Below are 52,963 nucleotides of genomic sequence, written 5' to 3' on the forward strand. Positions count from 1 at the left end.
ACTGATGCGGAGCACTCGCCGAGCGCTTCGGTATGTGTTCTTTCTCGCCCCGGTTGACGTTCTTCGCCGCGGCGCCCATCCATATCGGTTACAACAGGCGCCATCGACAGCACTTGGACAACCGCATGAAGAATTTTCTGGAATTGATCCGCAATTGCCTCAGCGATATCCGCGAGATCATGCCCTGGGATCTGGAAGAACGCCTGGCCGAGAACCCGGATCTGCTCGTGGTGGACGTGCGCGAGCCCTATGAGTTCGACGCGATGCATATCGCGGGTTCGATCAACGTGCCGCGCGGCATCCTGGAGTCCGCCTGCGAATGGGACTACGAGGAGACCATCCCGGAGCTGGTGCAGGCACGGGGGCGCGAGGTCGTGGTCGTTTGTCGCTCCGGCTATCGCAGCGTGCTCGCCGCGCACTCCATGCAGGTGCTGGGCTACGAGCACGTCGCCTCGCTGCAGACCGGCCTGCGCGGCTGGAAGGACTATGAGCAGCCGCTCATCGACGCCAAGGGACGCGACGTCGATCTCGACGACGCCGATGTCTACTTCACCCCCAAGCTGCGTCCGGAGCAGCAGCGCCCGAGCGGCGGCGCCGCTTGAGCCAGAGCCCTCGGCGGCGCCGCACCGAGCGCGGTCAGGCGCTCGGTGCGGTCAGGTAGGCAAGGTTGCCTTCGGTGAATGGCATGGGTGCGATGCCGAGCGCCGCCAGCCCGTCCTCGGTGCAGGTGTTGCCGCTGAGCAGCATGGTGAGCTGATCGCGGGTCACCGGGAACCACTCGAAGCGGCCGAGCACCGATGCCACCGATCCGACCACCAACACCGGTGCGGGCAGCATCAGCTTCTTCTTGCCGGAGGCGCGGGCGATGGTGGTGAGGATCTGCTTCCAGCTCACCGCGGCCGGGCCGCACAGCTCGTAGGTCCTACCAACGGCCTCGGGGCTCGTCAGCGCGGTTGCGAAGGCGGCAGCGACGTCTTCCGCGTGCACCGGCGCGAGCAGGAAACCACCCGGGTCCTTGGGCAGCACGCCGCCGTAGAACAACGGCGCCGGCATTGGGCTGTCGATCAGCTCCTGCTTGAGCTGGGTGCAGAATTCCATGCGCCCCTGCGGCGGGCCGAAGATTACCGACGGCCGGAAGATGGTCCAGTCGAGGCTTGATGCCTTAAGGGCCTCTTCGGCGGCGAGCTTGGTGGTCTGGTAGGGCGTTTTGGCCTCATCGACGCCGTTCGCGCTCATGAGCAGAAAGCGTTTGACGCCCTGCGCCTCGGCGACGGCGACGGTCCGCTCCGCCCCGCGGCGTTGCAGGGCATCGAAGGTGATACCGCGGCTCGGCACCTCGCGCAGAATGCCGATGAGATACACCGCCGCGTCGCAGCCGGTGAGACATTCCCGCAGCGCGCTCTCGTCCGCCACGTCCCCCGTCACGGCCTCGACGCCCGTGAGCGGCGGCAGCTTGCCCTCGCTGCCCGGGCGCGTGAGCACGCGCATGCTGTGGCCGTCTGCCGCGAGCCTGTCGAGCAGATAGCTGCCGACGAATCCGGTGCCGCCAATGATGCCGATCTTCATGAGGTCCACCTGCCTTTGTTGCTCTGCCCGCGCGCGACCGCGCGCCCCTGGTGACGCGGGGCCGCGGTCACGTCGCCCCCGTCAGGTAAGGAAGTGCGGTGCCTCGCGGCGATTTCCAGCCCCGGCCTGGGCGTCGGCCGGTTGGTTTGAACGGGCTACAGGGGCGCTTGAAGATGGTTTGTCCAGGTATTCGAAGTCATTGGTGTTGGTTGTATATGTTTCGTCCGCCGTCATGTCCATTGCCCCGAAGCCATCGATGGAGCAATCAGCCATGTCTCAACGCGACGCCAAACACTATCTCATCGTCGGCGCCAGCTCCGGCATCGGTGCGGCCCTGTTGCAGGAACTGGTGGAGCGCGGCGATCGCGTCCTGCACCTGTCCCGACACCCGGAGCACGCGCCCGACCTGCCCGGCACAGAGGGTCACCGCTGGGACGCGCTGACCGAGCCCTTTCCGACGGCGGTGCTGCCGGAGCGGCTCGATGGCGTCGTCTACTGCCCGGGCGGCATCCGGCTCAAGCCCTTCGAGCGGCTCAAAGAGCAAGACTTCAACGCGGAGTGGGAGCTGAACCTGCTCGGCGCCGTACGGACGTTGCAGGCCGCATTGCCGGCGCTCAAGCAGAGCGATGCGGGCGCGGTGCTCTTGTTCAGTACCGTTGCGGTGCAGACCGGGATGCCGTTCCATGCCGCGGTGGCCGCGGCGAAGGGGGCGGTGGAGGGGCTCACGCGCTCGCTCGCGGCGGAGCTCGCACCACGCATCCGCGTCAACGCCATCGCGCCGACGCTCACCGATACGCCGCTGGCGGAGCGGCTGCTCGGCTCCGACGACAAGCGCCGGGCGGCGGCGGAGCGCCACCCGCTGAAGCGCATCGGCACGGCGGCGGACATGGCGCGAACGGCTGTCTGGCTGCTCGGGGAGGCGAGCGCCGTGACGGGGCAGGTGGTGGCCGTGGATGCCGGGCTGTCTCGGCTGCGGCTGTTCTGACCGGACTCCGCCCGGGGCAGCGCTTGGCGCTTTCGGGGTGCAGGCGGTGCGCGCGGGCGTGGTTGGGGGCGCCGGATTCCGAGAGCCAAGGCGTGCGGTTTCGCTCAGGTGCCGGTGGCGCGCAGGGCCTGGGCCGCACCTTCTCTACCCAAGCTCTGAATGCGCTGGCGGCGGAGCTTGGTCTTGAGGCCCGCGAAGGCCGTGTCGATGGCCTGCTCGGCCTTTTTCTGCGCCTCGCGGACGATGATCTGGCGTTTGGCGGACAGCGTGGCTACGAGCTCGCAGCGGACGCGGTGACCGCGCAATTGATCGAACTCCTCGGCGATGCGGACTTGCAGATCAAGGGGCTGGTCCGGTGTCGCGCTTTGCAGGTTGTCCGCGTGCTGGTTGATTCGGCGGACGAGCTTGCTGTCGAGGGCAAGCGTATCTCCGGTGATGCGTACGCTCATTCACTACCTCATTGTGATGCGGAGGGAGATCCCCGTCGCAGGGCGCGGCGCGCGGTGCACAGAGCACGCAGGGCCGCGGTTGAAGGATCGGCCGCCGGGGAGGGCGGCCGGGGATGGTTGTTGCGCACCGGACGGGGAAGGCCGAACAGCGGCGGCTGCCATGCGCACGCCGGAGCCGGGTCCACCGCGTCGGCGGTGACCGGGGCAGAGGCTCGGCAGACGTGCTCGTCCGGCACCAGTCATTGGCTGTCCTGTGGGAATGGCTCGGCGGAAGTGCGCCATGGTCTTGACCATCGGGCAGCGGCAGTGCCCGCGCTGGTCGAGGTACTCGGGAGCAAAAACGGCAAGGCCAGCGCGGCCGGGTCGGCTGCCGCAGCGAGAGGCAATGCGTCGGTCCAATCACCGACCGCCGCGGCTGCACGGGTCACGTGCGCCGGTGGCGTGCTAGTCGGAGTGGGCAGGCTGCGAGTGGGGGGCGCTCGGGTGGTGCCTGCCGGACCTGATGCACGAAATGTAGCACAACTCTTCCGCGGCGTCTCAACCCCATCCGCGTTGCTTGTCTCAAATTGCTTATCTCACGAACTCGGTCGGCGCTACGTCGTCATCCGGCGCGCGGGTTTCAAGTCGGCGCTGCGTTGCAATCCAGCGTTGCAATCCAGCGTTGCAATCCTGCATGGTGACCAGCGCCCGCGGCGGGTGACATCGGGCGCAGGCGCGGTGATGCATCGGGTCATCTCCGAATGCGTGCCTGCTCAAAATGCGTGCCTGCTCAAAAAGGGGAGCGCTTGGGGCCGGGTTTGCGTGCATCGCGGCATCGGTGCGAACCAATGTCCCTGCCCGCGGCTGTTTGAGGCATGGCGTGAATGCGATGTCGTTAGTGGGTCAGTTTCTCATGTCGCCTGACGGTGCGGTTGCGGCTCGCGAGCCGCGGCGAGTCGTCGTTGCGGCATTTGGGCGATGGTCGCTGTGCGTTGTGGGCGGTCGCCGCGCGGCCTTGCCGTGTCCGTGTCCGGTCCTTCGGTGCGAGCCCCGATGCGCTGCTGCCCGCATGTTCCCGGGCGGGAAAATACCATGACTTTCGGCGGGTAGAACCAGGACGGGCAGGCTGAACTTTTCGTGCTGGCGGCGGCTCAAAGCCGTCGAGCTTCCATGAAGCTCTCTGACTCCTTGTCGTGTTCCCCCGCCTTCGGGCGGGGTTTTTTTGGCCCGTGCGCGTTCTGCGCCGCCAACGGGCTATCCTCCGCGGCTGGCTCGGGGCCGGTAACACGACGACATGCCCGAAGGCGACACCATCCACAAGCTCGCAGTGTATCTGGATGCTGCGCTGGCGGGCCGCGTCGTCACGGCGGTACGGCTGCATCCGGCGTTCGGGGCCTCGGCGGGCGCTCGGCGGGTGCTGCGGGTCACCAGTGAGGGCAAACACCTGTTCCTGACCTTCGACGACGACACGGCGCTGCGCAGCCATCTCGGCATGTACGGCGCCTGGCACAGGTATCCGCGCGGGGCGGACTGGCGGAAGCCGCGGCGGCAGGCGTCAGTCGTAGTGAGCACCGAAACGGACGACTTCGTCTGCTTCAACGCGAAGGAGGTGCAGTGGCTTCGAAGGTCCGGCTTCCAGCGCGCGGACCAGGCCGCGCGGTTGGGCGCTGACCTGATCCGCGACGCCGTGGCGCCGGCCGAGCTGCGGCGGCGCGTCGCCGCCTTTCTCGCGCCCGACACCACGCTGGTGGACCTGCTGCTCGACCAGCGCATCGCCGCCGGCATCGGCAACGTCTACAAGTCGGAGGTGCTGTTCCTGGAGCGGCGCGCACCGCTCGCGCGCATCCGCGATCTGGACGACGCGGCCCTGCTCGCGCTGTATCGGCGCGCCGCTGCGCTCTTGGGCGAGAATCTGGGCGGCGGCGCCCGCACCACGCGCTTCGTGGCCGATGGTCGCGGCCGGCTCTGGGTCTACGGACGCCGCGATCTGCCGTGTTTTCACTGTGGGACGCCGGTGCGCCGGGCCGTGCTTGGCCGACAGCCGCGATCGACCTATTGGTGTTCGGTGTGCCAGGGCTAGCGAGGCAGAGCCTCAGGCCGACCGGGGCACCGAGCGCTGTCGCGCGCAATCCGGTCGTCGCGGCAGGGGAGACGAGGGCCGAGGGCCGAGGGCCGAGGCGGGCTCCCTTGGCCCTTGGTCCTCGGCCCTGCGCGCCGGCGCCATGAGCGCCCATCGCCACGGCCCCGGCGAGTGGCTCAGCCTGTTCGCGCTGACGGCGATGTGGGGCTCGTCTTTTTTGTTCACTAAGCTTGCGGTGAGCGCGCTGCCGGTGGAGTGGGTGGTCACGGCGCGGCTCGGCCTCGGCGCGCTGGTGCTGGTCGGGCTCGCCTGGCTGCTGCGCCAGGCGGTGCCGCGTGGGGTGCGGCTGTGGTTCTTTTTCGGCCTCATCGCCGTCCTTGGCAACCTGCTGCCGTTCTCGCTGATCACCTGGGGGCAGCGGTTCATCGACAGCGGGCTCGCCGGCATCCTGATGGCAATCATGCCGCTCGCCACACTCGGGCTCGCGCACGTCTTCGTGCCCGGCGAGCGCCTCACTGGCAATCGGGTGCTGGGCTTTCTGATCGGCTTCGCCGGCATCGTCGTGCTGATCGGCCCGGAGGCGCTGCTCGCCGTCGGTGGCGACCGCGGCCCGCTGTTGCCGATGCTCGCGGTGCTCGCCGGGGCGCTCAGCTACGGCACGTCCGCGATCCTGGCCCGGCTCAAGCCGCCGAGCCATGCGCTGCCGACGGCGGCGGCGACCACGGCGCTGGCCGCGCTGTTGTCGTTGCCGCTCGGGCTCGACACCTGGACCGGTGCGCGCCTCGCCGATGCGGCAGCGGCGCTGACGCCAGCGGTGCTCGGCGCTGTGGGGTTCCTGGGGCTCTTCTCGACCGCGACGGCGATGGTGATCTACTTCCGGCTCATCCGCACCGCGGGTCCGTCGTTTACGTCGCAGATGAACTACCTGATCCCGCTCTGGGCGGTCGGCATCGGCATCTTGTTTCTCGATGAGGAGCCGACGGCCGGTCACCTGCTGGGGCTGGTGCTGATCCTGTCGGGAATTCTCTGGTCGCGGCGGACGCCCAAGGCGCGCATCGGCGCTGGTTACTCGAACAGGTCTCTAAAGGCCTTGGCAAAGCGCTTGTAGGCGTCCCAGCCGTCCTTGTCCATCACTTGGTCGATGACCCAGCGGTTCTCTTCGGCGTCGCCCATGAGCTGCTGGATCTCGAAGCCCAGGTGGCGCAAAAAGCCGTATGAGGGGCCGTCCTTGTCCACGGTGAGCTCGGCGTACTCGGCGGAGCGCTCGTTGAGTCGCGCGATGAAGGGCGAGCCGTAGTCGCCGGGGCCGAGCAGGTCCTGGCTGTTGTCCTGCACGTGCTCAAAGCACTTCTTGGCAAAGGCGGTGATGAGCTCTCGGCGCTGGTCGTCGTCGAAGCGCCGATGGGCGAGCCGGTCTGCGATCTGCACGAGGAAGATCACGTATTCCTGGATTACCAGCATGCGCTGGGCGTCGTCGCGGTAGACGAAACGCTCGCAGTGGAGCGTGATGGCCTTGTCCGTGGCGATGCGGAAGGCGATGAAGGCCAGCGCGCCGCCGACGTCGGCGAGCGAGCGGTCGACCTCCTCGTTCTGCCAATGGCTCTTGATGCGCAGCGCCATGGTGCTGATTCTCCTGTGGTGCGTGACTATCAACACGCGCACGTGGGGGCGGCGGCGCGGCTGCGCAAAGGCGCCGACGCGCGGTACGAGGGATTTGCTGAGGGAACGCTTGAACTGCTTTCGTTTTGCCCGACAATTGCACTCAGGAATAGGTTCGTCCGCGGGACCGCGCGCAGCCGTTGTGGTCGATCGCCGTGCCCCGCCAGCCCCTGAGGTCGCCGGCATGCAGCCCCATGAGATCGAAACCCTCACTGATGCGGTGCAGTACAACTGCGACGTTTCAGATGCCAGACACGGCGCCGACTTCTCGCTGTGCGTGTACCTGATGAAGATGCGCGAATATTACCGCTGGCAGCGCAAGCTCCCCTACGGCGCGCCCCTCGCCAAGGACGACGTGGGCGACTGGCTCGCGGCCCGCGAGGAGCTCTGGGAAGGGCTGGAAGACGCGGAGCTCAAGCCCTTGTCCATCCATGGGCGCGATTACGACCCCTTCGACGCCGCCGCCATCAACGCATCCCTGGCCGACGAGGGCTTGGTCTACAGCAGCGGCCTCGGCAACCGCGCCAAGCCGCATTTCTTCCTGGGCCGGCTGGCGCGGCGGGTGCGCCGTGGCGGTTACACCGTCTTTGTTGCCGCCGGCGAGTACGCCCGGGATCTCGCCGCGCCGCCGGCGATGACGCTCGGCAACAGCATCTTCCTGCGCCGCGAGTCGCTGCGGCGGATGCTTTGGGAAAAGTTCGAAAGCTGGCGCTGGAACCGCCCGGACAACGCCCTGGGCCGCGCCTTCACGTGTTACGACTTCGACGGCGATCTGGAAGGCGCGCTGGACGCCATGACCGACCGCGAGATCGACAACGCGCTGCTGCACGAGCAGGGCGAGTACGAGGCCGGCCGGCTGCTGGGCGACGCCGCCTGGAACGCGATGGTCGCGGACCTCGTGGGCACGCCGGCGGAGCTGGCAGCCCGTGCCGTGCGCGATCATCTCGCCGATGCGTTGGTGACCCTGCCGAAGCTCGCCGAGCGCGCCGACGCCCCGGCGCTGCACTTCTACGTGGGCAACCTGAACAACATGCGCAAGCACCTATTCCCCGGACTCACGGCCGCATACGATGCCTGGCGCATGGGCGAGGGCACCTGGCCGCTGGCGCAGCTTGCCGCGGTGGCGCGGTCCCACTGGCTAGCACTCGGCCACGACATGCTGGCGCGGCATCGCGCGGCCGACGAGGACACCGACGACCTCGCGGACGCGCTGCGGGAGCTGGCGGAGTCGCGGCAGCTCTACGGCGTCGAATAACAGCTCCGGTGCCCGACGCGCCAGCGCCGCACGCCGTCGGCGAGCGCAGAGTCGAGGATGAGGGGCAGGTTGCCCTTCGCCCCGCACCGCCCGCGGGTCAAGGGAGCACCTGCAACCGGGCGATTCAGGAACCCATCCAGGATGCCGAGGCTGGCCTCGGAACGCAGCAGCCGCTGCATCGCCCAGTCTGAGCCGATGCGCTTGCGGTTCGGCATCGCCGGCATTCCAGGGGTTGGCTCGGAATCGATCGGCTTGGCGGTCCGATTCAGCCCGGCCGAGCCGCGAATTCCACCTTGTCGTAGAGCTCGCCGAGTATGAGCTCGGCGTCGAAGACGGCGAGTGGGATGCGCTCGGCCGGGTCGTCGAGCGCCAGCATTTTCCAGGTGCCGTCCGGCTGGCGTACGAAGAGCTCCGCCTGCACGCGCTCCTGCGAGAGCAGCAGGTAAGCCTGCAGGCTCGGCAAGGTGCGGTAATGCGCGAATTTGTCGCCCCGGTCGTAGGCCTCGCTGGACTCCGACAGCACCTCGACGATCAGCGTGGGGTTGGTCACCACGTCGCGGCGGTTGTCGTGGAACGCGCGCTCGCCGCAGATCACCATGGCGTCGGGGTAGGTGCCGACGTTGTCGGCCTCGATACGGACCTTGAGATCGCTCGGGTAGACCCGGCAGGGCTTGCGCTTGAGTGCGTTGCCGAGCTCGCGGACGACATTGGCGACGATGAGGTTGTGCTGCTCCGTCGCGCCGGTCATCGCGAAGACCTCGCCGGCGACGAATTCGCTGCGCTGGTCTTCGGCGGCGCGCTCGATGGCAAGCCAGTCCTCGAAGGAGAGCTGTGGCACGGGTTGGGCTGTCATGTTGCGCCTCCGTAGTCGGGGATGTCTGCGCCGGAGTATAGCGTCGGGCGCGGGAATCTCGGTCGGCAACGGCGTGCTCATGGCATGGGTTCCGGCCGCGTCAGGTGCCGGCGCGGTCCTCTAGGCGCTGCACGCGGACCTTCAGATCCTTCATATCATCTTCCAGGATGTCGACGTGGGCGCGTTGGTGCGCCGTCGCGGGACATCGGCGGTGTCAAGGATCGTAACCCAACCAATCGGCGCGATGATGCTGCTTGCTTTGTACTCACATCGGACGCACAATTTTGCCCAAATCCCAGCCGAGCCGACCCGAGCGATGCCCCAAGCAAGCACCAAAGAACGTCGACTGAACATCCGCTGCGACGAGCAGACCCGGGCCTTGCTGGATCGGGCTGCCGGCCATGCACGCGTGACCCTATCCGAGTTCGTGCTGTCGAGGGCGGTTCAGGCGGCCGAGCAGGTGGTGCGAGAGCGCGAATCCATCAGCTTGCCGGAAGCGGACTTCACTGCATTTCTGACCGCATTGGATGCGCCGGCGGAGCCGAGCCCGGCGCTGCTCAGGGCCGCTCGGCGTCATGCGGCGGACGTCGAATCAGCGTGACGCGGTTCCGCATCCGGTCGCTCGACGACAAAGTCGACAGGGCAGGCTTTCAATGTGGGACGGTGCAACCGGATGCGTACATTCGTCGCTACGCTTCACAGGATGTCAAACGCGGCGTCGCTCGGGTCTTCGTTGCGACGCCGCGGGAGACGCAAGACCGCTTGGCCGGCTTCTACACCCTCAGTGCCGGCTCGGTCCGATGCGAAGACCTGCCGCAGGAGCTTGCACGCAGGCTGCCGCGCTATCCGGTCCCGGTGGCGCTACTGGGCCGACTGGCCGTTGACGAGTCGTTTCAGGGGCGTGGGCTCGGCTCGATGCTGCTGTTCGACGCCTGCCGCAAGGTGGAGCAGGCCAGCGCGGTGCTCGCGGTCACCGGCCTCCTGGTGGATGCCAAGGACACCGCGGCAGCGGAGTTTTACCGGCACTTCGGCTTCGTGCCCATGCCCGGACAGCCCGGACGCCTGCTGTTGTCACGGAAGGTTCTGCAGCGAGTCGCTGCGAGCTCAGCCTGACAGTATCCGGGCGCAGCCGCTTCTCGATCGGCAACCTCCGCGTGTGCGCACGCTTTCCTAGTCGGGAAATCGCAGCCGATCGTGCGGCGTCTACACGTGCGTTGCGCCCGTCTGCACCGCCGGCTCTCCGTAGCGGGGAATCCTTCGGATAGGGCGACGGGGGCAGATTCGTCAGGCGCCTGCGCGATCCTCCAGGCGCTGCACGCGGACCTTCAGATCCTTCATGTCGTCTTCCAGGATGTCGACGTGATGGGTGTGAAAGCGCTCATGCCGGGCCTGATCGAGCGCGATCTGGCGCATGAACTTGCCGAGATCCAGCAGGCCGTGCTCGACGTTCTCGAGCCTCGCGTTGGTCTGGTCGAGCCGCGAGTTGGTCTCGTCGAGTCGCTGCATGAAATCGGTGCGCAGATCGCGAATGCCGTCGCGGATCTCGCGCAGGATCTCGATGGTCAGGTCGCTGTTTGTCATCCTGGCTCCCATTGCGTCTTGGCGTCGTCGCGCGAGACCTCGCCCGCGCTCATCTCTAAGGATCGTAGCCCAGCACCGGCGAGAGCCAACGCTCGGCCTGCTCCAGCGTCATGCCCTTGCGGGCGGCGTAGTCCTCCACCTGATCCTTCTGGATGCGGCCGACGCCGAAGTAGCGCGAGCTCGGGTGCGAGAAATACCAGCCGGAGACGGCCGCCGTCGGCAGCATCGCGAAGCTCTCGGTGAGGGTCAGCCCGATGCGCTCGTCGGGCTTGAGGATCTGCCACAGCGTGCCCTTCTCGGTGTGGTCCGGGCAGGCGGCGTAGCCCGGCGCCGGGCGGATGCCGGCGTACTGCTCGGCAATCAGCGCGTCGTTGTCGAGCTGCTCGCCGGGCACGTAGCGCCACAGGTGCGTGCGCACGAGCTGGTGCAGGCGCTCCGCGAAGGCCTCGGCGAGGCGATCAGCCAGCGCCTTCAGCATGATGCTGTGGTAGTCGTCGTGGTCGGCCTCGAAGCGCGCCACGTGGGCGTCGATGCCGATGCCGGCGGTGACGGCAAAGGCGCCGATCCAGTCCGGCGTGCCGCTGTCCGCGGGCGCCAGGTAGTCCGCGAGGCAGAGGTTCGGCTGGCCCTTGGCGGCGGAGCGAAGCATCTGCTGGCGCAGCATGTGCAGATCGGCGAGCTTGTCGCTGCGGGACGCGTCCGCATAGACGGCGATGTCGTCGTCACCGACGCTGTTGGCCGGGAAGAAGCCGCAGACGCAGGCGGCCTTGAGCCAGCGCTCCTGCACGATCTGCTCCAGGAACGGCAGCGTGTCGTCGAAGAGCTTGCGGGCCTCCTCGCCGACGACCTCGTCATCCAGGATGGCCGGGTACTTGCCCGCCAGCTCCCAGGCGTTGAAGTACGGCGACCAGTCGATGTAGCGCTTGAGATCGTCCAGCGGATACTCGTGGATGGTGAGGATCACGCCGTCGCCGGCACGCTCCACCTTGATCTTCAGGTCCAGGCCCTCCGGCAGGGCGGGCTGGTCGTCGAGGATGGCGGGACGCGGCGGCGCATAGGCGGCCCAATCGACGGGCACCTTATTGGCGCGCGCCGCGGACAGGGCCATGGACTTGCGCGCGCTGCCCTTGGCCTCGCGCTCGACCCGGAGCTTGTCGTATTCCGCGGCGATCTCCGCGACATAGCGCTCCCGCTGGGTCTTGCTCAGCAGGTTGCTGACCACGCCGACGGCACGGGAGGCGTCTACGACGTAGATGGTCGGCGCCGCGCGCTGCGGGGCGATCTTCACCGCCGTATGCAGCTTGGACGTCGTTGCGCCGCCGATCAGGAGCGGCATGTCCATGCCCTGTCGCACCATCTCCTTGGCCACGTGCACCATCTCGTCGAGCGACGGCGTGATGAGGCCGGACAGGCCGATCATGTCGACGCCCTCCTCGCGGGCGCGAGTGAGGATCGTCTCCGCGGGCACCATGACGCCCAAGTCGATGACCTCGTAGCCGTTGCACTGGAGCACGACGGCGACGATGTTCTTGCCGATGTCGTGCACGTCGCCCTTCACGGTGGCGATCAGGAACTTGCCGTTGCTCTTGCCCGCCTGGCCGGAGGCGGCCTTCTCGGCTTCGAGGTACGGGAACAGGTAGGCCACCGCCTTCTTCATGACGCGGGCGGACTTCACCACCTGCGGCAGGAACATCTTGCCGGCGCCGAACAGGTCGCCGACGACGTTCATGCCGTCCATGAGCGGGCCTTCGATCACCTCCAGCGGCTTGTCGGCAGCCTGCCGGGCGGCCTCGGTGTCCTCTTCGATGAAGTCCGTGATGCCCTTGACCAGCGAGTGCTCCAGCCGCTTCTCGACCGGCCAACTGCGCCACTCCTGGTCCTCCGTCTTCTCGGCGACGGCGCCGTCGCCCTTGTACTTGGGCGCCAGATCCAAGAGCCGCTCGGTGGCGTCGTCGCGGCGGTTCAGGATCACGTCCTCCACCGCCTCGCGCAGCTCGGCGGGCAGGTCGTCGTAGATCGCGAGCTGGCCCGCGTTCACGATCCCCATGTCCATGCCCGCCTGCACGGCGTGGAACAGGAACACGGCGTGAATCGCCTCGCGCACCGGGTCGTTGCCGCGGAACGAGAAGGACACGTTGGACACGCCGCCCGAGATCAGCGCGTTCGGCAGCGTTTGCTTGATGCGGCGCGTGGCCTCGATGAAGTCCACCGCGTAGTTGTTGTGCTCCTCGATGCCGGTGGCGACGGCAAAGATGTTCGGGTCGAAGATGATGTCCTCGGACGGGAAGCCGACCTGCTCGGTCAGTATCCGGTACGCCCGGGTACAGATCTCGATCTTGCGCGCCTGCGTGTCCGCCTGGCCCACCTCGTCGAAGGCCATCACGATCACCGCGGCACCGTAGCGCCGGCAGAGGCGCGCCTGCTCGATGAACTTCGCCTCGCCCTCCTTCATGGAGATGGAATTGACGATGGGCTTGCCCTGCACGCATTTCAGCCCGGTCTCGATGACCTCCCACTTGGAGGAGTCGATCATCACCGGCACGCGCGAGATGTCCGGCTCCGCGGCGGCCAGGTTCAGGAACCGGCGCATGGCTTCGACGGCGTCGAGCAGGCCCTCGTCCATGTTGACGTCGATGACTTGGGCGCCGTTCTCCACCTGCTCCACGGCCACCGACAGCGCCGTGTCGTAGTCGCCCTCCTTGATCAGGCGCCGGAAGCGCGCGGAGCCGGTGACGTTGGTGCGCTCGCCGACGTTGACGAAGAAGCTGTCCTTGGTGATGTTGCAGGGCTCCAGGCCCGAGAGCCGGCAGGCGGGCTCGATGGTCGGTGCCTGGCGCGGCGCCATGCCGGCGACGCCCTCGGCGATGGCCTTGATGTGATCGGGCGTGGTGCCGCAGCAGCCGCCGACGATGTTGAGCCAGCCCTGGCGCGCCCAGTCCACGACCTCCTCCGCCATCTCCTCCGGCCCCAGGTCATAGCCGCCCAGCTCGTTCGGCAGGCCGGCGTTGGGGTGGGCCGACACGCGGCACTCGGCGATGCGGGCCAGCTCCTCGACGTACTGGCGCAGCTCCTTCGGCCCCAGCGCGCAGTTGAGCCCGATGCTGAGCGGCTCGGCGTGGCGCAGGCTGTTGTAGAAGGCCTCCGTGGTCTGGCCCGTCAGCGTGCGGCCGGACTGATCGGTGATGGTGCCCGAGATCATGATCGGCAGTGTCACGCCGTCCTGATCGAACACCTGCCACACCGCGAACAGCGCGGCCTTGGCGTTCAGGGTGTCGAAGATGGTCTCCACCAGGATGATGTCGGCGCCGCCCTCGATCAGGCCGCGGGTGGACTCGGCATAGGCCGTCACCAGGGTGTCGAAGTCGACGTTGCGAAAGCCCGGATCGTTCACGTCCGGCGAGATGGACGCGGTGCGGTTGGTCGGCCCGAGCACGCCGGCGACGAAGCGGGGCTTCTCGGGCGTGCTGTAGCCGTCGGCGACCTTGCGGGCGAGGCGGGCGGCGGCGACGTTGATCTCGTAGGCCAGCTCCTCCATGCCGTAGTCGGCCATGGCGATGCGGGTGCCGTTGAAGCTGTTGGTCTCGATGATGTCCGCACCGGCGGCCAGGTACTCACCGTGGATGTCGGCGATGACGTCCGGGCGGGTGAGCACCAGCAGGTCGTTGTTGCCCTTGAGGTCTCGCGGCCAGTCCGCGAAGCGCTCGCCGCGGTAGTCGGCCTCCTCGAGCTTGCGGCGCTGGATCATGGTGCCCATGGCGCCGTCGAGGATCAGGATGCGCCGGCTAAGGTGCTGGTGGAGGAGGGCGGTGCGGTCGGTCATAGCGTTACTGCCGTGGGGTTGGCGCCGGCGGGTGCGAGGGGCCGCGGCGGTTCGTCAGCGAATTGTAGGCACGCGGCGTGCCTGATGGCGCCGCGCCGGGCTCGTTCGGTTCGGCGCGCGCCGGGAAGCCGGCGGCGATGCAAACGCTGCGACCACCACCGCGGGCGGCGGCCGGATGGAGATGGTTTCTCAGCGCTCGTCTGCGTCGTCGGGCTCGGCGGTCGCGGGGCCGCTTGCGGCTTGCCGCGCCTTGGGAAGATAGCGAGGGCTCTGCTCGTGGCCGTTCCAGATCACGGGCTGCTCCAACCACTTCTGGATGAAGGCCCAGGACGCCCGGTAGCCGTCGTGATTCAGGCTGCAGGCGGAGCAGTCCTTGCGCCGCAGGCCGTGCTTGTCCTCGAACACCAGGTACGGCCCCGGGCACTCGTACGCGATGAGCGGACAATAACAAAACAGGCAGTTGAATTCCCGCTTGACACCCTTGTGGCAGGGCAGGAAGGGGCATTCGTGGTTGGTGAAACCCTTGAAAGCCTCGTTGTTTGTCGTGTCTTTTGGTTGCATGGGCAGGGGAAGGGCCGAGGGCCGGGGAAATGCCGAGATCAGCCTCGCAGGTAAGGCCGCTGTCGGAACCGCCAAGGGCCGTGTCGGCACCGCCTGCCGGCAAAAGGGTCAGCGGGCATCCTTACCAGCCCGCGATCCCAAGGCGCAAGCTCCCTGTCGCGTTGACCGCCGGGCGGTCACCGGCTAGCCTCGCCCAAGGAAGTTCCTTACCGACCACGGCTGCACCATGATCACAAGCAAGCTCACGAGCAAGGCCCAGACGACCATCCCGCAGCCGGTGCGCGCGGCGCTGCACCTCGAGGCCGGCGACGAGCTTGAATACCGACTCGAGGAAGGCCGCGTGATGCTCACCAAGCGGTGGGCCGAGCCCGTAGACGACCCCTTCCACACCTTCGATGAATGGCATTCGATGAATGGCATTCGGACGCGGACGCGGCGGCCTATGCCGATCTCTGACGCCGAAACGCGCCTTCGTCAGGGCGATGTCGCGAAGATCGCCACCATCGAGGCCCGGCGACCCGCCGACGCGGCAACGTCGGCAGGCCCTCAAGGCTTGGCAAGCTGATCGCTGACGACGCGGTTCAGGCTCACGTTCGCCTCCGCCGCCCGGATCGCCAGGCGTCGGTGTAGGTCGGGCGTGACCCGCACCTGGAAGCGCCCCGAATAGTGCCGATCCGCGATGGGGGTCGGCGGCGCCTCGCCGCCGGCCAGCATGTCCGCCACGACGTCGGCGACCAGCGCGCCGATGCCGCGGAGCGCGCCGACCTGGGTCTCGTCCAGGTGCGACAGGCTCGGAAACTCCGCGCAGAGGCCGACGAATTCCCGGTCCTCCGCCGACCAGATCACGCGATAGGTGTAGTGCTGCGGGTCAATCATTGTCGAGCTTGTCTATTGCCGCGAGTACCTGTCGGACCTGGTAGGGCTTGGCCTTGCCCTGCCGGTCTTGGATATTGACCCTGGGGTCGCCCGGCCATGGTGTCTTGAAGATCAAATGGCTGCTGGTCTGCCGCGGCTCCCCGAAGAAGTGCTCGCACAGCTTGCGCAGCTCGGCGAAGCGCAGAGTCGCCGGGTTCTCCCTAGCCTTGCGCAAGATCTTCTCGATGCCGTCCATCTTCATGAGCATAGTTGCACTATTGACACTGGGCAACCTATCGCGGCGGTCGGATGAACCGCTGTCACGCGGCGCTGGAGCGCCGGTGCCATCAAGCCGACGCAATCCATACCACCAAGCTCAGCGGTCGCATCGCGGCGTCGCCTGCGCTAGCCTGTTGCGAGAGCCGTTCGGGCGCCGCATGCGCCTGACGACCACCCGAGCGCAACCCCAGCGAGGCAAGCCGATGGAAGCCCGCAAGCTCTACACCGTCGCCGATCTGCTCGCCGAGCCCGACGAGCGCGTCGAGCTCATCGACGGCGAGATCGTCCGCCGCCCCATGGCCCGTGGCGAGCATGGTATGGCGCAAGGTGCCGCCCGCGAGGAGCTCGGAACCTTCAACCGCAAGTCCGGCCCGGGCGGCTGGTGGATCGCCACCGAGATCAGCGTCGCCTACGAAGCCCACCAGTGCCCGAGCCACGACCTCGCGGGCTGGCGCAAAGAGCGTATGCCGGAACGCCCGCGCGGCGTGGTGGAGCTGACCCCGGACTGGGTCTGCGAGATCGTCTCACCCGGCCACGAGCGCAAGGACACCCTGACCCTGTTGTTGCTGCTCCAACGCCACCGCGTGCCCTACTACTGGCTCATCTGGCCGGAGGATCGCACCCTGGTCGTCTACGCGCTGGAAGGCGACACCTACCGCATCGTCGCGACCCTCACCGCGCCGGACGACACCGCGGAGCCGGTCAAGCTGCCGCCCTTCGAGGCCACGGCCATCGATGTCGGGTACATCCTGGGCGGTTGATGCGACATTGCGCTCAACGGGCACGCGCCAACGCCTGCGCCAGGTCCATCGCGTCGTGCAGTACGCGAATCACCTGCACGACTCCCCAATGCCGGGCGCTGTGATCGAGGGCTTGGCGGATATCCCGGCGGGCAGCCGCCGAGATAACCAGCCGGGTCATGCCGCCGGCCTGTCCGACGGCGGCTCGCGGTCGATGGCGTCGAGGTAGGCATCGACGTCAGCCGCGCTCGCGAGCGTCTCGAAGCGCCCCGCTGCCAGGTCCGCGATGCCCTCGGCGACGGCCCGGTGCAGGGCATCCAGCCGGGCGGCGTCCTCCGCCTCGCGCTGCTCCAGCAGGCGCAGACCGGCGCGCAGCACCTCGCTCGCGTTCTGGTAGCGACCGCTCGCGACGAGATCGCCGATGATGCCGTCCTGGTGATCGGTCAGAACAACGTTGCGTGTGGGCATGGCTTGGCTCCGTTGCTGACTACGACTGTGTGACAGGTCCCGAGGTTACGCAGCGTCGGCAGAATTCAGGTGGTCCTCTGCGTTGATCGCTGCGAAGCCGATGCTGGCGTTTGATGTGCAGCCGTCCCGCACCAGTGCTATCGTGCCTTCGTTCTGCACGATAACCGAAGGATTCCGTGATGAGCACGACGGCAACCTCGACGATGGTGAAGATGGTCGGCAGCAACGGCCAGATCTCGCTGGGCAAGCAATACGCCGGCCGGCAGGTGCTGGTGGAGGAGCAGGAGCCCGGCGTCTGGCTGGTGCGCACGGCAACCGTGGTACCGGACAACGAACGCTGGCTCTTGCAGCCCGAGGCCGCCGCTGATCTTGAGCGCGCTCTCGACTGGGCGAGCGCAAACCCGGCCGATGATCGTGCCACCGACCGGGTGCTGAGCAGGCTCGCCGAGGACGATGCCTGAAGACGGCGCCAAGGTCCGCCTGGATCTGAACAACCCTGTCTTTCAGGAGGGTCTGTTCGGCCTGCAAAAGGCTGACCGGCAGGCCGCGCTTGAAACGCTCAACAAGCTGCGGCGGCTGACCTGGGATCAGGTCTATCGGGACGCCGGCCTCAAGTGGGAGAAGATCGCCAGCGTCGAGCCGCCCCCCGGCATCGCCGCGCTGTATTCGCTGCGGATCACCCGGTCAAGGCGCGCAACGGCCTATCGCGAAGGGGCGTTCATCCGTTTGCTCAGCATCGCGCCGGATCATGACAGTACCTACGGAAAGCGGTAGACATAGCGCCGTCAGCCTGGCTTCGCCGTCGGCGCCAAACGACGCCGCGACAGGCCTGCTCGACGGCATCCGCGCCGTCGCCGCGGATGTCGCTGCATGGCTGGCCTCGGTGTGGGATCTGCTGTGGGCTGCCGACACCTGGCGCCCGCTGCTGGACTGGCTTGCGGCGCGCTCCGGCGGCGTGGCCGATACGGTCATGGCGACCGCCTTCATCGCGTTCGTTGTCTGGGTTTGGTCCAAGCGCACCACATCGGCTGCCGGCGAGCCGGCTCCCGCTAGACCGGGTGCCGATGCGGGCACCGCTTCCGAGCCGCAGGTGCGGGCCGACGCGGGTGCTTGCCTCGTCGATCAGGCGACCCGGATCCGGGCGCAGCAACTCCTGTGCGAGCTGCCGGGCTGGCGCGAGCCGCGATCCCGGCAGCGCATCATCGGCAACGCCTTGGGCGACGGCCATCCACTGCTCGACGAGATCCCGCTCTCCGGCAGCGCGAAGGACGCGGCACACGCCGTGATCCAGGCCTGCGCGCCTCCCGCCGGTTTTCACAAGGATGCGAAGCCGCCGCTCTGCATGCTCGTCGATGCCATCGGGCGCGATTTCCCCGGCGATCCGCGGCGCGACGCCGAGGTCCGCGAGCTGCTGCGCTTGCTCGGCTGCAACTGATCGCATCCGGCGACCGCGCCCGCTGCCGCCAGGCGGCGCGGTTGGACTGCGCGTCGGCTAGAATGCAGCGATTATTCGACGCACAGGGCGCACACGGGAGCGATGCCAAAGGATGCCATCCTCGACGATGCCGTTCTCCGAGACCTGCAGTCCCTGCTCGTGCTCTTGCCGGTCTGGCAGCAGGAAGGCCCGCGCCGGGGCTTTGCCGAGTGCGCCCTGGGCACGCGGCACCCGGTGCTGGACGAGATGACCTGGGCGGGCGGCGCCAGAGACGCCGCCTGGGAGCTGGTCCGCCATTGCAGCACGCTCCGCACGCCGGTCGCGCTCCCCGGCGGCCCGCCGCTGCCACCCCTCTGCGCCCTGCTCGCCGAGGCCCGCGAGCGCTACGCCAACCACGCCGACGCGGGCCCGCGCATCGCGGACCTCGCCGCCCGGCTCGGCTGCCCCGGCTTCGAGGTCCAGCCGGATTGGGACCATGAGCCCTATCCCGGCATGGCCGCCTTCGACCACACGCAGGCGCCCATCTTCTTCGGCCGCGAGACCGAGACCGGCGAGCTGCTCGCCAAGCTCCAGGGCAAGCAGGGCCGCCGGCTAGTGCTGGTGACCGGGCGCTCCGGCTCCGGCAAGTCCTCGCTCGCCCGCGCCGGGCTCTGGGCGAGCCTGCACGACGCCGCGCGCACACCCATCGCGGGCTCTGCGGATTGGGTCATCAGCCCCATGAAGCCGGCGGACGAAGGGCTGTCCGACCCCTTCAGAACGCTGCTGCTGGGGCTCCGCGAAGCCGAGCCGCGGGTGCTCGGGCTGCGCGACGGCGGGCAGGAGGCCCGTGCGCTGCGGGATGATCCGCAGGCATTCGCGGACCTGCGCACGCGCGTGCTCGCCGGCCGGCCGCAGCACGCCGAATGGCTCTTGATCATCGACCAGTTCGAGGAGCTGTTCACCAGCATCGACAAGGCGCTGTCCGCGCTGTTTCTGGACCGGCTCACCGCCGCGCTGCACCTGGACCGGTTCCGCGTCGTCGCCACCGTGCGCTCGGACTTTCATGACGCCTGCATCGCCCACCGCGGCCTGCGTGCCGAGATGAACCACGACGGCAGCCAGTACCACGTGGACGCCCCGGACACGGGCGCGCTCGCGGCCATGGTGACCGGGCCGCTCGCGCGCAAGCTGCGCCCGGAATCTCGCGCCGAGATGGACACGGACCTGGCCCGCCGGCTGGTGCAGGACGCCGCCGGCCAGCCCGGCAGCCTGGCGCTGCTCGCCTTCGCGCTCAAGGACCTCTACGACCGCTGCCGCCGGGAGCACGCGGCCGGCCTGCGCGAGCAGCCGCGCATGTGCCTGACGGACTATCTGCCGCCGCCGGATGCCGGCGCAGCCGAAGCCGCAGCCGAAGCCGAAGCCGCGGCCCCCGCCCCCGCCGTCTCCGGCCTGGACCGCATCATCCGCGACCGCGCCGAGAAGGCCGCCGCCGTCGTCGGCGACGAGGCCGAGCAGGTGCTGCCGCGGGTCTTCAGTCGCCTCCTGACCGTGCAGGCGGACGGTGCCGCGACCCGCAAGCGCGAGGATCTCTGCCATTGGGACGACGATGCGGATGCACGCAAGCTCGTCGACGCCCTGTCCGCCACGGACACGCGCCTGCTGGTCAAGGGCGCGGCGCGGACCCAGGCCCTCGACGCGCCCCGCACCGAGCCCGACGCCCCCGCCGGCCGCGTCGTCGAGGTCGCCCACGAGGCCCTGTTCCGCGCCTGGCCGGCGCTCGCGGACTGGATCGGGCGCCGCAAGGAGGCCCTGATCCGCGCCCCGCAGGTCCAGCGCGACGCCCGCCGCTGGCATGCCGAAGGGCGGCGGGACAAGGACCTCCCCACCCACATGCTGGACGACCTGCGGCGGCTGTTCGACGCGGCGGAGCTCTGGCCGGGCCTGGTCAAGGACGAGCCGCTGGTGGCGCACTACCTGGCGCACGACGACGCAGCGGAACTGTTTGCGCTGACGCTTGAAGCGCACACGGCAGGCGACGCGGATGCCCGCGGCCACCTGCTGCACACCCTGACCCGCTTCGAGCGAAAGGCGGAGACCCTGACCGAGCTGGTCCGGCAACTGCGTGAGCGCGATGCCGAGCAGGGCAGCGACATCGCCGGCTGGCTGCGCGCCGGCATCGACATCGACGCCCTGTTCGCCGGCCCCGACGCCGAGCGCTGGTACCGGCACCGGGTCGCCGTCGGCGACCTGCTGGACGCGCTGGGAGACGACCGCGACGGCATCGGCGTCGATGCCGACGGCCTGCCGGCCATCGCCTGGTGCGAGGTGCCGGCCGGCGAGCTCATCTGGCAGGACGGCGAGCAGCGCACCACCGGCGCCTATCGCATCGCCCGTTATCCCATCACCAACGCGCAGTACCGCGCCTTCGTCCAGGCCGACGACTATGCCGATGACGCCTGGTGGCCGCGCGACAAGTACACCGCCTACGAGCACAAATGGACCGCCGGCAATCGCCCGCGTGTGGCCATGAACTGGCTGGAGGCGGTGGCCTTCTGCCGTTGGCTGACCGCGCGACTGCGTGCGAGGGGCGATCTGACCGACCAGCAGGAGGTCCGCCTGCCCACGGAGCTGGAGTGGGAGAAGGCCGCCCGCGGCATGGACGGGCGCGAGTTTCCCTGGGTGGGTGAGTACACCAGCGGCGCCGCCAACGTCGACGAGACCGCGGAGAACGACGGCCCACTCAAGCTGAACGAGACCACGGCCGTCGGGCTATACCCCGGCAACCGCTCCCCGTATGGCCTGATGGACTGCGCCGGCAACGTCTGGGAGTGGTGTCTGAACAAGTTCGACGACCTGGAGGATGTCTCGCTGGATGGCGACGAGATGCGCGCGGTGCGCGGCGGGTCCTGGGACCTTCAACGGGCCGCGTCGCGTGCCGCCTTTCGCAACCGCGACCTCATCGACGGCAGGAGCAACACGCTGGGTTTCCGCGTGTGCTGTGCCGGCCCCATCCGCTGATCGCTGCATCGCTGTCCGCTGATCGCTGACGTCCGCGTCGCTGTCTTCACCGCGCGCAGCGCGGTCACGCGCGATTTTTCGGATGAGCACTTAAAGTGTTCGCTCTGGGGCTCGCGTTGGTGCTCGCCGTGGCCTAGGCTGAGCGCAGCCGGTGGAACCGGTGGGGTGCCCCGGCATCGGCGCGCGGTGCGCGGCGGGTCCTGGAACAATCAACAGGCCGCGTCGCGTGCCGCCTTTCGCAACCGCAACAACATCGACAACAGGAACAACACGCTGGGTTTCCGCGTGTGCTGTGCCGGCCACATCCCCCTTTCCCGACTCAGGGTCCGACAGGCCTTGTCGATTACGGTTGGCTAGATATCTCTGATCAAGTTGCGGAGGGTTGGTGGAGGGATGGCGCGGGTGCGTCCCGTCCGCACGGCCGCCGAAGCTCGGCGCGCTGGGTGACCAGCAAGGCCGTCGGACGCATACCAAACCGAGGCGCCGCCACCGGGCGCAAGCCCCGTGGCGCCTCACCATCCGACTGCCGCGGTCTGCCGGCTTGCGCCAGCCCGGCTTCGATCCGTGACGCTCAATCAGTCCGTTTGGCTTGATGCGAGCTCCTCGCGCAGCACCCGACGCAGGGTCCGCTCCAGTTGCTCGCTTTGCTGCTGGCCGCGCATGTGCTCCTTCACCGTGCGGCGGGCTCCAACCACCGGCAAGGCGCCGCTGGACCACTATCCGCTGATCGCCGGCGACCCGGCGCAACTGTTTGAGCGGATTGCCGTCGGCTTCGGACGCGGCTACAGTCCCCCGATGCAGCAACCGACTTGGTCCATCCGTTGTCACCCATGAAGACCCTGACCCTCGAGATCGACGAACGCGCCTATCCGGGCCTGCTGGACTACCTGCGCGGTCTGTCGCCGGAGCAGTACCAGTTGTTCGACGACGACGACGCCTTGGGCGAGGCCGAGTTGTCGCGCATTCACGCCCTGCGCCGGCAGCTCCAGGCGGGCGACGAAAGCGAATTTGAAGACTGGAAGGACGTTCGCGATCGCCTCTGATGGCGGCTTACCGCCTCAAGCTGCACAAGGACGCGGTCCGCTTCCTGCGCCGGCTGCCAGCGCCGCGACGGCATCAGGTGCGTGCGAGGCTCGACCTGCTGGCGCTGGACCCCCGCGATGCAACCCGCCTGGATGTTCAACCCATGCGCGGCGAGCCTGGGCTATACCGCCTTCGGGTCGGCAAGATCCGCGCAATCTACGAGATCCAGGACGACAGACTGGTCGTGTATGTGCTCATCATCGGCAACCGTGGCGACGTGTATAAGCGGGGGACGTGAACGGCGATCGCCGTGCGCTTCACCGGGCGGGCCTCTCGGCCGCCTGTTTTTGCCCTGGCTCGGCTTCGTGCTGTATCCGACGCACCGGCTGGTCAAGGCGCGCAAGGTGGTGGCGGCGACGCGGCGGCTGGGGGCCGCGTTCGCGGCCTGGCGCGCCGGCGGCATCAGCTTCGCCAAGCTCGACGCTGCCGTGCAGGGCTGGATCAATCACGTGCGCTACGCGGACAGTTGGGGGCTGCGGGAGCGGGTGCTGGGGCGGTTGGTGTGGTGATGCGTATGCAGCGCCGCCGGCGGGTGGCTGACGTGGCCCCGCGCAGGACAGGCATCCCCCGCGTCGAGCCGAGCGCCACCCCGCGCGCGACCCGCCCGCCGCGTTGCTAGAATTCGGCACAGATGCCGACACAACCGCAACCGTTCGCGGTGGAGCCTGCCCATGACCCACAAAGCCCTCGCCGGCCAGCGCGGACCCTTCCGCGTCGATCAGCTCAAGTCCGGCGACCCCTACGAGCTGTCCGGCGGCCATCCGGTGGCCTGCCTGCCCACCGGCGGGCGTGGCGCCAAGGCCAACCTGGTCGGCGCGCAGGTGCTGGCGACCGACCCGGACGTCGCGGAGGCCGGTGTCGATACCGGCTATGCGCTGTCCGCGGACACGCTGCGCGCGCCCGACGTGGCCGTCGGCAACGTGCCGAATCGGCCCGGCTGGGTCCAGGGCGTGCCGCCGCTGGCGGTGGAGTATGCCGACACCGGCCAGGACGAGGCCGAGCTGCGCGAGAAGATCGCCGATCTGCTGGGTGCCGGCACGCGCTGGGTCTGGGTGGTGCGGCTCGGCCTGCCGCGGCGGGTGGAGGTGCATGCGCCCGGCCAGCCGATGCTCACCCGGGTCGCCGGCGAGCTGCTGGAGGCGCCCGGCGTGCTGCGCAATCCTGTGGCCGTGGAGGCCCTCTACGATGCCGAGGCGGCCAATGCCGCGACCCTGCGCAATCTGTTGCAGCGCGCGGGTTACGACGGGCTTGATGGGGTGCGCGCGGAGGGTAAGGCAGAGGGCATCGACGAGGGTCGCCTCGGCGGGTTGCGCGAGGCGGTGCTCGGCCTTGCCGAGGCGAAGGGGCTGGTGCTCGATCAGGGGCTGCGCCAGCGGATCGACGCCTGCACCGACCCGGCCCAGCTCACCGGCTGGCTGCGCGCGCTGGGCACGGCCGCAACCGGCGCCGAGCTGGCGGGCATCATCCCCGGCTAGGGCAAGCCCACCAGCCAATGCCTCGGCGCACCGGGCGCACAACGCCCGCAGACACGATTCCCTAAATTGCTTGACGGCGCCACCTGTTGGCAGGTATGTCAAGTTTCCTGGCGACAAGGCGCTTGAGGGAGTAGGGCCGAGGGCCGAGGGCCAAGGGAGCCCGCCTCGGCCCTTGGCCCTTGGTTCAATGCGCCGACGAGCGGGCTGCGCAAGACGAGGCGGCGTGCCCTGGTCGGTCTGAGGCTCTGCCTCGCTAGCCCCTAGCCCCTAGCCCCCAGCCCCTCTCCCCCCAATCCAGCCTCCGACTTCATCACGTGAAATACGTCCGTGATGGCCTGCGGGTCGCCGGGGGGCGGCACGTTGCTGAGCAGGGCGGCGTCGGAGTCCGGGTCATCGGGGTGGTAGCCGTGCATGCCGGTGATGGGCTTTAGGCCCATGTGGCTCGGCACAATGATGACGCCCGGGTTGGTGAGAAAGATCAGCTCGCCGTATTGGTGCCCGTCGAAATCGCAGCCGAGCGCTGCCAGCTCGGCATCGGGCAGGATGCGGCCGTTGGGCTCCTGCTCCAGCGCGGCGACGATGCGCCGCCGGGCGTCTTCGTGCTTGAACCAGAAGCGGCCCATGGTGCTGTCGTAGGTGGCAACGTAGTCCTTGTCGAAGGCGAGCCCGAGCGCCTCGATGCGGGCCATGAGATCGATGTGCGTGTGCACGGTGGCCATGCCGTGGTCGGAGCAGACGAACAGTCGCACCTCGTCGTAGTGCCGCTCGGCGACCTCCAGCAGCGCGTTCAGCTCGCGCTCGTACCAGGCGAGCTTGGCGTCTACCTGCGGGCTCTCCTTGCCGACGTCGTGCAGCAGCGCGTCCATGGCGGCCATGTACAGGAACGCGAAGCGGATGTCGCCGCGCTCGATGTCGGCCTTGACGGCGGCGAGGTTCGCGTCCTCCGGCTCGCGCCAGTTGGACACGTGGTAGGGCACCCGCGCGCGCTCCAGCAGGTCGAAGATGTTCTCGCCGCGGTTCAGGCCGCCGGGCTTGAACAGGTCCTTCTTCTCGCAGTAGTCGAACAGCCCGATCCGGCTGAAGGGCAGGCTGTAGAGCTGAAAGTAGCCGGTGTAGCCGTAGGCGCGCTTCACGAGCTTGCTCAACTGGTTGCGCACCCGCCCGCGGTCTACGATGCTGCGGGGCAGGACGCTCAAGGCCTTAAGTGGCTTGAACGGCGAGCTGGCCGGGTCGTAGTAGAAGAACGACCAGTGCTTGTGCTCCCGCGGCGTGAGGCCGGACAGGATGGACGGCACGCAGGCGGACGAGAAGCCGAACGTGGAGCGGAGCTTGCGCCGGTGCGGCAGGCGCTCTTCAAGGAAGCGACGCCCGCGCAGCACCTCCCAGCCGAGCGCATCGATGAAGCAGACAATGGACAAACGCTTGTCGGCGGTGCTGGTCATGCTGGCCTCCGTTCGGGTTACGGCAGCGTGGGCGCTCGGGTGTGTCAGTCTGCCTTGCCGAAGGCGCGCACGGCGGCGGCCTCGTCGTCGAAGATCTGGAACACCGTGTGCAGGCGCGTCAGCTCGAACAGCGCGCGGATGGTATCGCTCATGCGCGCGAGGTAGACGTCGCCCTCCATCTTGCGCGCCGCCTGCAGGCCGGCAACCACCACGGCGAGCCCGCTCGAGTCCATGAACAGCGTTTCGCCGAGATCAACCACGACGCGGCCGTTGCCGGACTGGATGATCTGCTTCAGGTCGGCGCGGGCCTCGCCGGCGTTGGCCATGACCAGGCGTTCCGGCAGCGTGACGACGTCGACGTCGTGTTCTTGTCTGTGCGTGAGGCTCATGAGCTGGCTCCAGGTTAGGTGATCTCGTCAATGAGGGGTTCGCCGACGGCTTGTGCGGACCCCGCGCCGCCGGGCGGGTCAGCGCTGCCCGGTGTGCGGGGCCGGCCCCCGGCGCGAGTCAGACTGCTGTCGGCAAAGGTCGGATCAGCGTCAATCGATTGACTCCGTCCACGCGTTCGTAGTGTATATCCGGAAACCCGGCGCGGATGATCTGCCAGCCGCGCCCGCCGTCCGCCTCCGCGGGCGCCGGCTCGCCGCTCGGCAGGGGCAGCGGCATCGGCATGCCCTCATCGCGGAGCTCGAAGCGCAGCGCCGCCGGGGTGCACTCGCAGCCGACACTGATGGGCTGTCCGGGCGTCAAGCGATAAGCGTGCTCGACGATGTTGTTGACCGCCTCCACCAGGGCGAGCTGCAGGCCGAAGACCTCCATATCGTTGCAGCCCGCCGCGCGAGCCAGCGGCATCAGGCGCGCCTCGATCAACGCATGCCAGGCCATGCCCTGCGGATCGCTGCTGAAATGGATGTCCTCGCGCTGCATGGGTGACACTCACTCGGCGGCACTGGGGCGCTCGATGATCAGGAGGGACACATCGTCCTCCAATTCTGCATCGCCGCGCCAGCCCAGCACGGTCTCGCGCAGCAGCTCGGCCAGGTCCGCGCTGCTCTGTGCTCGGTTCGCGGCTAGGAGCCGGCACAGGTGGTCGAGGTTAAACGCGTTCCCGTCGATGTCGAAGCAGTCGGTGATGCCGTCGCTGTAGGTGATCAGGCGCTCGCCGGGGGCGAGGTGGAAGCGCTCCGCATCGTACGCGGCGCTGTCGAACATGCCCACCGGCAGCCCGCCCTTCGGCAGGAGCTCCACCGAGCCGTCGGCGCGCAGCAGGAGCGGTTGCGGGTGCCCGGCCAGCGCGATGCGCCCTGCGCCGGTGTGCGGATCGAGCACGCCGTAGATGACGGTGGCGTAGCTGGTGACCTCGCCGTCGGGGTTGCACAGCTCCGCGTTCAGCGCGGCCAGCAGGGCGGCGGGGTCCAGGTAGGTGCCACTGCCGGCGACCGACCCCGCGGCGCTGGCATGCGGCACCAGGGAGCGGCTCAGGCTCGCCGACAGGAGTGCCGCCGGGATGCCGTGGCCGGCGACGTCCAGGTGATAGAAGCCGATCTCGTCGGCGGACACCGGAAAAAAATGGAAGCTGTCGCCGGAGATCTTCGCGGCCGGCAGGAACAGCCAGCCCGCGCGCAACGGCGCGATGCTGGCGTCGGACACCGGCAACGACTCGCGCTGGATGCGGGCGGCGGCGGCGAGGTCGTTCTGGATCTGGCCGTAGGCGCGGTCCAGCGCGTCGTGGCTCTGCTTGAGGCGCCGGTTCTGCTCGGCGAGGCGCTCCTCCAGCCCGAGAATGCGCACGCCCACCTGCAGGCGGGCGCGCAGCACCTGCGCGTCGAACGGCTTGCCGACGAAGTCGTCAGCGCCGGCGTCGAGGCCGTAGACCAGGTCCGTGTCCTCGGTGCGGCCGGTGAGCAGCATGACGTAAACATAGTGCGAGAAGTCTTCGCGCCGAATGGCTGCGCAGACCTCGGGGCCGCTCATGCCGTCCATCATCCAGTCGCAGATGACGAGCCGGATGTCGCCGGCGCGCAGTCGCTCCAGCCCCTCCGCACCGTTGCTCGCGAGCACGGCCTCGAAGCCCCATTTGCGCAGGAGCGCGCGTACGTATACGCGCAGATCGAGTGCGTCGTCGATGACGAGCACTTTGAGCCGCGGCTGCGCTGCGGGGGCCGCTGCAAGGTTGTCCGCGGCTGTGCTGATCTGCGCTTGCGATATGGTCATGTTGGTTGGGCGGTGCCAAGGGGCACGGGCAATGCGCCGACCCGCTGGGTGCTGATGAAAACCCTTATTGCAGCATTGCAAAACGCGACGCGCCGTGCGCCGGTTTGCGAACTGCAACGGCCGCAAGCCGGCCTTGGCCGACAGGCTGTGGCGACCGCGCGACGCAGGTTGGCACAGCCCCGGGTTACGAACAACAGCATCCCCGTAGGGTGGGGCAACCGCCTGGCCTCGGCCGGCTGCTTGCTGCCGTTCGTCGCCGAGCAGCCAAGCGCAACGGAACCGTTCTGCGATATGGCGCGGTCTTTGCTTATTTATGGCTGCTGGCGGCTGCTGCTTGCTGGGCAAGGCATCGGCATGAGGCTCGGCGGGCATCCGAGAACTTGTTCCGCCGGGCCGTGCCTGGACTATCATTAACTAGGTTGCTTGGGGGCGTGGAATGTTTGCAGGTGAGTCAAATTTCACGACGAAACGGCGCTTGAGGCAAAAAGGCCGAAGGCCAAGGTCCAAGGCAGACCTCCTCGGCCCTTGGCCCTTGGCCCTTTGTTGCACTTACGCGAACGAGCGGGCGGCGTAAGACGACGCTCCGTGCCCTGGTTGGTCTGAGGCTCTGCCTCGCTAGAGTCTAGGAGATTACCCCAAGATGACACACGAGATTTCACCTGTTTTCGGCAAGACTTACCCTGCGCAACGGGCGCTGGCGTGCGCTGCCGGCCTCTGGCTTGTGCTGGGGGCGACCCAGGCGCTGGCCATCAGCGACATGTCCAAGAGCATCTACTCGATCGAGATGGATCCCAAGGATCTGAACGCGATCCAGGCGCTGCTGCCTGAGCAGACGGTCAACAGGGCTTTCGTCAACAGTACCGTGGACCCGAACCTTCGGCTGCTCGAAAAGGCCGAGGTGTCGCTTACGTTCATCGACGAGGGTGCCGGCTACAAGAACAGCTTCGGCTACTTTCTGTTCGACGACGACAACAACATCCTCGATACTCAGACGATCTTCGCGAACGCGAGCAAGGAGATCGACAAGATCGGCGGCGGCGCTGCCGACAATAAGAAGTTCGGCGGGCTCGAAGCCGGCGATACCGTGGATCTCGGCGTGTTCGACGCGGGCACCAACATCGGCTTCTGGCTCCAGGCCGACGGTTTCAACAGGCCGCAAGGCTATACCTACTACACGCTGGACCACCTGAACCCGGACGGCTTGCGCCACGTCGCCATGATCGCCGACGTGGTCAACGAGCGCGTCATCCTCGGCGTCGAGGACCTCTACAACCTCGGCGATCAGGACTTCAACGACATCGTGTTCACCTTCACCGCCTCGCCGTTCTCGGCCATCGACATCGCGAGCTTGCCTACCGGCGCGCCGGAGGCCGGCTCGATGGCGACAGCGTTCATCAGCGCCTCGTTGTTCGGCGCCTACGCGCGCCGCCGCGCTCGTCGCCGCGGCGCACGGGACCATGATGGGAGCGCCGATGACGGCACCCGCAGCGCCGGCTGATCGGCATCGCCGAACCAAGTTGATCGCCGCGATTGTCGCGGCGATGACCATCGTGAGCCTGCTTGCGCTCGTGGTCATTGTCGCCCGCGAGCAGATCTCGGGTTCGGCCATCGCGGTGCACCATGGACGCGACAGCGGCGACGCTGACGGCCAGCGCGTCGCCCTGGAAGCCCTGCTCGCGCAGGACCCGCACGACGACACCGCCGTTGCCGAGCTCGCCGCTCTCGCCACCGCGGACGGCCGCTGGCTAGAGGCGGCCCGGCAATGGGGCACGCTCGCGAAGCTCGACCCGCTGCATCCCGACGCGCGCTTCGAGCAGGCGCGCGCGCTCCTCGCCGCCGGCGACGTGCCCGGCGCCGAGGCCGCCCTCGCCGAGGCCGGCGGTTCCCTGGACGGCCGCAGTCATGCACTCGTCGCGCGCGCCGCGCTGCTGCGTGGCGATCTTGCGCGTGCGCGCGAGGCAGTTGCACAGGCCGAGGCGGCGGACCCCGATCTGCCGGCGGTGCAGCTTCTGCTCGCCGACTTGGCCTTTCTCGACGGCGATGACGAGCGTGCGAAGCCCCGCTACACCAGGCTCGCCGGTGACCCGGAGACCGCCGCCGCGGCCGCCATTGGCCTCGCGCAGATCGCGTTGCGCGCCGGTGACACGGAGGCGGCGCTGGCGGCGCTCGTGTCCGTGCCCGGCGACGCCGGCCGGCAGGCGCTGACCGCCCGGGCGTCGCTGTATCGGCAGATGGGGCGCACGGGCGAGGCGGAGCAGGACTATCGCGCGCTGATGGACGCGCATGGCCCGCTGCCGGACCTTGTTGTCCCGCTCGCCGAGCTCCGCGGCGCCGCGCAGGACGCAGCGGCTGTCATGGAGCTTCGGCGCGCGCTCGCGGGTACCGATGCCGCCGATCTCGCCGCCCGACACTATCTGCAGGCTATCGAACGCTACCTGGGCGGCGACGCCGCCGCCGCGCGCGACTACCTGGGCTGGGCCGCGGATTTTTTCTCTGGCCGCGACCTGTACCGCTGGATGCAGCTCGACGTCGGCGCCGAGCTCGGCGATCCCGCATTGGTCACGGCGGCCTTGACGCGCATCCAGGCCGGGGTCGTGAGCCCGGAGCGGCGCGCGCGGGTCGCAACGCTGCTGACGGAGCGCGCCGCGGCCTTTGCCGACGGCGGTGATGCGGCGCGCGCGCAGATGCTTGCCGATGCCGCGCTTGGGTTGCTGCCCGACTTTGCATCGGCACAGCTCGTCGCGGCGCGCGCCGCGCTGCTGGCTGGTGACGATGAGCGTGCGCGTGCGCTTGCGAGCGCGCTCGAGGACGACCCCGAGCATCGCGCGGCCGCGCTGGAGGTGTCCGGCCGGGCGGCGCTCGCGGCTGACGATTTCGACGGCGCCGCGGCGCAGTTCCGGGCGCTTGCCGAGGCCCTACCCGAGGCCGCCGTGGGCAGCTACTGGCAGGGTGTGACGGCGGCGCGTGCAGGGGATCTCGCCGCCGCCGAGGCGTTGCTGCGCGAGGCCTATCGCCGGCGCGCCGACCCGCGCATTGAGGCCGCGCTGATGGACGTGCTGATGCAACGCGCCGATTGGTCCGCGGCCGATGCCTTGGCCACGGCGGTGGCGGCATCGAGCGATGCCGCGACCCGTGCCCGCGGCCTTGCCTATCGGGGCGGTCTGCTGGAGGCGCAGGGCGAGCTTGAGCCGGCCGCCGCGGCCTATGCCGAGGCGGCATCGGCGGACCCGCGGCGCGCGCCCTACGCCTTGGCCGCGGCGGACCTGCTGATGGCGCAGTCGCGCTGGGACGCCGCGCGCGCGGTGCTCGCCACCGCCGCGGCACAGCATCCCGACAACCGCTACATCGCCTTCAAGCGCGCGCTGCTGGCACAGCGGGCCGGTGCGAACGAGGAGGCCGAGCAGCGCTACCGCGACCTGCTTGTCACCAGCGCCGACTGGGCACTGCCCATGGTGAACCTGTCCGAGCTGCTCGACGACACCGCGGAGGCCCTGACCCTGGCGGAGCGGGCCGCGACCTTGGCACCGGATTGGCCGGACGCGCATTGGAATCTCGCCCAGCGCCGCGCCGCCCTGGGGGACGACGGCGGCGCCGCAGAGGCCGCCCGTGCCGTGCTCGGGCTGGCGCCGGAGCATGCCGAGGCCCAGGCGCTGCTCGACCGGCTGGGTAGCGCCCGCCCTGGCGGTGCAACTGGCGGTGCAACATGAGCACGCGGGCGGGTGCCGAGGGTGCCGAGGGTGCCGTCGGCGCCGGCCCGGCCGCGTGGCCGATGGCGCGGGTGCTCGCCGCGCCGCTGCTGACGCTGGCGCTATTGGCGCCGAGTCTGCCCTGGATCTGGCGGGCCTGGTTCTCCTCGCCCCTCGACGCCTGGGGCTGGGTGTTTCTGCTGCTCGGCTGTCTGTGGTGGTTCCTGGTGCTGGACCTGCTCTCGGCGGTGCCGTCGGACGCAGGCTCGGCCGTCGATCACGCCGGTTGGCCCTGGTTGGCGCTCGGCGTCGGCGTCGCGGTGCTCGGGCTTGCGCTCGACGTGCGCGTGGCGCTCGCGGCGGCGGCACTCGCCTGCGGCTGGGCCGTCGCCTGGCTGCTCAACGGCGGGCGGGTCGCGCTGCTGCTGCTGCCGGCGCTGCTGCTCGGGCTCTTGGCGCTGCCCACCACGGGCTACCTGCTGCAGCAAGGCTGGATCGCGCTCGGCGGGCTGCTCGGGCTCGCCGGCTGGTCGGCGCCGGCGGGGCCGGGCGTGCTGCTGCTGAAGGCGGGGGTCGCGCTCGGGGCGCTCGCGCTCGGGCTGCTGCTCGCCTGGCTCGGGCGGCTCGGCCGGCTCGGCGCGCCGCGACCGGCCATCACGGCCTATGCGGTCGCGGTGCTGGTCGGTGCCGCCGGGCTCGTCCTGGCGCTGAATCCGCCCGCGTTCGGCCCGCCGGTCGCGCTGGTGGAGGACGAGTGGGCCTTCGGGTCCTGGCTCGGCGCCGAGATCCCGGTCTCGCCGGCGGAACAGCGGCTGTTCGCCGACAGCCGCCGGCTCAGCAAGCGGCTCTATAGCACCCGCGACGGCCGGCGCGTGAGCGTGCTGCTGGTGGAAAGCGACGATGTCCATGCCCTCCACACGCCGGAGTATTGCCTGAGCGGCAGCGGCTGGCGCCTGTCGCGGGATGAGGCCTTGCGCGATGCGGACGGACTGGGCTTCGGGGCCGAGGCGCCGGCGGCCGGCGTGCTGACGGCGGCGCGCGGCAGGCAGCGGCTGTCCGGTGTGTATTGGTTCTCCTCACCGCAGCGCTCGAGCGGCGATCTCGCCGGGCTGCGGCTGCAACGCCGGCTCACGCCGGGGGAGCGCTATTCGATGACGCTGGTGACCGCGGTGGGCGATGCGGACGCAAGCGCCGAGCAGGCGCTTGGGGACTTCGTGCGCGAGGCGCCTTGGACGGCGCCGGCGCCATGAGCTGCCACCGCACGCCATGAGCGTGCCGGGCCACGCAGAGGCGGTGGCGGGGGCTGCCCGCTGGTGGCCGCTCGCGGTGGGCGCGCTGCTGGTCGCAGCGGGGCTCCTCGCGCAGCGCCCGAGCGTGCTCATGGGGGAGCCGTTGGCGCATCTGCTGCTGGTCGGCACCGCCGCCCTGCTGCTGCTGCATCGGCTGCGGCAGGCCGGCACGCTGCGCTGGGGGCAGGGCGACAGCGTCTGGCTCGGCGTCGGGCTGGCGCTGGCCGCGGCCGTCGCCGGCTTTGCCTCGCCGCTGGCGGGGGCGCTGCGGCCGGTGCTGCTCCAGGGTGCGCTGGCGCTGTTGCTGCTGAGCGCGGTGGTGGTGCTGTTCGGCGCGCGCATGGCGGGGCGGCTGGCGGCGCCGATCCTGGTGCTGTTTCTGTTCGTGCCGGTGCTGCCCTTGTTCGAGGCGGCGCTGAGCTATCCGCTGCGGCGGCTCTCGGCGCTATTGGCCGCTGGGCTGCTGTCCGTCGGCCCGGGCGAGGTGCGGCTCGCCGGCACGGAGCTTAGCTGGGGCGAGCTCAAGGTCAGCGTCACGTCGGCCTGCTCCGGTCTCACGCTGCTGCAGAACCTGCTTTGGGTCGCGTGGTGGACGGTGCTGCTGCGCCACGCCGGGTTCCGGCCGCGCTTCCTGCACGCGCTGCTCGCGGTGCCCGCCGTCATCATCGCGAACACGCTACGGGTGGTCGCGCTGGCGCTCGGTGCGGCCTGGTTCGGGGAGGGCATCCTCACCGGCACGCCGCACGTCGTCATCGGCTGGGTCGCGGTGGCGCTGGCGGCGGGGCTGTTCCTGGCGATGGAGCAGGTGTTTCCGGCGACGGCGCCGGCGCCGGACTGACGCCCGCGGGGTGCGCCGCGTTGCCAGCGGGGTAACCCCCTCGGCATACTGCCGGACTGTCGTTAGCTCAACCGCGCGCCCGCCCGGGCGACGCCGAAGCCGCAATGCAAGACCTGATCCACGCCACCTTTGCCGCTCACGTTGCGGTGCTGAACGACACCGCCGCGCTGGCGCCGGACATCGCCCGCTTCGCGGAGCAGATCGGTGTCTGCCTCGGGCGCGGCGGGCGCGTGTTCTGGATGGGCAACGGCGGCAGCGCCGCGGACTGTCAGCACTTGGCCGCGGAGCTGGTGGGCCGCTTCGAGCGCGAGCGGCCGGGGCTCGCGTCCATCGCGCTGACCACGGACAGCTCCATCCTGACCTCGGTGGCCAACGACTACGGCTTCGAGTCCGTGTTCGCTCGCCAGGTCGAGGCGCTGTGCCGCGACGGCGACGTGCTTGTGGGGCTGTCCACGTCCGGCAACAGCGCCAACGTGCTGCGGGCGATGGAGCGCGCCGCGGGCCGCGGCGTGTTTCGAGTCGGTCTCACCGGCGCCGGCGGCGGGCGGCTCGCCGAGACCTGCGAGCTGTGCCTGACGGTGCCGTCCGGCGTCACCGCGCGCGTCCAGGAGGCGCACATCGTCATCGGCCACATCGTCTGCGACCTCGTGGAGCGGCAGGTGACGGGCACCGGCGGGCAGGGGCCGCGCTGATGTTCCGCGTGCCGGAGCGGGTTCGGGCTGCCGTCGCCGGGCGCTTCGGCGCCCGCCGCGTGCTGGTGGTCGGCGACCTGATGCTGGATCGGTATCTCACCGGGGCCGTCGGCAGAATCTCCCCGGAGGCGCCGGTGCCGGTGCTGCGCTTGGGGGGCGAGCGGGTCGTCGCCGGCGGTGCCGCAAACGTCGCGCGCAATCTCATCGGGCTCGGGCTGAGCGTCGCCGTCGCCGGCGTGTGCGGGGCGGACGCCGACGGCTCGGCGCTGACCGCGCTGCTCGATGCCGCCGGCATGGACCGGGCCGCCGTGCTGGTGGACCTGGGGCGGCCGACGACGAGCAAGACCCGCGTCGTCGCGAGTGGTCAGCAGATGCTGCGCATCGACAGCGAAGACACCGCCGCGTTGTCCGCGCCGCTCGCGGATGCACTGGTGCAAGCGGTGCTCGCGCGTTTGCCGGACGCACAGGTGCTGCTCTTGTCCGACTATGCAAAGGGCGTGTTGAGCGCCGACGTCTGCGCACGGCTCATCGATGCCGCCGCGTCCCGCGGGCTGCCGGTGCTCGTGGACCCGAAGGGGCGCGACTTCTCGCGCTACCGCGGTGCGACCCTGCTGACGCCGAATCGCGCCGAGCTGGCGCTCGCCACGGGCGCGGATGCCACGGATCTGGACGGGCTGCTGGCGCAGGGCGAGGTGCTGCGGGCGGCACTCGGGCTCCGCCAGGTCGTGGTGACCCTGGGCGAGCTGGGCATGGCGCTGCTGGATGGCGATCACCCGCAACCGACGCGTGTGCCGGCGGTGGCGCGGGAGGTGTTCGACGTCTCCGGTGCCGGCGACACCGTGATTGCCAGCATCGCGGCGGGGCTTGCCGCCGGACTCGACCCCATCGATACAGCCCATCTTGCGAACCTCGCGGCCGGTGTCGTGGTCGGGCACCGCGGCACCGCGGCCATCACGGCGGCGGAGCTGGCCGCGGCCATCGCCGGCGAGGCGGCGCTGGAGCAGGCCGCGAAGGTGCGCGGCCTCGCCGACATGCGCGCGCAGGTGGAGGCGTGGCGCGCGGCCGGCGAGCGTGTCGTCTTCACCAACGGCTGCTTCGATCTCCTGCACGTCGGCCACGTGACCTACCTGGAGCGCGCGCGCCGGCACGGGCAGCGGCTCGTGGTGGGGCTCAACACGGACCGCTCGGTGCGCGCCCTGAAGGGGCCGGAGCGCCCGCTCATTGGCGAGCAGGACCGCGCCCGGGTGCTGGCCGCGCTGGCGGCGGTGGACGGCGTCGTGCTGTTCGACGAGGACACGCCCATCGAGCTGATCCGGGCGCTGCGCCCGGACGTGCTGGCGAAGGGCGCGGATTATCGCGAGGACGAGGTCGTCGGCGCCGCCGAGGTCAAGGGTTGGGGCGGGCAGGTGGTGCTGGTGCCGCTGGTGGCGGACCGCAGCACGTCGGCCATCGTCGCGCGCATGCATCCGGACGGCTGACGGGCGGCGGCCGTGGATTGCCCGAAGTGCGGCGCACCAGGCCAGGCCGGGCGGTCCATCTGCGGTGCCTGCGGTGTCGTGTTCGAGAAATACTGGAAATACCACCCGCGGCCGGACGGCACGCCGCCGCCGGAGCCCGTACTGCGGGAGCCGGCGCGGGCGGCGCCGATGCTTCGGCACGCGCGCACCGGCCTCCTGGCGCTCCTACTGCCGGAGCCGGACGCGGACCCGGCGACGGGCTGGGCGCGGGCGGCGCTGCTGGTGCTGCTGGTGGTCTGGGGGCTGTGGTTCATCACCTCGTCGGTGGCGAGCAACGCGGCGGGGCAGTCGTTTCTGCACCTGGTGAACCTGCCGTTCCACGAGGCCGGGCATGTCTTTTTCGGCATCTTCGGCCAGTTCATCGGCTCCCTGGGCGGCACGCTCGGGCAACTCCTGATGCCGCTCATTGCCATGCTGGTGCTGCTCTTGCAGACCCGCGACCCGTTCGGCGCGTCCGTGGCGCTGTGGTGGTTCGGCCAGAACTTCATCGACATCGCGCCCTACATCAACGATGCCCGCGCCGGGCAACTGCCGCTGCTCGGCGGCAACTTCGGCCATTCCGCGCCCTACGGCTTCCACGACTGGGAGTACCTGCTGACCGAGACGGGTCTGATCCGCATGGACCAGCAGATTGCGCAGGCGAGCCATCTGCTCGGCAGCCTGATCATGTTGCTCGCGCTGGCTTGGGGGGCGGTGCTGGTCTATCGGCAGCTCATGGCGGTGCGATGAGCGACGCTCCGTCGTTGTCGTTGTCGTTGTCGTAATCGATCGTCGCGCGATCACGACCACGAGCAGCGTCTCCCCGCAAGCTTCGGTTCAAGCTCCGCTCAGGGATCACCCGGCCAATGATCCAGGTCGAGCAGCGTCTCGATGCCGTAAGGGCACTCGGCAGGGAAGGTCGCCTCGGGCAGACCGGTTTCGTTGGCGGCGTTGAAGACTGCGTCCGAGTGCAGTTCCGCGACGATATCGGCAAGCCGCCTGCGCAAGCTTGGGCTTTCGTCGAGGCGGTGGTGGATTGAACGCCGCGCGTTGTAGGTCGAGCCGCGCCAACTGCTGCTTCGGTGGTCCGTCCGGTACTCCCACTTGAGCAGGTGGGTGATCAGTACCCGCAGATGACGACGTAACGCCCGGGCTTCGCTGCGCGCCATACCCTCCAATTCCTCGGCAATGTTGTCCGTGTCCAACGCGTCCAATCGGCCCGTGCGCAGGAGCGCAGCGTTCTCAAGGAGCCAATCGACGTAGTCGATCTCGTACAGCGCGGACAGCCGTTCGGCGTTGGCCGGGGCCTCGTGCCGGGGCTCGGGCTTGGCAACAGCGGACCTGGCGGCATCGCCTCGTGTTGCGGAAGTGGTCCCGATTATGGCAAGCGTCAGCCGCGCCCGGCCGCATAGCGCGCGCGCTCGGCCATGCAATCCGACCCGCCCATGTCGAATTCGCGGCAGGGCAGGGGCCGCAGCGCGTAGATGCCGCAGTGCATCGCGCTACGGTCGAGCGCCGCGCACCAGCCGTCGTCGAGCCGGCGCATGACGAGATAGCCCTCGGCGTCCGTGTCCGTCAGGTGCTCGGGGATGTCATAGTCGCCGATGCAGAGCACCTCGAGCCGGCAGCAGGCGGCGGGGCAGGTGGTGCAGGTCACGTCTTGGGCGTTCATTCTCGACTAACGGCCCGTCCGGGAAATCGATCGCATTTCACGCGAACGGTTTCTCAAAATCAGGCGCCGGCCGCATCATCCCCAATAGCCCTCGAATGAGTTTCCTTACGCGCTCGGACTGCAGCCGCTCTCCTACGGCTTCCTTGAACTCCGTAATATCGCTACATTCGGTTGCTGGCCAGTCAGGGGAATCGTTTATCGTCGCAGGAAACGAATCGATTCCGTGGGTTACGGAAAGTATCTGCTGCGTGTAATTATCGAGGCTGGGCGCGACTATCGATAACGAAACTATGAAGCGGCCTTCTCGGGTCTTCATCTGGACTATTCCATAGAGCAAGCCTTTTGTGTTCCTCTTCAGCGCCAGGGCCTGTTCCTCCAAAACGAACTTGACCGAGTCGATCTCGGAAACCTCCGGAATTTCACCCCAAAGGCTGTCAGGAGCATGGGCGGATACGTTCATCTCGATATCCTCTTGGCTAGAGGCTAACGGCCATGGCGACCAGCGCCACCCCGCAGGATGAAAGGCGCCGCTCGCCATGGTCGTTGCCCTCACCCCGGCACTCTCCCAGAGGGAGAGGGAGATTAAGGAACGCGCCGCGCGCGACTTTCATGGTAAAGAAAAGGGGTAGCGCGCGACTCTGCCCGAGATCCGCGCCTACTCTGTTGCTCGATAGTACTTTGCCAGCTCCGTCTCCGACATGCGGGTCAGCATGTCCCGCGGGAAGGCGCTCATGAGCTCCCAGGCCAGGTTCAGCGTGGCGTCGATGCTGCGGTCCTCGGCCTCGTCCTGGGCGACGAAGCGCTTGTCGAAGTCGTCCGCAAACTTGAGGTAGCGCCGGTCGCGCTCGGACAGCTCATCGGCGCCGATGATGCTGGCGAGGTTGCGCGTCTCCAGCGCGCGGGCGTACAGGGCATAGAGCTGGGCGGCGACGTGCGGGTGGTCCTCGCGGGTGTCGTCCTTGCCGATGCCGTCCTTCATCAGCCTTGAGAGACTGGGCGAGATGTGCACGGGCGGGTAGATGCCCTGGTTGTTCAGCTCCCGCGAGAGCACGATCTGGCCCTCGGTGATGTAGCCCGTGAGGTCCGGAATCGGGTGGGTGATGTCGTCGGACGGCATGGACACCACCGGCATCATGGTGATCGACCCATGACGCTCGTGGATGCGCCCGCAGCGTTCGTAGATCTCGGCCAAGTCGGAGTAGAGATAACCCGGATAACCCTTGCGTGCCGGCACGTCGCCCTTGGCCGTGGCCACCTCGCGCAGCGCCTCGGCGTAGTAGGTCATGTCCGTCATGACCACGAGCACATGGCGGTCCAAGTCGTAGGCCAGGTACTCGGCGGCGGTCAGTGCCGTGCGCGGCAGGGTCAGACGCTCCACCGGCGGGTCGTCGGCAAGGTTCACGAACATGACCACGTTGCGCAGCACGCCGGAGCTGGCGAATTCATCGCGAAAGAACTTCGCGTCCGCGTAGGACACGCCCATGGCCGCGAAGACGATGGAGAAGCTCGTGTCCTCGTCCTTGAGCTTGGCCTGGCGCACGATCTGCGCGGCGAGCCGGTTATGGGGCAGGCCGGAGCCGGTAAAGATCGGCAGCTTCTGCCCGCGCACCAGGCTGTTCAGCCCGTCGATGGTAGAGATGCCGGTCTGGATGAACTCTCGCGGATAGGTGCGTGCGGCGGGATTGATGGCGGCGCCGCTCACGGGTCGGCGGGTGTTGGACAGCACCGGCGGCCGACCGTCCCGGGGCTCGCCCAAGCCGTTGAACTCGCGGCCTAAGATCTCGGGCGACAGCGCGATCTCCACGGGCTCGTCCAGGAAGCGCACCCAGATATCGTTCAGGTCCAAGTCGTCGGTGCCCTCGAACACCAGGATCAGCACCTCGTCGTCCGCCGCCCGAATCACCTGCCCGTCGCGGGTCTCGGCGCGGCTGTCGGTGATGCGCACGCGGTCGCCGAAGGCGATGCCGGGGGTGTGCTTGACCGAGATAAGTCCGCCGCGGGCCTCGCTGGCGGTTCGGTATTCTTTGATGCTCATGGGCGGAAGTTCCGAGTGGAAAGGAGCACGTATTGCGGGGCAGCCGGAGAGCGCTCAGCCTGGGGCTCGCGGCAGCGCGGAACGACGACGTTCCCGCGCCTTTGTCGGCCCTTGGCCCTCGGCCCGCTCTTCATCCGGTCGTCTAGTCGGTCGTCTGCTTCGCGTATTCGATGCGGATGCCCTCAAACGCCTGCTCCACCTCGCGCGCAAAGGCGCGGATGCTGTCCACCTGGTCGCTGTTGTACATGGACTTGCAGCGGCGGACCTTGGCGAGCTGCGGCATCTCGGCGAGCTCTGCGACGGGCACGCCGAGCTCGATGAGCGCCATGCCCTTGTCGTAGATCGACAGGGTCAGGTCCAGCAGCGCGAACTGCTTTTCGGGCGAGCAGAAGGTGTCCACCTCATCGAGCGCGCTTTGCTGCAGCACGCCTTCCTTCACCAGGGAGGCGCCTTCGAGCTGCCAGCGCTGGGCATCGGACAGCGCCTCCGGGCCCACCAGATTGACGATGCGCGAGAGCTCGGCGTCGCGGGCGAGCAGTGCTAGCGCCTCGGTACGGCGCTGCTCCCAGCGCCGGTCGACCTCCTCGTGCCACCACTGCGCGGCGGTATGCACGTGGGCCGAGAAGCTCGTGACCCAATCGATGCTCGGGTAGTGGCGGGCGTCGGCCAGCTCCTTCGACAGCGCCCAGAAGGTCTCGATGATGTCCTTCGTGTGGCTGGTCACGGGCTCCGAGAAGTCCCCGCCCGGCGGCGACACGGCGCCGATCAAGGTGACCGACCCCGAGCCCGCGTCGTAGGTCTCGACCCGCCCGGCGCGCTCGTAAACGGCGGCGAGCCGCGAGGACAGATAGGCCGGGTAGCCTTCCTCCACCGGCATCTGCCCGAGCCGCCCGGACACCTCGCGCAGCGCCTCCGCCCAGCGGCTGGTGGAATCCGCCAGCATGACGACGTCGTAGCCCATGTCGCGGTAGTACTCGGCGACGGTGAGGCCGACATACACCGACGCCTCGCGCGCTACCACCGGCATGTTGGAGGTGTTGGCCACCAGCAGCGTGCGCTCCATGAGCTTGCGCCCGGAGTAGGGGTCTTCGAGCTTCGGGAAGCTCTCCAGCACGTCCACCAGCTCGTTGCCGCGCTCACCGCAGCCGACATAGATGACGATGTCGGCGTTGGACCAGCGCGCGATCTGCTGCTGCACCACGGTCTTGCCGGCACCGAAGGGGCCGGGCACGGCGCCCTTGCCGCCCTTGAGCTGCGGGAAGAAGGTATCGATGACGCGCTGGCCCGTGATCAGCGGCGAGACGCCGTCGTCGCGTCTTCGATAGGGCCTTGGTCGGCGCACCGGCCAGCGGTGGTACAGGGCGAGCCGATGGCTGGTGCCCTTGGCATCGCGCACATGCGCGATGGTGGATTCGATGTCGTATTCGCCGGCCGGCGCGACCTCCTCCAACTCCCCCGCCATGCCCGGCGGCACCAGGATCTTGTGCAGCACCGTGGCGGTCTCCTGCACGGTGCCGAGCACGCTGCCGGGACCGACCTGCTGGCCGGGCTCCAGCGCGCGGTTCGGCTCGAACTCCCACTGCCGGGCGCGGTCCAGCGCCGGCACGTCGATGCCGCGCGCGATGTAGTCGCCGGACTGGAGCGCGATCTTCGACAGCGGCCGCTGCACGCCGTCGAAGATGCCGCCCATGAGCCCGGGGCCGAGCTCTACGGACAAGGGCCAGCCCAGGCCGACGGCGGGCTCGCCCGGGCGCACGCCGTCGGTGGCCTCGTAGGTCTGCACCACGGCCTGGCGGCCGGACAGCGAGATGACCTCGCCGACCAGGCCGATCTCGCCGATGCGCACCTGCTCGCCGCTGCGGATGCCGGGGAGGTCGATGGTGACGATGGGGCCGTTGATGTCGCGAACGACGCCGAGGCGGTCTTTACTCATGGTTGCCGGTAACCTGAATCGAGGGCCGAGGGCTGCACTTCAAACTTCAAACTTCAAACTTCACATTTTCGCACTTCAAACTTCAGCCGCTGAACACGCTGCCGGTCTCGAACCCATTCGGCACCAGCCGCTCCAGAATCGCCTGCTGAATGCGCAGCCTAAGCCGCGCCATGCGGCCCTCGAAGGTGTTGTCGACGCGGATACGACCGTCGTCGCTGGTGACCAGCACACCGGCCACCGCGTCGATGGGCGTCTCGGCCAGCGTCGCCTGTTTGTGCGCAGGCAGTGCGGCGCCGACGTCGCTCCAGTGCGCGTGCAGCAGCTTGGCGTCCCTGGCGTTGGCGGATACGGATAAGCTCGGGTGCTCGATGGTCTCCGCGGCGGTGGCGATGAAGCCGGTCAGCGTCTTGAGGTACGCCGGCTCGTCTTCGCAGTGCGCGCGCATGCGCTCGGCGAGCCGGTGCTCGACGTCGCGCACCAGATTCCAGCGTACCCGGTCGAGGTGGCTTTGGAGCTTCAGCTCCTCCGCCTGTACCTGCTGGCGATAGGTGCGCTCGCCGAGCGCCTTGGCGATGGCCTCCTCGCGCTGCTCGCGCAGCCGGAGCTTGTCCGCCGCGTCGCGCAGGATCTGGTCCCGGGCGCGGTTCGCGCGCTCGCGGTACTCGTTCGCCAGACGCTCGGCGCGGGCGAGGATCGCCTCTTCGAGCTCGTGTGCTTGGGTAACCATGAGTTCAGGGGCTAGGGGCTAGGGGCTAGGGGCTAGGGGCTGGGTTTCAGCAGATTGCTGGAACCGAACATGGCGGAGAGACGCTCGGCGACCTCGCTTTCGAGCTCCACCGGGCCTGCCAGCGGGGGTACCGAGACGACGACGATGCGCCCGCCTTCGCGCCGCACCCGGGCCAGGTTGGCCGCCCCGGAGCGCATGACCGCCTCATCCACGATGACGAAGGCCTTCTCGCGGGACTTGCGCAGCGCCCGGAAGACGACGTCCACCGCTTCCGCGCTTGGGTCCGGATGCGTCTCGAACCCGATGAGCCGAAACCCGTCGGCGAGGCTCGCGGCGCCGAGGAACAGCATCCGCGTTACGCTCGGCGCGTCGGCGGCGGCTGCCACCGCGGCGCGCTCGGCGGCTGGGTCTGCCATGGGGCGATGCCTCCGGTTCGGGTCGTCTCAGGCCGCGGCTCGGATTAGATCCGGTTCAGCAGCAGGATGGAGACGACCAGGCCGTAGATGGCGATACCCTCGGCGAGCCCAAGGTAAATCAAGGTGCGGCCGAGGGTTTCGGGCTTCTCGGTGATGGCGGCAAGCGACGCGGCACCGATCGGGCCCACCGCGATGCCGGCGCCGATGGTGGAGAGCGCGGTCGGGATGCCGGCACCGAGGATTGCAAGCCCCATGCCGGTGGTGATTTCGGTGACCTCAACGATCTCCATGGTCTCTTCGGCAAAGGCCTCGTTGATGCCGAGCATGAGCAGGCCGAGCTGCGCGCCGACGAACACCAGGAGCTGTGTGCCCATCGCCGGCGCGCTCCAGCGCGGCAGCCGGAGCGTCGCGGCGGGCCTAAGCTCCAGGTACAGGCCGGTGGCGATCAGACCGACAATGGCGAAGGACATCAGGGCGACAAGCCAGTACATGCTTCAGGTCTCCAAAATTCTGAACGGAGGGAATTGCCTTCTTGGGGCTAAACGGAGGTATCGCTTTCTGAGGGCTGAGGGCTGAGGGCTGAGGGCCGAGGGCTGAGGCCAAATGCCGAGGGCCAAGGAGCCGGGATCGAGGGCCGATGATCGGGGTCATCAGGATGCCTCCGCGCCGCGTTTGAGGCGTAGCGGTGCGAACTCGTGGCCATCGCCGGAGAAGTAGCGCGAGAAGCCCTCGTAGTATTGCAACCGCATCACCTGGATCGCGACGATGCCGCCCTCCAGCACCAGCACGAAGACGTTGCCGAGGATCACGGTGATGATGTGGCCGGTGGTGCCCATCATGCCCGCAAGGGTCAGCACCGCGAGCGATAGCGCCGCGTGGTTCAGGCTGAAGGCCGCGACGCGCAGAAACGACAAGGTGTTGGACACGTAGCCGATGACGGTCTCAAGCGTCTCGATGAAGACCACGAGCACCTTCTCGCTCGTCGGCGCGTCGAAATGTCGCCAGCCGTAGGCGGCGAGTGCCGCGAGGCTCCCCAGCACCACCAGCGTCGGCGAGGTGCCGAAGCTGCCCTGCTGCGCGACGTTCAGCCCGCCCGCGACCAGCGCCAAATAAAAGGCCAGATTGACCAGGCCGTGGTGGCCGAACCAGGCGCCGGCGATGTTGCGCACGGCGAAGCGGTTGTAGGTCGCGAGCAGGCAGGCGACGACGATGAACGCCACGCCGTAGCCGAGCGCGATCTGGAGCATCAGGATCGGATGGTGGATCGGGCTCTTCCACAGTGCCGGCAGGATCTCCTCGTAGCCGAAGATGCTGCCGTACAGGAAGCCGAAGACGATCGACGCTGCGCCCGCCATGACGCCGAACAGCCAGAAGCGCCCGAGCTTGGCGCGGAAGGTCCAGGCGAGCCCGGCGATGACGGCACCCTGGCCGACGTCGCCGAACATGGAGCCGAACATGAGCAGGAACGTGAACGCGAACAGCGGCGTCGGGTCCACCTCGCCGTACTGCGGGATGCCGTACTGCTTCACCAGCATCGCAAAGGGCGCGAGCCAGCGGTTCTTGACCGCCACCGTCGGCACCAGATGGCGCTCGTCCGGGCGCGGCTCGCGCGCCTCCAGGTGGAACGGCATGACCAGCGTCTCCTCGAGCCGCTGTTCCAGACCAGCCACCGCCGCCGCCGGCACCCAGCCCGCCAGCACCGCGAGCTGGCCCAGGCTGCGGATCGACGGGTCCAGGGTCACGAAGGGCTCCGCGAGCAGCAGCGTGCGGCGCGCATCGACGAGCATCTCGCGGTTGGACTGCTCCCACTGCGCGATCTCGGTTTGCAGCGCCTCGCGCTGGCCGGCGATCTCGGCGCGCCGGGTCGCGAGCTCCTCTTGCTTCTGCGCCGGGTCGGTGTCGGCCAGGCCGCGCGGGATCGGCAGCGCCTGGAAGCCGGCCGACGTGAGCACGGAGTCGAGCTGTGCCTCCCCTTCGCCGCGCGGGCCGACGATGATGACGTGGGCGCTGTCGGCGCGCTCCAGGTACTTAAACAGTAAATGGCCAGCGAGCTGCACGGCGCCCTGCAGGCGGCTTACGTTCTCGCGCGGCACGACGCCGACGTAGAAGTCCAGAAAGCGCGTCTTCGTGCGCAGCTTGCCGAGGTCGATCTTGAGGTTGGCGAAGTTCTCCAGCGCCGTCTGCTGATCGCGCAGGAAGCGCTCTTCTTCATCCAGCCGGTGGAAGGCCTCCTCGAACCGCGACGCCTCTTCCCAGCGCTCGCGCAGCAGCAGGCTGACGGCGATCAGCTCGTCGGGGTGCACGACGTGGAGCTGGCGGATGGGCGGTGCCGCCGGCACCGGCACGAGCTTGGCGATCTTGTCGAGCCGCGAGGCGGCCTGGCGGTAGCGCTCCCGGTAGTCGCGTCCCGGTGCCTCAGCGAGGACGCTGGCTTCGGGCAGGCGGTGGTCCGGGTGGAAGCTCTCGGTCTCGGCGAGGGTCAGCGACGCCTGCGGCAGGTCGTCGGTCATCACCAACAGCCGCACGTGCTGCATCGGCAGCGGCACCAGCGTGGCGATGAGCTCCAGCGTGCGGGTGGCCACTCTGTCGGCGTTGATCGGGATCGGGGGCATCGGGTCTTGCAGTAGTTGAGGTACAGGCGCGGTGCGGGCGCGTCAGGCGGCGGCGCGGGCGTCGACCGGGCAGTCCGGGTCGGCGAGGTCGATGGCGATCTCGACCACCTGCTGCGGCAGGCCGAGCAGGCGCCCCTGCACCAGCGCGTAGAGCAGCAAGAGATCATGCTCGCGCAGCACCAGGTAGGCCAGCGCCCGGCTCACGGCGGACCGGCTGCCGGCGAGCGCGCGGCGGCACTCCGCCACCAGATAGGCCTCCGCGCGGTGCTGCGCGTCGATGAGGTTCCGGCTGCCGGCCAGGATGCGGTCCAGCGGCGCCGGCAGCGCCTCGATCACCTGCTCAAAGCTGTCGATGTTCGCGAGCGCCAGCAGCCGGTCGCGGTGCAGAAGCCGCTTCGAGGGCACCAGTTGGTAGAAGGTCTCGCTCGGTGAGAGCCGAAACGAGAAGCGAAAGCGCAACAGCCACATCAGGTTGGTGCGGTCCAGGATGGCGCCGACGAGCTGCTGCACGGCCTGGGCCTCCTCGCCGCGCAGCAGCTCTGCGCTGCGTGCCAGCTCCGCGAAGTAGCGCTGGTCCACCGCGGCCTCCAGCACGAAGGGGTCACGGCGCTGCTCGTAGGACTCCCGCGCCTGCCGGGCGATGATGCGCAGCGGCCCGCGCTCCAGCGCGCGCAGCAGCTCCAGCACGTTCTCGGCGCGGTAGAGCTCCTGATGCGGCAGGCGCACGCGCGGCGGCAGGTCGAACAGGTTCGCCCGGATCTCGTCCTGATCCAGCTCATAGAGCTTGCCGCGGATCAGCGTCTTCAGATTGAACAGCGCGTATTTACGCACCCAGGTCAGCAGGAGGTTGCGCTCGGCGGCGTGCATGGGCCGGATGAGCACGGCGAGGTCCGCAAGCAAGCGGTGGATCAGTGCCTGCTCCACGGCGCGGGCCTTGGTGCGGGCGTCGAGCTGTTCCTCGAGCAGTGGCTGCACACCGAAGCGCTCGGCCAGCTCGGGTAGCGACAGCCCGGCGACCTGGCGCAACGCGTCCGGATCAAAGAGCCGCGTCGCCATCGCGGTGACGCGGGTATTGAGATAGGCCTGGCTGCTGGTGCTCATGCGCGGCGGCTCGGCGCGTGCTCTGCGCGGCGGTGCGGCCGGGGCGCGGCTCTGGCGCGGGCGTGCATTCAGCGGGCCGGGTCGATCAGGAGCTCAAAGGCGGTGTCGAGGGCGTCCTGCTCGCGGACCTCGGCGACGTTGCGGAGCTGCACGTGCCGCTCGTCGTAGCGGCGCTTGAGCTCGGCGATGGTCTGATCGGCGCGGTCCGCGGCCTTGCGGATGAAGCTCCGGTGCAGGTCCGGGATGCGCGTCGTGAAGCGCTGGTCCTCGGCACGCGCGTCGGCGACGGCCGCCTGGATGATGCGCTCGCGCTCCTGCTCCGCCGTGTGCGCGATGCTTTCGGCGCGCATCTCGGCGTCGAGCAGACGTTGCAGGATGTCGTCCATCAGGGGCTCCGGCGGTGTGCGGGCTTGAGGCGGGCGGCGGCAGCGGCAGCGCCGCCGGCTACCAAGGCGCGCAGAGTAGCCAATGCGGGCCGTCTCTGGCCAGTGTCGCGGCATGCGCGCTTGTCGTGGATCAGTCGCCGCCGAGGCGCGGATGCGGGCGCTCGGCGTGCCGTCGCTGCCTCCGGTCCGTCGACGCCGCGCACGTTGACGCGGGTCATGCGCCGGCGCGCGTCCGTCGGGGAGCCTGGGCGCCGGGGTCCGCGGCCTGCGCTCGGCGCCACCGGGGTTGCCGCTGTCCCAGGTTGAGATTATGAGTTTGTACTAATATTCCAATCAGAGGGGACAAGGTGCCCAGCATGCCACAACCAAGCCCGATCCATTCCACCGCCAGCCCGCGCAGCCAGGGCCGGGCGGCACTGCGCCTTGCGGGCGCGTTGTTGCTGCTGGCGGCGCTCCCGGTCGCGGCGGACCTGCCCGCGACTGCCGCGAAGATGAAGCAGAGCGTTGTCGCCATCGGTACCTATATGGCCATTCGCGCCACCCAGCAGCAGCCGCGCGGCACGGGCTTCGTCGTGGCGCCGAACCACGTCATCACCAATGCCCACGTGGTGCCCGCCAAGCTCGACGCAGACCGTCGCGAAACCATTGCCGTCTACCGCCCCGCCGCCGGCAATCGCACCGAAATGCGCCCCGCGAAGCTCATCGCCCGGGACGCCGAGCACGACCTGGCGCTGCTGCGCTTCGAGGGCGCCGCGCTGCCGGCCGTCGCGCTCGGGCGCACGGCCGACATCCGCGAGGGGCAGTGGGCGGCGTTTACCGGCTATCCGCTCGTGAACGCGCTCGGGCTGTATTCGGCCACGCACCGCGCGACGGTGGCGGCCATCGCGCCGGTGGCGTCCCCCGTGGGCTCCGGCAGGGAGCTGACGCCGGAGATGATCAAGCGCCTGTCGGCACCCTTTTCCGTGCTGCAGCTCGACGCGGTGGCCTATCCCGGCAACAGCGGCAGCCCGCTGTTCGATGTCGAGACGGGGCGCGTCATCGGGGTCATCAACAGCGTCTACGTGAAGCGCACGCGCGAGTCCGCCATCAAGGAGCCGTCCGGCATCAGCTATGCAATCCCCGTCGATCATGTGCGCAACCTGATGACGAAGGCCGGGCTACGCTGAGCAGGGCCGGCGCGGCACAACGAGAACAACATAAGCACAGAGGGGGCGCACATGGCCGAGCGTCATGGGGCCATCGATAGTCAAGCCGTGGACGCGGCCTTCAACCGGGTGCTCGACGCCGAGGCCGAGGCGCGGGCCGCCATCGCCGACTGCCGGGAGCGCGCGCGCGCTCAGGTCGCCGCCGCCGGGCGCGCCGCCCGCGCCATCGCCAGCCGGGCCGAGCGGCGTATTCAGGCCGCGAACCACATCGCCGACCGCGGCATCGAGCGCGGCTTGGCCGAGCTTGCCGCGGCGGCCGCGAGCGCCCCGCCCGCCGCCGGCCCTGATACGGCCACCGTGGCGCGGCTCACCGCGCGGCTCGCGGCGGAGCTGACCGGCGGCGGCGACGCGGAGCCAAGCCCGTGAGCGCGGTCTGCCGCGGCTTCGCACTGGCGCAGGCGCGCATCCAGGCGCGCTACGCGGCCCTGGCGGCGGAGACTGACTGGCGGCGCCTGAGCGGCGTCCGCGCGCTCGGTGCCTGGCTGGAGGATGCCCGCGTCGGCCCGCTGCGGGACTGGGTCAAGGGCTTCTCGGCCGCGAGCACGGCGCACGACATCGAGGCCGGGGTGCGCGGGCTGCTGGGCGAGGAGATCGACGCCGTCCGCGGCTTCGTGCCGCCGCCCTGGCAGGGCGCCGTCGCCTGGACCGGCTGGGCGGCGCTGCTGCCGCTGTTCGAGCAGCAGCGCGCCGGCCACGCGCTGCCGCACTGGGCGGTGCTGCTGCCGGCGGTGGCGGCGCTGCTCGACGACGACGGCGCCTGGCAGACGCGGCCGTTGAACGTGGCGGGCATCGCGCCGCTGCTCGATGCGCAGTCCCCGGACCCGGTTGCCGAGGTCTGGCTCGCCGGTTGGCGCGAGCGCTGGCCCGACGCGCCGGCCGCGGTGCGGGCGGACCTGGAAGGGCTCGTCGCGCTGTTCGGCAAGCACCTGGACGCCTTTCGGCGCGCCAGCCCGCCCGCGGCCTGGACGCTGCGCCAGCAACTGCGCGAGCGGCTGCGGTTCCGGTTCCATGGGCTGGGGTTGTCGCCTGCGGCGCCGTTCGTGTACCTCGCGCTCGTTGCGCTCGACCTGGAGCGGCTGCGCCGCGCGCTGCTGGATCGGGCGCTGTTCGCGGCGACCCCGGCCGATGCCGCGGGTCTTGGCACGGTGGAGGCGGCCTGATGTTCCGACCGCTCGCCACCCGCTGGTTCGAGGTGCTGTGCCCGCGCACGGAATCCGTGCGCACGCTGGCGGAGCTTGCGCGCACCGGCGCCGTGGAGCTGGAGCTGCGCCGCCCGGACGCTGCCGACGAACCGCTCAGGGACATCGCCGCGGGGCTCGCGGAGTATCAGCGCCTGTTGCCGCGCTACCAGCGCTACTGGCAGCGCGGGCGGCTGCGGCGTGGGCCGCTCGGCAGCGCGCCGACGCAGGTCATGCAGCGGGCGCTCGGTCGCATTGAGGCCTGGCGGTGCGAGGCGGACCCACTCATCGACCAGCTCCAGGCCGTCGAGGAAGAGCTGACCGGCCTTAAGTGGCTGGAGCAGATCATCGGCAAGCTGCGCGGCAGCATGCTGGATTTCTCGCGCATCACCGCGTCCGGCCCGCTGCTGGGCACCTTCTGCGCCATCCTGCCTGGCGGCACCGTGCTGGACCTGCCGGCGCCGGCGCTGGCCCGCTCCGTGCCCTGGGACGCGGAGGACTGCTGGATGATCCTGGCCCCCGCGGAGCGTCTGGAGGCGGCCAAGGCGCGGGTCAAGGCGCAGCAGGGGCGCATCGTCGTGCGCCCGGGCTGGCTGCGCGGCGACGCCGTGACGGCGCACGCGCGCATCCGCGCCCGGCGCAGCTTCCTGTCGCGGCGTGCCGTGCACCTGACCGCGGAGCTCGACAGCCTGTTCGACGAGTACGCCCTTGATGCGAGCCTGGGCGAGGTGCTGTGGCTCGACTGGTTCAGCCGGCGGGTCGGCGGTCTCGAGTGTGCCGGCGAGCACCTGTCCTGGATCACGGGTTGGACCGATGACCTCGAGGGCACCGCGCTGACGGCAGCGCTGGAGCGCGCCGGCACCCGCGCGCTGCTGCGCTTCGCCCCGCCGCCGCCGGGCGCCCGCCCGCCGCTGGTGCTGCGCAACCCGCCCTGGATCAGGCCCTTCGAGCTGTTCGCGCGGGCGCTCGGCGTGCCGGGCGGCGATGAGGCGGACCCGTCGCCGCTGCTCGCCGTCGTCGTGCCGCTGCTGTTCGGCTATATGTTCGGCGACGTGGGGCAGGGGCTGGTGCTGGTGGCCGTCGGCGTTTGGCTCATGCGCCGCTTCGACGCCGCACGGCTGCTGGTGCTGTGCGGGGCGTCGGCAACGCTGTTCGGCTTCTTGTTTGGCAGCGTGTTCGGCGTCGAGCACTTGATCCCGGCGCTCTGGCTGCATCCGCTGGAGGAGCCGCTCACGGTGCTCGCGGTGCCCCTCGGCTTCGCCGTACTGTTGTTGTCGCTGGGGCAATTGCTCGCCGGTTTCGGCGCCCGCGGCGCGGGCCGGCTGCGGCATTGGGTGGAGGTGGATGCGGGGCTCCTGGTGCTGTACCTCGGGCTGGTGCTGATGCTCGCCCTGCCCGGGGTGGGCGGCGGCTGGTTGGCGCTACTCGGGCTTGGCTGGTACGTGATCGGGAGCTGGGCGCGGGCGCAGCGGCTACTGGGGATGCTGGCGGCGCTTGGGCACCTCGCCGAGAACGGGTTGCAGCTCCTCACCAACACGCTGTCGTTCGCGCGGGTCGGTGCCTTTGCGCTGGCCCATGCCGCGCTGTCCTCCGCCATCGTGACCATGGCGGTTGCCGCCCCCGGCTGGGCGGCGCCGATCATCCTCATCGCCGGCAACGTCCTGATCATTTTGCTGGAGGGGCTCGTCGTGTCGATCCAGACCACGCGGCTGGTGCTGTTTGAGCTCTTCAACCGCTTTCTTCGCGGCACCGGCCGGGTGTTCAGCCCGCTGCCGGCGCCCCCCGCAGTCGTCACCGGAGGTCCCTCATGACCAAGTCCGTCTTCGTCGCCGCATCGCTGTTCCTGTCCGCCGTGTTGGTGGCGGCGCTCGCGAGCCTGCTGATGTGGCAGCCCTTGGCCTTCGCCGAGACCGATGTCGTGGCCATCACGGAGCGCATCATCGACCCGGGCGTGCAGCGTTGGGGCTTCGTGACGGCGGCGGCGGCCACCGCCATCGGGTCCCTGGGTGCGGCCTACGCGGTGGCCACCATCGGCGCGGCGGCGGTGGGCGCGCTCACCGAAAAGCCGGAGCTGTTCGGCCGCGTCGTGATCCTGGTGGGCCTCGCCGAGGGCATCGCGATCTACGGCCTCATCGTCTCGGTGCTGATCCTGAACAGGCTCTAGCGCCATGGCCGGGCGCTGCGTCTTCATCGGTGATGCGGTGAGCGCCGCCGGCTGGCGGCTCGCGGGTGCGGATTGTCACACGCCGGCCGCGGCGGACACGCCGGCGCTGGTCAAGCGCCTGCGCGCCGATGCCGACGTGGCGCTCGTGGTCATTACCGCGGCGCAGGCCGCGGCGCTGCCGGCGGCGCAGCGGGACACGGCTATTGCCGAGCAGCGCCCGCCGATGCTGGTGGTCGCGGACATCCTCGGGCACGTGGTGCCGCCGGACCGCATGGCGGCGCTGAAACGTCAGCTTGGGTTGGCGGAATGAATACCGAAGAACGCGAGCGCGCGCTGCTCAAGCTGGTGCAGGACGAGCGCGACAAGGCCTGCAACCAACTGCTGGCGGAGGCCGCCGAGCGCGCGGCGGCCATCACGCACGAGGCCCACCGGCGCGAGCGCGCGCTGCTGCACCGGCGCGTCGTCGCCGAGCGCAGCCGCGCGGAGGGCCTGTTGCGGGCCGCCGCGGCGGAGCGGGCGACGGCCGAGCGTCGCCTTGGCGAGGCCGCGGACGCGGCGCTGCTCGCCGCCGCGTGGCCCCGGCTGCGCGAGCAGCTCGGCGAGCGCTGGGCCGTCGCCGCGAGCCGCCGGCAATGGGTGGAGACGACGCTGGAGCAGGCGCTGCGCCGGCTGCCGCGGGCGCGCTGGACCATTCGCCACGCCGCCGGCTGGCCGGAGGAGGAGCGCGCCGCGGCCCTCGCGCGCCTCGGCGATGCCGGGCTGCCGGAGCCCGCGCTGCGCGCCGACGGCGACATCGCGGCGGGGCTGGTCGTCGCCGCCGGCGGCGCGGTGCTGGACATGAGCGTCGCCGGTCTACTGCAGGACCGTGCGCGCATTGAGGCGCGGCTCTTGGCACTGGCCGCCCGCGCCGCCGACAACACCCAAGCGGAGGAGCGCGCATGAACGCCCGCGCCACGACCACCTGGATCAGCGGCCCTGTGCTGCGCGCCGCCTCCACCGGCGCCTTCCTGCTGCGCGAGGCCGTCGTCGTCGGCGACGCACGCCTGCTCGGCGAGGTCATCCGCGTGTCCCGCGAGGAGATTACGGTGCAGGTCTATGAGGACACCTCGGGCCTGCGCCCGGGCGACCCGGTGGAGGGCAGCGGGCGCTTGCTGTCGATCCGGCTCGGCCCTGGCATCCTGGGGCGGATCTTCGACGGCCTGCTGCGGCCCATCGGCGTGGAGGACAGCAGCGTGGACGCCGCCCGGGTGCGGCCCGGCATGCGCGAGGCGCCGCCCGGCAGCTTCCGCTTCACGCCGCGGCTCGCCGTGGGCGATCGCGTGGCACCCGGGGCGATCGTCGGCGATGTCGGGCCGGACGCGGCCGAGACCCCGGCGGCAGGCCTGCGCCAGCGCTGCCTGGTGCCGCCCGATGCCGCGCCCGGCGAGGTCGTCGAGCTGGCCGACGCCGGCTGCGTTGCCGAGGACGCCGCCATCTGCACCGTGCGCACCGACGACGGCGGCGAGTACGACATTGCGCTGTCGCATCGCTGGCCCGTGCGGCTGCCGCGGCCGGTGGCGAAGCGGCTGCCGGCCGATGAGCCCATGCTCACGGGCCAGCGCATCCTGGACTGCCTGTTCCCCATCGCCCGCGGCGGCACGGCGGCCATCCCGGGCGGCTTCGGCACCGGCAAGACGGTGTTGCTGGAGACCATCGCCAAGTGGTGCGACGCCGACGTCATCGTCTACGTCGGCTGCGGCGAGCGAGGCAACGAGCTG

60 protein-coding genes (1 of these 60 cut by a window edge) are annotated in these 52,963 nt (G+C 69.5%); 32 read left to right on the plus strand and 28 right to left on the minus strand.

From position 1 onward, the window contains the following. Positions 1-125 precede the first annotated feature (125 nt). On the plus strand, positions 126-602 hold the full coding sequence (locus tag ML01_RS19680; protein WP_058557163.1) for a rhodanese-like domain-containing protein: 477 nt from the start codon (positions 126-128) through the stop codon (positions 600-602). Between the two features lie 34 nt (positions 603-636). Here ML01_RS19680 and ML01_RS19685 read toward each other — a convergent pair whose 3' ends face one another. Both ML01_RS19685 and ML01_RS29720 read right to left on the minus strand, forming a co-directional pair. Beyond that, a complete protein-coding gene (locus ML01_RS19685) occupies positions 637-1,566 on the minus strand; it encodes an NAD(P)H-binding protein (RefSeq protein WP_058557164.1) in 930 nt (309 codons plus the stop codon). 81 nt (positions 1,567-1,647) lie between these two features. Next, positions 1,648-1,839 (minus strand): hypothetical protein, encoded by a 192-nt coding sequence (locus ML01_RS29720; RefSeq protein WP_162268068.1) that lies wholly within the window; start codon positions 1,837-1,839, stop codon positions 1,648-1,650. Between ML01_RS29720 and ML01_RS19690 the strand changes: the two genes are divergently transcribed. Next, entirely contained in the window at positions 1,838-2,551 is a 714-nt protein-coding gene (locus ML01_RS19690) for an SDR family NAD(P)-dependent oxidoreductase (RefSeq protein WP_058557102.1), read from the plus strand. The genes ML01_RS29720 and ML01_RS19690 overlap by 2 nt on opposite strands. A 104-nt stretch (positions 2,552-2,655) precedes the next feature. Here the strand turns inward: ML01_RS19690 and ML01_RS19695 are convergent, their stop codons facing one another. After that, the gene (locus tag ML01_RS19695; protein ID WP_058557103.1) at positions 2,656-3,000 is read right to left on the minus strand and encodes an HPF/RaiA family ribosome-associated protein; all 345 of its coding nucleotides are present in this window, start codon (positions 2,998-3,000) and stop codon (positions 2,656-2,658) included. Positions 3,001-4,273: 1,273 nt separating this feature from the next. Here ML01_RS19695 and ML01_RS19700 point away from each other — a divergent pair. After that, positions 4,274-5,059, plus strand: coding sequence for a DNA-formamidopyrimidine glycosylase family protein (locus ML01_RS19700; RefSeq protein ID WP_058557104.1), 786 nt, complete (start codon positions 4,274-4,276; stop codon positions 5,057-5,059). A 142-nt stretch (positions 5,060-5,201) separates the two neighbouring features. Continuing rightward, entirely contained in the window at positions 5,202-6,167 is a 966-nt protein-coding gene (locus ML01_RS19705) for a DMT family transporter (RefSeq protein WP_058557105.1), read from the plus strand. On the opposite strand, the gene ML01_RS19710 is transcribed toward ML01_RS19705, so the two are convergent. Next, complete coding sequence (locus ML01_RS19710) at positions 6,125-6,679, minus strand: hypothetical protein (protein WP_058557106.1); 555 nt, start codon at positions 6,677-6,679, stop codon at positions 6,125-6,127. The two genes, ML01_RS19705 and ML01_RS19710, sit on opposite strands and share 43 nt — an antisense overlap. Before the next feature lie 223 nt (positions 6,680-6,902). Here ML01_RS19710 and ML01_RS19715 point away from each other — a divergent pair, with 223 nt between their 5' ends. Then, entirely contained in the window at positions 6,903-7,973 is a 1,071-nt protein-coding gene (locus tag ML01_RS19715) for an Sfum_1244 family protein (protein WP_058557107.1), read from the plus strand. On the opposite strand, the gene ML01_RS19720 is transcribed toward ML01_RS19715, so the two are convergent. Both ML01_RS19720 and ML01_RS19725 read right to left on the minus strand, forming a co-directional pair. Continuing rightward, the gene (locus ML01_RS19720) at positions 7,958-8,188 is read right to left on the minus strand and encodes a hypothetical protein (protein ID WP_156427868.1); all 231 of its coding nucleotides are present in this window, start codon (positions 8,186-8,188) and stop codon (positions 7,958-7,960) included. The two genes, ML01_RS19715 and ML01_RS19720, sit on opposite strands and share 16 nt — an antisense overlap. A 50-nt stretch (positions 8,189-8,238) precedes the next feature. Continuing rightward, on the minus strand, positions 8,239-8,826 hold the full coding sequence (locus tag ML01_RS19725) for a Uma2 family endonuclease (RefSeq protein ID WP_058557109.1): 588 nt from the start codon (positions 8,824-8,826) through the stop codon (positions 8,239-8,241). A gap of 244 nt (positions 8,827-9,070) precedes the next feature. Between ML01_RS19725 and ML01_RS19730 the strand changes: the two genes are divergently transcribed. Together ML01_RS19730 and ML01_RS19735 are read left to right on the plus strand one after the other, a co-directional pair. Continuing rightward, on the plus strand, positions 9,071-9,427 hold the full coding sequence (locus ML01_RS19730; RefSeq protein WP_254045324.1) for a DUF1778 domain-containing protein: 357 nt from the start codon (positions 9,071-9,073) through the stop codon (positions 9,425-9,427). Positions 9,428-9,489: 62 nt separating this feature from the next. After that, on the plus strand, positions 9,490-9,939 hold the full coding sequence (locus ML01_RS19735; protein ID WP_256363661.1) for a GNAT family N-acetyltransferase: 450 nt from the start codon (positions 9,490-9,492) through the stop codon (positions 9,937-9,939). Between the two features lie 171 nt (positions 9,940-10,110). Here the strand turns inward: ML01_RS19735 and ML01_RS19740 are convergent, their stop codons facing one another. From ML01_RS19740 to ML01_RS19750, 3 genes are all read right to left on the minus strand, one after another. Further along, the gene (locus ML01_RS19740) at positions 10,111-10,407 is read right to left on the minus strand and encodes a hypothetical protein (protein ID WP_058557112.1); all 297 of its coding nucleotides are present in this window, start codon (positions 10,405-10,407) and stop codon (positions 10,111-10,113) included. 55 nt (positions 10,408-10,462) lie between these two features. Beyond that, positions 10,463-14,227, minus strand: coding sequence for a methionine synthase (gene metH / locus ML01_RS19745; protein ID WP_058557113.1), 3,765 nt, complete (start codon positions 14,225-14,227; stop codon positions 10,463-10,465). Positions 14,228-14,416: 189 nt separating this feature from the next. Then, a complete protein-coding gene (locus ML01_RS19750) occupies positions 14,417-14,788 on the minus strand; it encodes a cysteine-rich small domain-containing protein (protein ID WP_058557114.1) in 372 nt (123 codons plus the stop codon). Between the two features lie 226 nt (positions 14,789-15,014). Between ML01_RS19750 and ML01_RS19755 the strand changes: the two genes are divergently transcribed. Then, a complete protein-coding gene (locus ML01_RS19755) occupies positions 15,015-15,353 on the plus strand; it encodes a type II toxin-antitoxin system PrlF family antitoxin (protein ID WP_216819236.1) in 339 nt (112 codons plus the stop codon). On the opposite strand, the gene ML01_RS19760 is transcribed toward ML01_RS19755, so the two are convergent. Further along, complete coding sequence (locus tag ML01_RS19760; protein WP_058557115.1) at positions 15,335-15,664, minus strand: type II toxin-antitoxin system HicB family antitoxin; 330 nt, start codon at positions 15,662-15,664, stop codon at positions 15,335-15,337. The two genes, ML01_RS19755 and ML01_RS19760, sit on opposite strands and share 19 nt — an antisense overlap. Beyond that, positions 15,657-15,899, minus strand: a complete 243-nt coding sequence (locus ML01_RS19765; RefSeq protein ID WP_058557165.1) for a toxin HicA — start codon at positions 15,897-15,899, stop codon at positions 15,657-15,659. The genes ML01_RS19760 and ML01_RS19765 overlap by 8 nt, the downstream gene beginning before the upstream one ends. Positions 15,900-16,125: 226 nt before the next feature. Here ML01_RS19765 and ML01_RS19770 point away from each other — a divergent pair, with 226 nt between their 5' ends. Next, on the plus strand, positions 16,126-16,683 hold the full coding sequence (locus ML01_RS19770; RefSeq protein WP_058557116.1) for a Uma2 family endonuclease: 558 nt from the start codon (positions 16,126-16,128) through the stop codon (positions 16,681-16,683). Between the two features lie 13 nt (positions 16,684-16,696). Here ML01_RS19770 and ML01_RS29075 read toward each other — a convergent pair whose 3' ends face one another. Together ML01_RS29075 and ML01_RS19775 are read right to left on the minus strand one after the other, a co-directional pair. After that, positions 16,697-16,843 (minus strand): hypothetical protein, encoded by a 147-nt coding sequence (locus ML01_RS29075; protein ID WP_156427869.1) that lies wholly within the window; start codon positions 16,841-16,843, stop codon positions 16,697-16,699. Then, positions 16,840-17,130 (minus strand): type II toxin-antitoxin system ParD family antitoxin, encoded by a 291-nt coding sequence (locus tag ML01_RS19775; protein ID WP_058557117.1) that lies wholly within the window; start codon positions 17,128-17,130, stop codon positions 16,840-16,842. Before ML01_RS19775 ends, ML01_RS29075 begins: the two co-directional genes overlap by 4 nt. Before the next feature lie 179 nt (positions 17,131-17,309). On the opposite strand from ML01_RS19775, the gene ML01_RS19780 reads away from it, so the two are divergent. From ML01_RS19780 to ML01_RS19815, 8 genes are all read left to right on the plus strand, one after another. Beyond that, positions 17,310-17,591, plus strand: coding sequence for a hypothetical protein (locus tag ML01_RS19780; protein ID WP_058557118.1), 282 nt, complete (start codon positions 17,310-17,312; stop codon positions 17,589-17,591). Beyond that, complete coding sequence (locus ML01_RS19785) at positions 17,584-17,904, plus strand: hypothetical protein (protein ID WP_058557119.1); 321 nt, start codon at positions 17,584-17,586, stop codon at positions 17,902-17,904. Before ML01_RS19780 ends, ML01_RS19785 begins: the two co-directional genes overlap by 8 nt. Beyond that, positions 17,879-18,565 carry a hypothetical protein gene (locus ML01_RS19790; RefSeq protein WP_156427870.1) on the plus strand — a complete coding sequence of 229 codons (687 nt, stop codon included), beginning with the start codon at positions 17,879-17,881 and terminating at the stop codon, positions 18,563-18,565. Before ML01_RS19785 ends, ML01_RS19790 begins: the two co-directional genes overlap by 26 nt. A 102-nt stretch (positions 18,566-18,667) precedes the next feature. Continuing rightward, the gene (locus ML01_RS19795; protein ID WP_058557121.1) at positions 18,668-21,562 is read left to right on the plus strand and encodes an SUMF1/EgtB/PvdO family nonheme iron enzyme; all 2,895 of its coding nucleotides are present in this window, start codon (positions 18,668-18,670) and stop codon (positions 21,560-21,562) included. Positions 21,563-22,392: 830 nt separating this feature from the next. Continuing rightward, positions 22,393-22,605, plus strand: coding sequence for a hypothetical protein (locus tag ML01_RS19800; protein ID WP_058557122.1), 213 nt, complete (start codon positions 22,393-22,395; stop codon positions 22,603-22,605). Next, positions 22,605-22,883, plus strand: a complete 279-nt coding sequence (locus tag ML01_RS19805) for a type II toxin-antitoxin system RelE/ParE family toxin (protein WP_058557123.1) — start codon at positions 22,605-22,607, stop codon at positions 22,881-22,883. The genes ML01_RS19800 and ML01_RS19805 overlap by 1 nt, the downstream gene beginning before the upstream one ends. A 49-nt stretch (positions 22,884-22,932) precedes the next feature. Next, positions 22,933-23,154, plus strand: a complete 222-nt coding sequence (locus ML01_RS19810) for a hypothetical protein (protein WP_058557124.1) — start codon at positions 22,933-22,935, stop codon at positions 23,152-23,154. 162 nt (positions 23,155-23,316) lie between these two features. Then, positions 23,317-24,120 carry a Uma2 family endonuclease gene (locus ML01_RS19815; RefSeq protein WP_058557125.1) on the plus strand — a complete coding sequence of 268 codons (804 nt, stop codon included), beginning with the start codon at positions 23,317-23,319 and terminating at the stop codon, positions 24,118-24,120. Positions 24,121-24,380: 260 nt separating this feature from the next. On the opposite strand, the gene ML01_RS19820 is transcribed toward ML01_RS19815, so the two are convergent. The 4 genes from ML01_RS19820 to ML01_RS19835 all read right to left on the minus strand — a co-directional run bounded on the left by ML01_RS19820 (position 24,381) and on the right by ML01_RS19835 (position 27,776). Continuing rightward, complete coding sequence (locus ML01_RS19820; RefSeq protein WP_058557126.1) at positions 24,381-25,562, minus strand: alkaline phosphatase family protein; 1,182 nt, start codon at positions 25,560-25,562, stop codon at positions 24,381-24,383. Between the two features lie 44 nt (positions 25,563-25,606). Next, the gene (locus ML01_RS19825) at positions 25,607-25,951 is read right to left on the minus strand and encodes an STAS domain-containing protein (RefSeq protein WP_058557127.1); all 345 of its coding nucleotides are present in this window, start codon (positions 25,949-25,951) and stop codon (positions 25,607-25,609) included. Positions 25,952-26,069: 118 nt separating this feature from the next. Next, on the minus strand, positions 26,070-26,489 hold the full coding sequence (locus ML01_RS19830) for an ATP-binding protein (RefSeq protein WP_058557128.1): 420 nt from the start codon (positions 26,487-26,489) through the stop codon (positions 26,070-26,072). 9 nt (positions 26,490-26,498) lie between these two features. Next, positions 26,499-27,776 (minus strand): PP2C family protein-serine/threonine phosphatase, encoded by a 1,278-nt coding sequence (locus ML01_RS19835; protein ID WP_058557129.1) that lies wholly within the window; start codon positions 27,774-27,776, stop codon positions 26,499-26,501. A gap of 640 nt (positions 27,777-28,416) precedes the next feature. On the opposite strand from ML01_RS19835, the gene ML01_RS19840 reads away from it, so the two are divergent. The 7 genes from ML01_RS19840 to ML01_RS19870 all read left to right on the plus strand — a co-directional run bounded on the left by ML01_RS19840 (position 28,417) and on the right by ML01_RS19870 (position 36,527). Beyond that, positions 28,417-29,274, plus strand: a complete 858-nt coding sequence (locus ML01_RS19840; protein ID WP_082674465.1) for a DUF4114 domain-containing protein — start codon at positions 28,417-28,419, stop codon at positions 29,272-29,274. Then, positions 29,249-31,483 carry a tetratricopeptide repeat protein gene (locus ML01_RS19845; protein WP_058557131.1) on the plus strand — a complete coding sequence of 745 codons (2,235 nt, stop codon included), beginning with the start codon at positions 29,249-29,251 and terminating at the stop codon, positions 31,481-31,483. Before ML01_RS19840 ends, ML01_RS19845 begins: the two co-directional genes overlap by 26 nt. Then, complete coding sequence (locus tag ML01_RS19850; protein ID WP_058557132.1) at positions 31,480-32,712, plus strand: exosortase-associated EpsI family protein; 1,233 nt, start codon at positions 31,480-31,482, stop codon at positions 32,710-32,712. Before ML01_RS19845 ends, ML01_RS19850 begins: the two co-directional genes overlap by 4 nt. Before the next feature lie 16 nt (positions 32,713-32,728). Beyond that, positions 32,729-33,589, plus strand: a complete 861-nt coding sequence (locus ML01_RS19855) for an archaeosortase/exosortase family protein (protein ID WP_058557133.1) — start codon at positions 32,729-32,731, stop codon at positions 33,587-33,589. Positions 33,590-33,693: 104 nt separating this feature from the next. Next, positions 33,694-34,281: an SIS domain-containing protein gene (locus tag ML01_RS19860; RefSeq protein WP_058557134.1), complete on the plus strand. Its 588-nt coding sequence runs from the start codon at positions 33,694-33,696 to the stop codon at positions 34,279-34,281. Then, on the plus strand, positions 34,281-35,759 hold the full coding sequence (gene rfaE1, locus ML01_RS19865) for a D-glycero-beta-D-manno-heptose-7-phosphate kinase (protein ID WP_082674468.1): 1,479 nt from the start codon (positions 34,281-34,283) through the stop codon (positions 35,757-35,759). The genes ML01_RS19860 and rfaE1 overlap by 1 nt, the downstream gene beginning before the upstream one ends. A gap of 78 nt (positions 35,760-35,837) precedes the next feature. After that, positions 35,838-36,527, plus strand: coding sequence for a zinc ribbon domain-containing protein (locus ML01_RS19870; RefSeq protein ID WP_254045326.1), 690 nt, complete (start codon positions 35,838-35,840; stop codon positions 36,525-36,527). A 98-nt stretch (positions 36,528-36,625) separates the two neighbouring features. On the opposite strand, the gene ML01_RS19875 is transcribed toward ML01_RS19870, so the two are convergent. The 11 genes from ML01_RS19875 to ML01_RS19925 all read right to left on the minus strand — a co-directional run bounded on the left by ML01_RS19875 (position 36,626) and on the right by ML01_RS19925 (position 46,659). Beyond that, on the minus strand, positions 36,626-37,210 hold the full coding sequence (locus ML01_RS19875) for a DUF29 domain-containing protein (protein WP_371258227.1): 585 nt from the start codon (positions 37,208-37,210) through the stop codon (positions 36,626-36,628). Continuing rightward, entirely contained in the window at positions 37,168-37,449 is a 282-nt protein-coding gene (locus ML01_RS19880) for a YkgJ family cysteine cluster protein (RefSeq protein WP_058557136.1), read from the minus strand. Before ML01_RS19880 ends, ML01_RS19875 begins: the two co-directional genes overlap by 43 nt. Before the next feature lie 37 nt (positions 37,450-37,486). Next, positions 37,487-37,909, minus strand: coding sequence for a hypothetical protein (locus ML01_RS19885; RefSeq protein ID WP_058557137.1), 423 nt, complete (start codon positions 37,907-37,909; stop codon positions 37,487-37,489). A 195-nt stretch (positions 37,910-38,104) separates the two neighbouring features. Further along, positions 38,105-39,484 carry a V-type ATP synthase subunit B gene (locus tag ML01_RS19890; protein ID WP_058557138.1) on the minus strand — a complete coding sequence of 460 codons (1,380 nt, stop codon included), beginning with the start codon at positions 39,482-39,484 and terminating at the stop codon, positions 38,105-38,107. 142 nt (positions 39,485-39,626) lie between these two features. Continuing rightward, on the minus strand, positions 39,627-41,417 hold the full coding sequence (locus tag ML01_RS19895; RefSeq protein WP_058557139.1) for a V-type ATP synthase subunit A: 1,791 nt from the start codon (positions 41,415-41,417) through the stop codon (positions 39,627-39,629). An 82-nt stretch (positions 41,418-41,499) separates the two neighbouring features. Beyond that, entirely contained in the window at positions 41,500-42,144 is a 645-nt protein-coding gene (locus ML01_RS19900; protein WP_058557140.1) for a V-type ATP synthase subunit E, read from the minus strand. Between the two features lie 32 nt (positions 42,145-42,176). Next, positions 42,177-42,560, minus strand: a complete 384-nt coding sequence (locus tag ML01_RS19905; protein WP_058557141.1) for a V-type ATP synthase subunit F — start codon at positions 42,558-42,560, stop codon at positions 42,177-42,179. Positions 42,561-42,604: 44 nt separating this feature from the next. Then, on the minus strand, positions 42,605-43,051 hold the full coding sequence (locus tag ML01_RS19910; RefSeq protein WP_058557142.1) for an ATP synthase subunit C: 447 nt from the start codon (positions 43,049-43,051) through the stop codon (positions 42,605-42,607). A 159-nt stretch (positions 43,052-43,210) separates the two neighbouring features. After that, positions 43,211-45,094 (minus strand): V-type ATP synthase subunit I, encoded by a 1,884-nt coding sequence (locus ML01_RS19915; protein ID WP_058557168.1) that lies wholly within the window; start codon positions 45,092-45,094, stop codon positions 43,211-43,213. A gap of 120 nt (positions 45,095-45,214) precedes the next feature. Then, complete coding sequence (locus tag ML01_RS19920) at positions 45,215-46,273, minus strand: V-type ATPase subunit (protein ID WP_058557143.1); 1,059 nt, start codon at positions 46,271-46,273, stop codon at positions 45,215-45,217. Between the two features lie 68 nt (positions 46,274-46,341). Next, complete coding sequence (locus tag ML01_RS19925; protein WP_058557144.1) at positions 46,342-46,659, minus strand: ATPase; 318 nt, start codon at positions 46,657-46,659, stop codon at positions 46,342-46,344. A gap of 356 nt (positions 46,660-47,015) precedes the next feature. On the opposite strand from ML01_RS19925, the gene ML01_RS19930 reads away from it, so the two are divergent. The 8 genes in view from ML01_RS19930 to ML01_RS19965 are tightly spaced (at most 51 nt apart) and all read left to right on the plus strand, a layout consistent with a single transcriptional unit that may run on beyond the window. Continuing rightward, complete coding sequence (locus ML01_RS19930; RefSeq protein ID WP_058557145.1) at positions 47,016-47,825, plus strand: S1C family serine protease; 810 nt, start codon at positions 47,016-47,018, stop codon at positions 47,823-47,825. 51 nt (positions 47,826-47,876) lie between these two features. Continuing rightward, a complete protein-coding gene (locus tag ML01_RS19935; RefSeq protein ID WP_058557146.1) occupies positions 47,877-48,230 on the plus strand; it encodes a hypothetical protein in 354 nt (117 codons plus the stop codon). After that, on the plus strand, positions 48,227-49,024 hold the full coding sequence (locus ML01_RS19940; protein ID WP_058557147.1) for a hypothetical protein: 798 nt from the start codon (positions 48,227-48,229) through the stop codon (positions 49,022-49,024). The genes ML01_RS19935 and ML01_RS19940 overlap by 4 nt, the downstream gene beginning before the upstream one ends. Continuing rightward, entirely contained in the window at positions 49,024-50,853 is a 1,830-nt protein-coding gene (locus tag ML01_RS19945) for a V-type ATPase 116kDa subunit family protein (protein ID WP_058557148.1), read from the plus strand. The genes ML01_RS19940 and ML01_RS19945 overlap by 1 nt, the downstream gene beginning before the upstream one ends. Then, positions 50,850-51,206 carry an ATP synthase subunit C gene (locus ML01_RS19950; protein WP_058557149.1) on the plus strand — a complete coding sequence of 119 codons (357 nt, stop codon included), beginning with the start codon at positions 50,850-50,852 and terminating at the stop codon, positions 51,204-51,206. Before ML01_RS19945 ends, ML01_RS19950 begins: the two co-directional genes overlap by 4 nt. 4 nt (positions 51,207-51,210) lie before the next feature. Further along, on the plus strand, positions 51,211-51,516 hold the full coding sequence (locus ML01_RS19955) for a hypothetical protein (protein ID WP_058557150.1): 306 nt from the start codon (positions 51,211-51,213) through the stop codon (positions 51,514-51,516). After that, positions 51,513-52,148, plus strand: a complete 636-nt coding sequence (locus ML01_RS19960; protein ID WP_058557151.1) for a hypothetical protein — start codon at positions 51,513-51,515, stop codon at positions 52,146-52,148. Before ML01_RS19955 ends, ML01_RS19960 begins: the two co-directional genes overlap by 4 nt. Continuing rightward, a protein-coding gene (locus ML01_RS19965) for a V-type ATP synthase subunit A (RefSeq protein ID WP_058557152.1) crosses the window boundary here: on the plus strand, positions 52,145-52,963 show its 5' end (the start). The gene runs 966 nt beyond the window's last position; only the first 819 of its 1,785 coding nucleotides appear in the window; the start codon lies at positions 52,145-52,147; the stop codon falls past the right edge of the window. Before ML01_RS19960 ends, ML01_RS19965 begins: the two co-directional genes overlap by 4 nt.

Origin of the sequence: Thiohalocapsa sp. ML1, from assembly GCF_001469165.1 — a bacterium.
Lineage (GTDB): Bacteria > Pseudomonadota > Gammaproteobacteria > Chromatiales > Chromatiaceae > Thiohalocapsa.

Coding starts and splice junctions, on each gene's coding strand:
- rfaE1 (WP_082674468.1), top strand. CDS start 34,281: ATGTTCCGCGTGCCGGAGCGGGTTCGGGCTGCCGTCGCCGGGCGCTTC.
- ML01_RS19715 (WP_058557107.1), top strand. CDS start 6,903: ATGCAGCCCCATGAGATCGAAACCCTCACTGATGCGGTGCAGTACAAC.
- ML01_RS19895 (WP_058557139.1), bottom strand. CDS start 41,417: ATGAGTAAAGACCGCCTCGGCGTCGTTCGCGACATCAACGGCCCCATC.
- ML01_RS19835 (WP_058557129.1), bottom strand. CDS start 27,776: ATGACCATATCGCAAGCGCAGATCAGCACAGCCGCGGACAACCTTGCA.
- ML01_RS19850 (WP_058557132.1), top strand. CDS start 31,480: ATGAGCACGCGGGCGGGTGCCGAGGGTGCCGAGGGTGCCGTCGGCGCC.
- ML01_RS19930 (WP_058557145.1), top strand. CDS start 47,016: ATGCCACAACCAAGCCCGATCCATTCCACCGCCAGCCCGCGCAGCCAG.
- ML01_RS19960 (WP_058557151.1), top strand. CDS start 51,513: ATGAATACCGAAGAACGCGAGCGCGCGCTGCTCAAGCTGGTGCAGGAC.
- ML01_RS19700 (WP_058557104.1), top strand. CDS start 4,274: ATGCCCGAAGGCGACACCATCCACAAGCTCGCAGTGTATCTGGATGCT.
- ML01_RS19690 (WP_058557102.1), top strand. CDS start 1,838: ATGTCTCAACGCGACGCCAAACACTATCTCATCGTCGGCGCCAGCTCC.
- ML01_RS19775 (WP_058557117.1), bottom strand. CDS start 17,130: ATGCCCACACGCAACGTTGTTCTGACCGATCACCAGGACGGCATCATC.
- ML01_RS19800 (WP_058557122.1), top strand. CDS start 22,393: ATGAAGACCCTGACCCTCGAGATCGACGAACGCGCCTATCCGGGCCTG.
- ML01_RS19750 (WP_058557114.1), bottom strand. CDS start 14,788: ATGCAACCAAAAGACACGACAAACAACGAGGCTTTCAAGGGTTTCACC.
- ML01_RS29720 (WP_162268068.1), bottom strand. CDS start 1,839: ATGGCTGATTGCTCCATCGATGGCTTCGGGGCAATGGACATGACGGCG.
- ML01_RS19910 (WP_058557142.1), bottom strand. CDS start 43,051: ATGTACTGGCTTGTCGCCCTGATGTCCTTCGCCATTGTCGGTCTGATC.
- ML01_RS19920 (WP_058557143.1), bottom strand. CDS start 46,273: ATGAGCACCAGCAGCCAGGCCTATCTCAATACCCGCGTCACCGCGATG.
- ML01_RS19950 (WP_058557149.1), top strand. CDS start 50,850: ATGACCAAGTCCGTCTTCGTCGCCGCATCGCTGTTCCTGTCCGCCGTG.
- ML01_RS19925 (WP_058557144.1), bottom strand. CDS start 46,659: ATGGACGACATCCTGCAACGTCTGCTCGACGCCGAGATGCGCGCCGAA.
- ML01_RS19885 (WP_058557137.1), bottom strand. CDS start 37,909: ATGAACGTATCCGCCCATGCTCCTGACAGCCTTTGGGGTGAAATTCCG.
- ML01_RS19795 (WP_058557121.1), top strand. CDS start 18,668: ATGCCAAAGGATGCCATCCTCGACGATGCCGTTCTCCGAGACCTGCAG.
- ML01_RS19790 (WP_156427870.1), top strand. CDS start 17,879: ATGACAGTACCTACGGAAAGCGGTAGACATAGCGCCGTCAGCCTGGCT.
- ML01_RS19805 (WP_058557123.1), top strand. CDS start 22,605: ATGGCGGCTTACCGCCTCAAGCTGCACAAGGACGCGGTCCGCTTCCTG.
- ML01_RS19945 (WP_058557148.1), top strand. CDS start 49,024: ATGTTCCGACCGCTCGCCACCCGCTGGTTCGAGGTGCTGTGCCCGCGC.
- ML01_RS19905 (WP_058557141.1), bottom strand. CDS start 42,560: ATGGCAGACCCAGCCGCCGAGCGCGCCGCGGTGGCAGCCGCCGCCGAC.
- ML01_RS19830 (WP_058557128.1), bottom strand. CDS start 26,489: ATGCAGCGCGAGGACATCCATTTCAGCAGCGATCCGCAGGGCATGGCC.
- ML01_RS19730 (WP_254045324.1), top strand. CDS start 9,071: ATGATGCTGCTTGCTTTGTACTCACATCGGACGCACAATTTTGCCCAA.
- ML01_RS19720 (WP_156427868.1), bottom strand. CDS start 8,188: ATGCCGAACCGCAAGCGCATCGGCTCAGACTGGGCGATGCAGCGGCTG.
- ML01_RS19755 (WP_216819236.1), top strand. CDS start 15,015: ATGATCACAAGCAAGCTCACGAGCAAGGCCCAGACGACCATCCCGCAG.
- ML01_RS19815 (WP_058557125.1), top strand. CDS start 23,317: ATGACCCACAAAGCCCTCGCCGGCCAGCGCGGACCCTTCCGCGTCGAT.
- ML01_RS19915 (WP_058557168.1), bottom strand. CDS start 45,094: ATGCAGCACGTGCGGCTGTTGGTGATGACCGACGACCTGCCGCAGGCG.
- ML01_RS19860 (WP_058557134.1), top strand. CDS start 33,694: ATGCAAGACCTGATCCACGCCACCTTTGCCGCTCACGTTGCGGTGCTG.
- ML01_RS19780 (WP_058557118.1), top strand. CDS start 17,310: ATGAGCACGACGGCAACCTCGACGATGGTGAAGATGGTCGGCAGCAAC.
- ML01_RS19760 (WP_058557115.1), bottom strand. CDS start 15,664: ATGATTGACCCGCAGCACTACACCTATCGCGTGATCTGGTCGGCGGAG.
- ML01_RS19710 (WP_058557106.1), bottom strand. CDS start 6,679: ATGGCGCTGCGCATCAAGAGCCATTGGCAGAACGAGGAGGTCGACCGC.
- ML01_RS19845 (WP_058557131.1), top strand. CDS start 29,249: ATGACGGCACCCGCAGCGCCGGCTGATCGGCATCGCCGAACCAAGTTG.
- ML01_RS19685 (WP_058557164.1), bottom strand. CDS start 1,566: ATGAAGATCGGCATCATTGGCGGCACCGGATTCGTCGGCAGCTATCTG.
- metH (WP_058557113.1), bottom strand. CDS start 14,227: ATGACCGACCGCACCGCCCTCCTCCACCAGCACCTTAGCCGGCGCATC.
- ML01_RS19880 (WP_058557136.1), bottom strand. CDS start 37,449: ATGAACGCCCAAGACGTGACCTGCACCACCTGCCCCGCCGCCTGCTGC.
- ML01_RS19825 (WP_058557127.1), bottom strand. CDS start 25,951: ATGAGCCTCACGCACAGACAAGAACACGACGTCGACGTCGTCACGCTG.
- ML01_RS19680 (WP_058557163.1), top strand. CDS start 126: ATGAAGAATTTTCTGGAATTGATCCGCAATTGCCTCAGCGATATCCGC.
- ML01_RS19890 (WP_058557138.1), bottom strand. CDS start 39,484: ATGAGCATCAAAGAATACCGAACCGCCAGCGAGGCCCGCGGCGGACTT.
- ML01_RS19725 (WP_058557109.1), bottom strand. CDS start 8,826: ATGACAGCCCAACCCGTGCCACAGCTCTCCTTCGAGGACTGGCTTGCC.
- ML01_RS19740 (WP_058557112.1), bottom strand. CDS start 10,407: ATGACAAACAGCGACCTGACCATCGAGATCCTGCGCGAGATCCGCGAC.
- ML01_RS19935 (WP_058557146.1), top strand. CDS start 47,877: ATGGCCGAGCGTCATGGGGCCATCGATAGTCAAGCCGTGGACGCGGCC.
- ML01_RS19955 (WP_058557150.1), top strand. CDS start 51,211: ATGGCCGGGCGCTGCGTCTTCATCGGTGATGCGGTGAGCGCCGCCGGC.
- ML01_RS19900 (WP_058557140.1), bottom strand. CDS start 42,144: ATGGTTACCCAAGCACACGAGCTCGAAGAGGCGATCCTCGCCCGCGCC.
- ML01_RS19840 (WP_082674465.1), top strand. CDS start 28,417: ATGACACACGAGATTTCACCTGTTTTCGGCAAGACTTACCCTGCGCAA.
- ML01_RS19785 (WP_058557119.1), top strand. CDS start 17,584: ATGCCTGAAGACGGCGCCAAGGTCCGCCTGGATCTGAACAACCCTGTC.
- ML01_RS29075 (WP_156427869.1), bottom strand. CDS start 16,843: ATGACCCGGCTGGTTATCTCGGCGGCTGCCCGCCGGGATATCCGCCAA.
- ML01_RS19765 (WP_058557165.1), bottom strand. CDS start 15,899: ATGGACGGCATCGAGAAGATCTTGCGCAAGGCTAGGGAGAACCCGGCG.
- ML01_RS19820 (WP_058557126.1), bottom strand. CDS start 25,562: ATGACCAGCACCGCCGACAAGCGTTTGTCCATTGTCTGCTTCATCGAT.
- ML01_RS19705 (WP_058557105.1), top strand. CDS start 5,202: ATGAGCGCCCATCGCCACGGCCCCGGCGAGTGGCTCAGCCTGTTCGCG.
- ML01_RS19695 (WP_058557103.1), bottom strand. CDS start 3,000: ATGAGCGTACGCATCACCGGAGATACGCTTGCCCTCGACAGCAAGCTC.
- ML01_RS19770 (WP_058557116.1), top strand. CDS start 16,126: ATGGAAGCCCGCAAGCTCTACACCGTCGCCGATCTGCTCGCCGAGCCC.
- ML01_RS19855 (WP_058557133.1), top strand. CDS start 32,729: ATGAGCGTGCCGGGCCACGCAGAGGCGGTGGCGGGGGCTGCCCGCTGG.